The organism is Actinobaculum massiliense, assembly GCF_001457435.1.
GTDB classification, from domain to species: Bacteria; Actinomycetota; Actinomycetes; order Actinomycetales; family Actinomycetaceae; genus Actinobaculum; species Actinobaculum massiliense.
Genome location: NZ_LN881717.1, coordinates 517,879 through 575,549, shown reverse-complemented (window position 1 = coordinate 575,549; position 57,671 = coordinate 517,879). Strand labels below are relative to the sequence as shown.

General features: G+C 59.1%; 46 protein-coding genes (1 of these 46 running past the window's edge). 27 read left to right on the top strand and 19 right to left on the bottom strand.

The window, feature by feature from the left end:
* Positions 1 to 137: the final stretch of a sensor histidine kinase gene (locus tag BN2664_RS04475; RefSeq protein WP_007001402.1), read on the top strand. 919 nt of this gene lie to the left of the window's left edge; the window shows 137 of its 1,056 coding nt (coding positions 920-1,056); the start codon falls outside the window, past its left edge; its stop codon occupies positions 135 to 137.
* A gap of 59 nt (positions 138 to 196) precedes the next feature.
* On the opposite strand, the gene BN2664_RS04470 is transcribed toward BN2664_RS04475, so the two are convergent.
* From BN2664_RS04470 to BN2664_RS04460, 3 genes are read right to left on the bottom strand one after another with little or no spacing between them, the layout of a single operon-like run.
* Positions 197 to 694 carry a GtrA family protein gene (locus BN2664_RS04470; protein ID WP_007001403.1) on the bottom strand — a complete coding sequence of 166 codons (498 nt, stop codon included), beginning with the start codon at positions 692 to 694 and terminating at the stop codon, positions 197 to 199.
* 54 nt (positions 695 to 748) lie between these two features.
* Entirely contained in the window at positions 749 to 2,134 is a 1,386-nt protein-coding gene (locus BN2664_RS09345; protein WP_007001404.1) for an LCP family protein, read from the bottom strand.
* A 9-nt stretch (positions 2,135 to 2,143) separates the two neighbouring features.
* Entirely contained in the window at positions 2,144 to 3,418 is a 1,275-nt protein-coding gene (locus tag BN2664_RS04460) for an LCP family protein (RefSeq protein ID WP_007001405.1), read from the bottom strand.
* A gap of 222 nt (positions 3,419 to 3,640) precedes the next feature.
* Here BN2664_RS04460 and BN2664_RS04455 point away from each other — a divergent pair, with 222 nt between their 5' ends.
* A complete protein-coding gene (locus tag BN2664_RS04455) occupies positions 3,641 to 4,474 on the top strand; it encodes a glycosyltransferase family 2 protein (RefSeq protein ID WP_007001406.1) in 834 nt (277 codons plus the stop codon).
* Between the two features lie 3 nt (positions 4,475 to 4,477).
* Here BN2664_RS04455 and BN2664_RS04450 read toward each other — a convergent pair whose 3' ends face one another.
* The gene (locus tag BN2664_RS04450) at positions 4,478 to 5,644 is read right to left on the bottom strand and encodes a nucleotide sugar dehydrogenase (RefSeq protein ID WP_007001407.1); all 1,167 of its coding nucleotides are present in this window, start codon (positions 5,642 to 5,644) and stop codon (positions 4,478 to 4,480) included.
* Between the two features lie 203 nt (positions 5,645 to 5,847).
* On the opposite strand from BN2664_RS04450, the gene BN2664_RS04445 reads away from it, so the two are divergent.
* Entirely contained in the window at positions 5,848 to 8,073 is a 2,226-nt protein-coding gene (locus tag BN2664_RS04445; protein ID WP_155856503.1) for an N-acetylmuramoyl-L-alanine amidase, read from the top strand.
* Positions 8,074 to 8,239: 166 nt separating this feature from the next.
* On the opposite strand, the gene BN2664_RS04440 is transcribed toward BN2664_RS04445, so the two are convergent.
* The 4 genes from BN2664_RS04440 to BN2664_RS04425 all read right to left on the bottom strand — a co-directional run bounded on the left by BN2664_RS04440 (position 8,240) and on the right by BN2664_RS04425 (position 12,666).
* Complete coding sequence (locus tag BN2664_RS04440; protein WP_007001409.1) at positions 8,240 to 8,899, bottom strand: hypothetical protein; 660 nt, start codon at positions 8,897 to 8,899, stop codon at positions 8,240 to 8,242.
* A gap of 2 nt (positions 8,900 to 8,901) precedes the next feature.
* Positions 8,902 to 10,146, bottom strand: a complete 1,245-nt coding sequence (locus BN2664_RS04435; RefSeq protein WP_082628264.1) for a gamma-glutamylcyclotransferase — start codon at positions 10,144 to 10,146, stop codon at positions 8,902 to 8,904.
* A gap of 180 nt (positions 10,147 to 10,326) precedes the next feature.
* Positions 10,327 to 11,319, bottom strand: a complete 993-nt coding sequence (gene rfbB / locus BN2664_RS04430) for a dTDP-glucose 4,6-dehydratase (RefSeq protein ID WP_007001412.1) — start codon at positions 11,317 to 11,319, stop codon at positions 10,327 to 10,329.
* A 69-nt stretch (positions 11,320 to 11,388) separates the two neighbouring features.
* Positions 11,389 to 12,666: an MATE family efflux transporter gene (locus BN2664_RS04425; RefSeq protein WP_007001413.1), complete on the bottom strand. Its 1,278-nt coding sequence runs from the start codon at positions 12,664 to 12,666 to the stop codon at positions 11,389 to 11,391.
* A 94-nt stretch (positions 12,667 to 12,760) separates the two neighbouring features.
* Between BN2664_RS04425 and BN2664_RS04420 the strand changes: the two genes are divergently transcribed.
* Complete coding sequence (locus BN2664_RS04420; RefSeq protein WP_007001414.1) at positions 12,761 to 13,504, top strand: glycosyltransferase; 744 nt, start codon at positions 12,761 to 12,763, stop codon at positions 13,502 to 13,504.
* Entirely contained in the window at positions 13,501 to 14,403 is a 903-nt protein-coding gene (locus tag BN2664_RS04415) for a glycosyltransferase family 2 protein (RefSeq protein ID WP_007001415.1), read from the top strand. Before BN2664_RS04420 ends, BN2664_RS04415 begins: the two co-directional genes overlap by 4 nt.
* 31 nt (positions 14,404 to 14,434) lie before the next feature.
* On the opposite strand, the gene BN2664_RS04410 is transcribed toward BN2664_RS04415, so the two are convergent.
* Entirely contained in the window at positions 14,435 to 14,863 is a 429-nt protein-coding gene (locus BN2664_RS04410; RefSeq protein WP_007001416.1) for a DUF2304 domain-containing protein, read from the bottom strand.
* The gene (locus BN2664_RS04405) at positions 14,860 to 15,618 is read right to left on the bottom strand and encodes a glycosyltransferase family 2 protein (RefSeq protein WP_007001417.1); all 759 of its coding nucleotides are present in this window, start codon (positions 15,616 to 15,618) and stop codon (positions 14,860 to 14,862) included. Before BN2664_RS04405 ends, BN2664_RS04410 begins: the two co-directional genes overlap by 4 nt.
* Positions 15,619 to 15,748: 130 nt before the next feature.
* Here BN2664_RS04405 and BN2664_RS04400 point away from each other — a divergent pair, with 130 nt between their 5' ends.
* The 5 genes from BN2664_RS04400 to BN2664_RS04380 all read left to right on the top strand — a co-directional run bounded on the left by BN2664_RS04400 (position 15,749) and on the right by BN2664_RS04380 (position 23,726).
* On the top strand, positions 15,749 to 17,413 hold the full coding sequence (locus BN2664_RS04400; RefSeq protein ID WP_040317009.1) for a DUF2142 domain-containing protein: 1,665 nt from the start codon (positions 15,749 to 15,751) through the stop codon (positions 17,411 to 17,413).
* A 183-nt stretch (positions 17,414 to 17,596) separates the two neighbouring features.
* A complete protein-coding gene (locus tag BN2664_RS04395) occupies positions 17,597 to 20,494 on the top strand; it encodes a glycosyltransferase family protein (protein ID WP_007001419.1) in 2,898 nt (965 codons plus the stop codon).
* Complete coding sequence (locus tag BN2664_RS04390) at positions 20,495 to 21,517, top strand: glycosyltransferase family 2 protein (RefSeq protein ID WP_007001420.1); 1,023 nt, start codon at positions 20,495 to 20,497, stop codon at positions 21,515 to 21,517.
* A 153-nt stretch (positions 21,518 to 21,670) separates the two neighbouring features.
* Entirely contained in the window at positions 21,671 to 22,807 is a 1,137-nt protein-coding gene (locus BN2664_RS04385; protein ID WP_162137573.1) for a glycosyltransferase, read from the top strand.
* A gap of 43 nt (positions 22,808 to 22,850) precedes the next feature.
* Positions 22,851 to 23,726, top strand: a complete 876-nt coding sequence (locus BN2664_RS04380; RefSeq protein WP_007001422.1) for an NAD-dependent epimerase/dehydratase family protein — start codon at positions 22,851 to 22,853, stop codon at positions 23,724 to 23,726.
* A gap of 1 nt (position 23,727) precedes the next feature.
* On the opposite strand, the gene BN2664_RS04375 is transcribed toward BN2664_RS04380, so the two are convergent.
* Positions 23,728 to 24,696, bottom strand: a complete 969-nt coding sequence (locus BN2664_RS04375) for a glycosyltransferase family 2 protein (protein ID WP_155856504.1) — start codon at positions 24,694 to 24,696, stop codon at positions 23,728 to 23,730.
* A 10-nt stretch (positions 24,697 to 24,706) separates the two neighbouring features.
* Positions 24,707 to 25,324, bottom strand: a complete 618-nt coding sequence (locus BN2664_RS04370) for a dTDP-4-dehydrorhamnose 3,5-epimerase family protein (protein WP_007001424.1) — start codon at positions 25,322 to 25,324, stop codon at positions 24,707 to 24,709.
* 148 nt (positions 25,325 to 25,472) lie between these two features.
* Here BN2664_RS04370 and BN2664_RS04365 point away from each other — a divergent pair, with 148 nt between their 5' ends.
* The 4 genes from BN2664_RS04365 (at position 25,473) to BN2664_RS04350 (ending at position 30,450) form a co-directional block, all read left to right on the top strand.
* Positions 25,473 to 26,852, top strand: coding sequence for a hypothetical protein (locus BN2664_RS04365; RefSeq protein WP_040317011.1), 1,380 nt, complete (start codon positions 25,473 to 25,475; stop codon positions 26,850 to 26,852).
* 106 nt (positions 26,853 to 26,958) lie between these two features.
* Positions 26,959 to 27,786, top strand: coding sequence for an ABC transporter permease (locus tag BN2664_RS04360; protein ID WP_007001426.1), 828 nt, complete (start codon positions 26,959 to 26,961; stop codon positions 27,784 to 27,786).
* Entirely contained in the window at positions 27,786 to 29,078 is a 1,293-nt protein-coding gene (locus tag BN2664_RS04355; protein ID WP_007001427.1) for an ABC transporter ATP-binding protein, read from the top strand. The genes BN2664_RS04360 and BN2664_RS04355 overlap by 1 nt, the downstream gene beginning before the upstream one ends.
* A 1-nt stretch (position 29,079) precedes the next feature.
* A complete protein-coding gene (locus tag BN2664_RS04350; RefSeq protein ID WP_007001428.1) occupies positions 29,080 to 30,450 on the top strand; it encodes a glycosyltransferase family 4 protein in 1,371 nt (456 codons plus the stop codon).
* A gap of 33 nt (positions 30,451 to 30,483) precedes the next feature.
* On the opposite strand, the gene BN2664_RS04345 is transcribed toward BN2664_RS04350, so the two are convergent.
* The gene (locus BN2664_RS04345) at positions 30,484 to 30,777 is read right to left on the bottom strand and encodes a hypothetical protein (protein WP_040317012.1); all 294 of its coding nucleotides are present in this window, start codon (positions 30,775 to 30,777) and stop codon (positions 30,484 to 30,486) included.
* 138 nt (positions 30,778 to 30,915) lie between these two features.
* Here BN2664_RS04345 and BN2664_RS04340 point away from each other — a divergent pair, with 138 nt between their 5' ends.
* The 3 genes from BN2664_RS04340 to BN2664_RS04330 all read left to right on the top strand — a co-directional run bounded on the left by BN2664_RS04340 (position 30,916) and on the right by BN2664_RS04330 (position 35,551).
* A complete protein-coding gene (locus BN2664_RS04340; protein WP_040317013.1) occupies positions 30,916 to 33,432 on the top strand; it encodes a glycosyltransferase in 2,517 nt (838 codons plus the stop codon).
* A gap of 133 nt (positions 33,433 to 33,565) precedes the next feature.
* Positions 33,566 to 34,435: a dTDP-4-dehydrorhamnose reductase gene (rfbD, locus tag BN2664_RS04335; RefSeq protein WP_007001430.1), complete on the top strand. Its 870-nt coding sequence runs from the start codon at positions 33,566 to 33,568 to the stop codon at positions 34,433 to 34,435.
* Positions 34,436 to 34,603: 168 nt separating this feature from the next.
* Positions 34,604 to 35,551 carry a lysylphosphatidylglycerol synthase domain-containing protein gene (locus BN2664_RS04330; protein ID WP_007001431.1) on the top strand — a complete coding sequence of 316 codons (948 nt, stop codon included), beginning with the start codon at positions 34,604 to 34,606 and terminating at the stop codon, positions 35,549 to 35,551.
* Between the two features lie 135 nt (positions 35,552 to 35,686).
* On the opposite strand, the gene BN2664_RS04325 is transcribed toward BN2664_RS04330, so the two are convergent.
* On the bottom strand, positions 35,687 to 37,930 hold the full coding sequence (locus BN2664_RS04325) for a TgpA N-terminal domain-containing protein (protein ID WP_007001432.1): 2,244 nt from the start codon (positions 37,928 to 37,930) through the stop codon (positions 35,687 to 35,689).
* A gap of 235 nt (positions 37,931 to 38,165) precedes the next feature.
* Here BN2664_RS04325 and BN2664_RS04320 point away from each other — a divergent pair, with 235 nt between their 5' ends.
* Positions 38,166 to 39,584, top strand: a complete 1,419-nt coding sequence (locus tag BN2664_RS04320) for a L,D-transpeptidase family protein (RefSeq protein WP_007001433.1) — start codon at positions 38,166 to 38,168, stop codon at positions 39,582 to 39,584.
* Positions 39,585 to 39,694: 110 nt separating this feature from the next.
* On the opposite strand, the gene rfbA is transcribed toward BN2664_RS04320, so the two are convergent.
* A complete protein-coding gene (rfbA, locus tag BN2664_RS04315; RefSeq protein WP_007001434.1) occupies positions 39,695 to 40,585 on the bottom strand; it encodes a glucose-1-phosphate thymidylyltransferase RfbA in 891 nt (296 codons plus the stop codon).
* Between the two features lie 250 nt (positions 40,586 to 40,835).
* Here rfbA and BN2664_RS04310 point away from each other — a divergent pair, with 250 nt between their 5' ends.
* The 4 genes from BN2664_RS04310 to BN2664_RS04295 all read left to right on the top strand — a co-directional run bounded on the left by BN2664_RS04310 (position 40,836) and on the right by BN2664_RS04295 (position 47,133).
* Positions 40,836 to 41,912 carry a bile acid:sodium symporter family protein gene (locus BN2664_RS04310; RefSeq protein ID WP_007001435.1) on the top strand — a complete coding sequence of 359 codons (1,077 nt, stop codon included), beginning with the start codon at positions 40,836 to 40,838 and terminating at the stop codon, positions 41,910 to 41,912.
* 159 nt (positions 41,913 to 42,071) lie between these two features.
* Entirely contained in the window at positions 42,072 to 42,353 is a 282-nt protein-coding gene (locus BN2664_RS04305; RefSeq protein WP_197408663.1) for a WhiB family transcriptional regulator, read from the top strand.
* Positions 42,353 to 45,595, top strand: coding sequence for a glycosyltransferase (locus BN2664_RS04300; protein WP_007001437.1), 3,243 nt, complete (start codon positions 42,353 to 42,355; stop codon positions 45,593 to 45,595). The genes BN2664_RS04305 and BN2664_RS04300 overlap by 1 nt, the downstream gene beginning before the upstream one ends.
* Positions 45,595 to 47,133, top strand: coding sequence for a DUF5719 family protein (locus BN2664_RS04295; RefSeq protein ID WP_007001438.1), 1,539 nt, complete (start codon positions 45,595 to 45,597; stop codon positions 47,131 to 47,133). Before BN2664_RS04300 ends, BN2664_RS04295 begins: the two co-directional genes overlap by 1 nt.
* 51 nt (positions 47,134 to 47,184) lie before the next feature.
* Here BN2664_RS04295 and BN2664_RS04290 read toward each other — a convergent pair whose 3' ends face one another.
* The 3 genes from BN2664_RS04290 to uriH form a co-directional block, all read right to left on the bottom strand.
* Positions 47,185 to 48,237 (bottom strand): ribokinase, encoded by a 1,053-nt coding sequence (locus BN2664_RS04290; protein ID WP_007001439.1) that lies wholly within the window; start codon positions 48,235 to 48,237, stop codon positions 47,185 to 47,187.
* A gap of 120 nt (positions 48,238 to 48,357) precedes the next feature.
* Positions 48,358 to 49,863: a uridine transporter UriT gene (gene uriT, locus BN2664_RS04285; protein WP_007001440.1), complete on the bottom strand. Its 1,506-nt coding sequence runs from the start codon at positions 49,861 to 49,863 to the stop codon at positions 48,358 to 48,360.
* Positions 49,856 to 50,815 (bottom strand): uridine-preferring nucleoside hydrolase UriH, encoded by a 960-nt coding sequence (gene uriH, locus BN2664_RS04280; RefSeq protein ID WP_007001441.1) that lies wholly within the window; start codon positions 50,813 to 50,815, stop codon positions 49,856 to 49,858. The genes uriT and uriH overlap by 8 nt, the downstream gene beginning before the upstream one ends.
* Before the next feature lie 442 nt (positions 50,816 to 51,257).
* On the opposite strand from uriH, the gene BN2664_RS04275 reads away from it, so the two are divergent.
* Positions 51,258 to 52,259, top strand: a complete 1,002-nt coding sequence (locus BN2664_RS04275; protein WP_231723475.1) for a LacI family DNA-binding transcriptional regulator — start codon at positions 51,258 to 51,260, stop codon at positions 52,257 to 52,259.
* Here BN2664_RS04275 and BN2664_RS04270 read toward each other — a convergent pair.
* Positions 52,256 to 52,690, bottom strand: coding sequence for a metallopeptidase family protein (locus BN2664_RS04270; protein WP_007001443.1), 435 nt, complete (start codon positions 52,688 to 52,690; stop codon positions 52,256 to 52,258). The genes BN2664_RS04275 and BN2664_RS04270 overlap by 4 nt on opposite strands.
* A gap of 112 nt (positions 52,691 to 52,802) precedes the next feature.
* Here BN2664_RS04270 and BN2664_RS08990 point away from each other — a divergent pair, with 112 nt between their 5' ends.
* From BN2664_RS08990 to BN2664_RS04250, 4 genes are read left to right on the top strand one after another with little or no spacing between them, the layout of a single operon-like run.
* Positions 52,803 to 53,354: a DUF3499 domain-containing protein gene (locus tag BN2664_RS08990; RefSeq protein ID WP_081586562.1), complete on the top strand. Its 552-nt coding sequence runs from the start codon at positions 52,803 to 52,805 to the stop codon at positions 53,352 to 53,354.
* 51 nt (positions 53,355 to 53,405) lie between these two features.
* Positions 53,406 to 54,119: an MtrAB system response regulator MtrA gene (gene mtrA / locus BN2664_RS04260; RefSeq protein ID WP_007001445.1), complete on the top strand. Its 714-nt coding sequence runs from the start codon at positions 53,406 to 53,408 to the stop codon at positions 54,117 to 54,119.
* Positions 54,116 to 55,855, top strand: coding sequence for an MtrAB system histidine kinase MtrB (mtrB, locus tag BN2664_RS04255; protein ID WP_007001446.1), 1,740 nt, complete (start codon positions 54,116 to 54,118; stop codon positions 55,853 to 55,855). Before mtrA ends, mtrB begins: the two co-directional genes overlap by 4 nt.
* Positions 55,852 to 57,618 (top strand): LpqB family beta-propeller domain-containing protein, encoded by a 1,767-nt coding sequence (locus tag BN2664_RS04250; protein ID WP_007001447.1) that lies wholly within the window; start codon positions 55,852 to 55,854, stop codon positions 57,616 to 57,618. The genes mtrB and BN2664_RS04250 overlap by 4 nt, the downstream gene beginning before the upstream one ends.
* Positions 57,619 to 57,671: the final 53 nt, after the last annotated feature.

Sequence of the window (57,671 nt, the reverse complement as noted above, 5' to 3'; positions counted from 1 at the left end):
GAAGAGTGGAACTCTCGCGCCGCCAACCGCCGGTTTTTGCGGTTACCCTTAACGCGCTACCCGAGGAACTCGATCCGCGCCGAGTGCTTCCGGCCGGCGGAGTGATATCGGTGGGTGCGCGGCGGCGCAAGTACTAGGCCAAAGCGCGGGTTCTTCGGCCGCGGACTAGCCCCAGCTCTCGCTAGCGGGCAAACTTCTAAAGCGCGGGTTCTTCGGCCGCGGGTTGCCGCTTGGAGCCGAAGACGACGTAGCGGTACATGACGTAGCGGAAAGCGGTGCCCAAAACCAGCCCGACGATATTGGCGGAGATATTATCCGCAAGTTGGCTACGCAACCCGAGCCCGTACCGGGAAACCCACAGGCATGCCAGCGCGATAAGCATTCCACCGATATTGACGAGGGCGAACTGGATGAATTCGCGTAGCTTATTGTCGGTGCGCTCGCTACGGAAGGTCCAGAGGCGGTTGACAACCCAAGAGAAAACCACCGAAATGGTGACGGAAATGGTTTTCGCCGTCATGGATTGGTCGCCGGGAAGAGTGACCAGGCCGGTATGGGCGAGGAGGTTGAACAGGCCGACGTCGACAATATAAGCGCCCAGCCCAACGGTGCAGAACTGCAAGAATTCCACCAGCCACTCCCGGAAGGATTGGCCCTTGAGGAGCTTTTCTAGCACACGTTTGTAATCAACCACCTGGATAGTCTAAGGGAGACCCGCCCTGGCGGTGCCAGGGCGGGTGGGAGATTCTTATCGGCTAATTCCGATGGCGTCGGCCTGCGTCACCGTGCCGGAGCGAACCTTGGCGAAAAAGTCGGGGGTGCGCGCCGGATCCAGCAGAACATTTGACTGGCCCTTGGCCCGATAATTCATATCAGCAATCGGCGGCACACCGGCAACTCCACCTTCACCGAGCACGCCGCGCAGGGCGAGCCCGGCGCGGGCGAGGTCAAGGAGGGAAGTATCGTAGTCGGTGGTCAGTGAGTCAGCCGCGGCCCCAACCAGTTCGCGCTGGCGAGATGGGTTAATCAGCGTGCTCGGGGAGGCGGCCTTAGAGATAAGTTGGGAGACCACTTGGCGCTGCCGGTTGGTGCGGCCAATATCGCCTAGCGGGTCAGATTTGCGCATCCGCGAGAAAGCAAGCGCCTGCTGGCCGTTCACGTCATGGCATCCGGCGGTCCACTCCATGCCCGAGTCGACGTCGGAAACATCGGCGTCGTAGCACAGGTTAATGCCGCCCACGGCGTCGACCAGGTTGGCCACTCCACCCATGGAAACCTGAATGTAGCGGTCCACAGTCAAGCCGGAGAGCTGCTCGACGGTTTGCACCAGCAGTTCCTCACCGCCCAGGGAGAAGGCTGAATTGAGTTTGCCCTGCCCGTGCCCGGGGATTTCCACGTACGCGTCACGCGGAAGTGAGATCAGCGAGGTGGTGCCCTCGGGCGGAACGTTCAGGAGCATGATGGTGTCCGCGCGGTGGCCGCTAACGGCACCGGCCGCGCCCGCACCGTCCACGTCAGAATCGCCTTCGCGAGCATCCGATCCCACGATCAGATAGGTCGTGCCGGGAGTGTCTGCAGCGCCCGAAAGCGCGATCACGTGCCGCATTTTGTCACTGCCGTAGGCATACAGATATGCCGGCCAGGCAATCAACGCGACGAGGAAAAGAATGAAAATCCCCAGCACAAAATGGCGCTTCTTGCGCCGTTTGCGCGGCGCGGGTGAAGCGGCGGGTGCGGGAGGCACCGGCTTGCGGGGAGTGTAATCCGCCCGCGGCGCTGTGGCTCGGGCCGGATAGCGCGGGGGCTCGCCGCGGTTGCGCCGTGGTTCGCTAAAACTGCGGGCGGGGGCGTTTTCGGTGCCGTTAGCGCCGGCCGGGCGGGCGTGCGGAGAGTACGACGGCGGGGTACGCGACTCCTCGTTGGCAATAATCGAACGACGGCGAACCTGCGGGCGGCGCGGCGCCTCGCTACGTTTCCCCGCATTCTCGAGGGACTCGTCATCGCGCCATTGGCGCGATCGCGGGCGCGACGTCGAATCTCGCGGCTGGGACTCGCCGCCGACATTCCGGGCATGGGATTGGCTCGGGCGCGGCTGGCGCTTACGCGGTTCAAACGAAGGGGGTTGATTACTCATACGAGAGCCCTAACTAGCTGGAATCGCGTTGCCGCGAGTGCAAACGGGTACGGAAGGCGAAGGCGAAGCGGGCTGCCCCGGGGTGGCGGATCCGGAAACCTCCGGCGCCTCAGAACTGGTATTGGTGGCCGTTTCGTGGTTATTTGGCTCGCCTGCCGGTTCGGTGGCCGACCCGCCAGGCGCGCTCGGCGTTGCGCTTGCTTCGGAGGGCGAGTTGCCCTGCGCGGGGGAGGTGTAGCCCTCGGGCTTACGCGCGCGCGGGAATCCGTTCTCGTCATAAACCTCGAAGGGGACGTCATGATTGATAGCCCACCAAATGTAGTCGGCAGTGGGATTAACGGTGACGCGCGATCCGGCTGGATCCCAAGGCATGGTGGCGAAGTGAATGTTTTGCGCGCTCACGCCGCGCAGAGAATTGGCAAGCCCGGCGATGGTGGTCAACTGCCCCAAGCTGGAGGAAACATTCACCGACTGGGAGACGGCGTCGACGACTTTGAGAAGGCTCGGTGCGTCGGTGAGGAGATTGGAAGAAAGCACCTCTTGCGCCACGGCCATAACGAGTTCCTGCTGGCGACCGATACGCGAAATATCCGAGCCGTCGCCCACCTGTTTGCGGGCGCGGGCGAGTGCGAGCGCCTGCTTGCCATCGAGCAGGCGGCATCCGGCTTCAATATTCAGGCCGGCGTACTTATCGTGAAGCGATTCCTCAAAGTACATGGGTACCCCGCCAATCGCGTCCACGCTCTTAACGAACGAGGCGAAATCGACCACGATATAGCCGTTGAAGTTCAGCCCCATCTCTTGCTGAAGAGTGCGCATAGTGCAGGCGGCCGCCGAGCCGACGTCCCCGGTTTGCCCGCCAATCGCAAAAGCCGAGTTGAACATTCCGTTCGGCTTTTCCTTGGTGGTGGTCGTTTTATTATCCGCGGTGCGGACAATACAGGAGGGGATGTCGACCAGAGTGTCACGGGGAATGGAGACGACGTCAATACGCTGGCGATCCGCGGAAATGTGCACGATCATCGTCGTATCTGCGCGCATACCGGTGATTTCGCCGCTGGCGCCTGACCCATCAACATCCGAGTCTCCCTCTCGCACATCGGAGCCGAGAACAAGGAAAGTGAGCGGTTGGCCGGCACTAATATCGCGCAGGCCGGAGTCTTCATCATCCTGCGGATTCGGATCGAGGAGATCGGAAATATCGGCCGCGGTGAGGTTACCTTGATACCTGACCCAGGCATAGCCAAATGCGCTGGTGAGGCAGAGGACGGCTGCGAGTAGCACGAGGCCGATGGAACGTACTACGAAACCTCCCCGGCGCTTGCCTAGGAGGTGAGCTGGAGCCCTGTTCGAAATAACCACGCGTACATCATACGGTTAGCGACTGAGGGTTTACGGCGGGCGTGTCAATCTTGAGTCTTATTCCACGGTGCGCAGATACCCGGAGGTGAGGGTTACGGGCGCGCGCAGAGTGTGCCGCGAGCCGCGGAGCGTTAGGCTTGGCGCGTGAATATACGCGTCATCACGGTGGCCTATAACCCCGGCACAGAGTTGGAGAAGTTCGCTCAATCCCTGCGCAATGCGCTCGGAGACGAATACGAGTTCGTCATTGTTGATAACGGGGAGGAGCACGCGCTGGCGCATGAGGTGGCGGCCAAATATGACGCAACCTATCTCTGCCCAGGTGAGAACCTCGGGTACGGAAGAGCTGCGAACCTCGGTGCTGAGGGTTTTTCGGGGCGCTGGCTTTTTGTGATTAATCCTGATGTGGAGCTACGGCCCGGATGCCTCGATGCGCTCATAGAAGAAGCTTCTCGCTGGCCCAAAGGTGGCGCCTTCGGGCCGCTAATTGAAACCCCGGAGGGCGAGGTTTACCCTTCGGCGCGTAGCTTCCCGCGCGTCTCCTCCGGCGTCGGGCACGCGCTCTTTGCCGATATTTGGCCCGAAAATCCTTGGACCCGCGCCTACCGCGCCAATGCTGACATCGCCCGAGCGCATACCGTGGACTGGCTTTCCGGTGCTTGCCTCATGTTGCGCCGCGAAGCCTTCGAACAAATTGAGGGCTTTGATGAGTCCTATTTCATGTTCTTTGAAGATGTGGAGCTGGGGGAGGATCTGGCGCACGCGGGATGGGAGTCTGTCTTTGTGCCGCAGGCGCGGGTAGTCCATGACCAGGGGGCTTCCTGGCGCGAGCGGCCCGAGGCAATGATCTGCGCCCACCACAAATCGGCGGCACACTACCTGGATGGGGTGTATGCAGGGCCGCTCCTCGCGCCGCTTCGCTGGGCTTGCCGCGCCGGGTTGCGTGCGCGCGCCGCTTTCCTCACCCGCGGCAAGTAGGTTCTAATCCCGGCTGAAGATGTCTCGGGTCAAAACCGGTTGTGTTGTGGCCGGCATATCGGGATCGAGTCGGTTCGTCACGATTGCCTCCACCCGCGAGGTGAACTTCTCCCAGTTTTGTGCAATGGGGAAGCCGTCGATTTCCTCGCCGCTAAGGTGTGGGTCAAAAATAATGACGTTAATGCCGTGATCGGCAATTTTGTGCGCCAGCTTGAGGGTGGCGGAAGCGCGATGATTGTCTGAGCCGGATTTCATGGCGATTTTGTAGATACCAACCGCGCGGTAGCCCTTCCGGGCCACATGTTCGGCAAGGTAGGCGATGCGGGTGTCGTTTGAATCGACGATGGCGGAGATGAGGTTTTGTGGCACGCCTTCGAAATTGGCCCGTAGCTCCTTAGTGTCCTTGGGGAGGCAGTAGCCGCCGTAGCCAAAGCTGGGGTTGTTGTAGTGGCCACCAATGCGCGGGTCTAGGCCCACCCCGTCAATGATTTGACGCGAATTGAAGCCGTGGGAGAGCGCGTAGGAATCGAGTTCGTTGAAAAACGCCACCCGCATAGCTAGATAGGTATTGGAAAAAAGCTTGATGGCTTCCGCCTCGTTCGTATTGGTGAAGAGCACTGGAACGTCCTTCTCTTCGGCACCCTCTTGGAGAAGCTTGCCAAAGAGCCGTGCGCTCTCTTCGTGCCCGGAAACCACAATACGCGAGGGGTGGAGGTTATCGTAAAGCGCCTTGCCTTCGCGCAGAAACTCCGGGCTGAAAACAATTTTTGCCTGCGGGTACTTCTGGTGCTGGACGGCCGTGTACCCAATTGGAATCGTGGATTTAATGACGATAATCGCCTCGGGATTGATCTCCTGAGCCTGGGCGATGGTGGCATCGACCGACGAAGTGTCGAACTGGTTCGCAATTTCGTCATAGTTGGTGGGGGTGGCAATAACAATGGTTTCCGCGCCTTCCATGGCCTGCGGGTTCTCGGTGGTGGCTTCAAGGTGCAGTTGCCGGTTGGCAAGAAAATCCGCGATCTCCGCGTCCTTAATGGGGGAGACGCCCTGATTAATCAGGTCAACCTTCGACTGGTTGAGATCCGCGCCCCGCACTTCATGCTTCTGCGCCAGAAGCACCGCATTGGCGAGGCCGACGTAACCAAGTCCGATCACTGCAATTTTCATAAGAATTACCCTTCAATCTTCCGGGCCGTGGTATTCCCCCAAGTTTACGGCCAAAACCGGCCAAAATCCGGGAACGGCGAGTCCCGGAAAAGGTTGGGACTTTTGTGACAAATGTGAAGTATGAGGTAAATAAGAATTATGTGACGCATAAGGACTATGTGATAAATGAGTTTTTCACGTACTGTTTCACTTTGGAGGTTTCTATGGTGAAAACAATGGGCAGAGCGCTGGCCGTTGGCGCGCTGGCAATTGCGGTGGCGATTCCGGCCTCATTTGGCCTGGCTCAGGCTGGAAATGATGTTCCCGGCGGCGTCACGGTAACCCTGACGGATCAGCGGGGAAATGAAACTGAGGTAGCGCGCTCTGGCCTGGCGCAGGCTAAAGCGAGCGCGAGCGCCGCGCCAATGGTTCGCAAACTCAATCTGCTTCGAACCGAGGGCGAGCACCTCGAGTTAGACGACGCCTATGCGGTTTTGACCGATCCCATTGCTCTCAAAGACCCATTTGCGGTAGCGGGCGTTACTTGGAACCAGGGAGGTGACCTCCCGGACGGCTCCGCGGTGGAAATGCGCACGCTCGACGGCGATCAGTGGTCCGACTGGTACGAGGTTGATGCCGAATCGCAGTTTGAATCCGAGAGGCCGGGTACCGAGTACTACGTTTCGGGAAACTCCACCGCAATTCAGGTGCGAATTAGCCGCGGCAACGGTTCGCTCCCGGCGGGCCTGCGAGTTGAAATTGCTTACGACCCGGACGGTAAAACCGTGGAGGCCGATCCGGATGCGGTGCCCGAGGTGGAACCTGAGCCGGGAACAGAAACCGATGAAAGCGTGAATCCCGAGCCTTCCGAGGCAGCGCAGCCGAGCGGGCAGGCGACCGTTTTCTCGCCAGCCTCCGCTCTTTCTAGCATTCAGACCGGTAGCGCTCCGTTGGCCGCCAACAAGGCACAGGGCAACCAGCCCCAAATCGCCAAGGCCGGGCTGGGGCAAGTTTTGCCGGTGGCCCGAGTCCGGGCAAGTGCGATTGGTAATGGCGGCATCCAGCCGCGTTCCGCGTGGGGTGCTGATGAAAAGAAGATGGCCTGGCCGCGCGAGTACGCGAAGTTTGAGGGCGTTATCGTTCATCACACCGCCGGACCGAATACTTACACCCAGGCCGAAGTTCCTCGCGTTATCCAGGGTATTTACCGGTATCACGCCGAAACCAGGGAATGGGGCGATATTGGGTACAACGTCGTCGTCGATAAATACGGTGGAAAGTGGGAGGGCCGTTCGGGCACCCTCGCTTCCGACGACGACAAGATGGTGGTTGGCGGCCACGCGCGCCCCCGAAACACCGGAACCATGGGAGTTTCGGTGCTGGGCACCTTCACCGGAACGCACACGCCTTCGCAGACCATTCTCAACGCGGTAGGCGACGTCGCGGGGTGGAGATTCGCAATCGCGGGCATCAATCCGCGCGGCGTAACGAACATGACGATCCCCGATAAGAACAGCTCGACCAAGTATCGCGCCGGCGATAAAATGCCGCGAATTATCGGGCATCGGGATGTATCCACAACGCAGTGCCCGGGACTGATCTACAACAAGCTCGACCAAGTGACTAACCGGGCTGTGCAGACCTATCAGCGACTCTCGCAAAACGCGCCAAAGGTGAGCCCCACGCCCACCCAGAGTGCGCCGCAACCGGTAGTGCCGCAACCGACAGCCCCGAATAACGGCCCGGTGCTACCCGCGATCAAGAATTCCCCCACCTTCTATTTCAATAATGGATGGGGCCCGCACGGGCAAATTGAGATGGGCTACGGAACCCGCCAAATGGATGCCTACGCCGGTGATTTTGACGGCGATGGCAAGGATGGCGTTGCGGTACGTAGCGGCAATGTTTTCTATATCCGCAATCAGCTCACCAATGGCTCGGTTCCCAGTAGCTACGACATTGCTTACGGAGATCCGGGTGACGAGGTGCTCGTGGGTGACTGGAATGGTGATGGCGTCGATACCTTCGTGGTGCGTCGCGGCAACCAGTTCTACATCAAGAACGATGTTCACACCGGGGTTGCTGACCGCGTTATTACCTACGGAAACCCGGGGGATGAGATCCTGGTCGGCGATTGGGACGGCAATGGCACCGATACCTTCGCGGTGCGGCGCGGCAATCGCTTCTTTATCCGCAACTCGATGTCCACCGGGAAGGCCAACTACGAGATCACCTATGGCGACCCAGGCGATGTGGTTTACTCGGGTAAATTCAACCCGCGCACAAAGGCCGATACCTTCGTGGTGAGGCGTGGAAACGTCTATCACGTGCTCTACACCATGCGTAGCGCGAAAGCTGACCTGATCAGACCCTACGGCGAAGTCACCGATACCATCCTGATTGGCGATTGGGACGGGGACGGTAATGACACCCTCGCGGTACGCCGCTAAAGACCTTTCATCCTGAGGGCACTGTAAAGAGATGGGGCCCCCGGTTCCGCCGGGGGCCACACATCGTGCCTGGAGGCGAGCGCGGGGCCGAGCCACCAGTTTTTGGAAAGTCGTGCGAGCTTTGCTACTAAGGGGTGAAGAAGCCCGGCGTAGCCGAGGATAGCTCCTAGAAAGACCAGCGCCAGCCGGAGCCGGGTACCCCGAACGGGTTGTAGTGAAGGTACCCGTGCTCAAGCGCGGTATCGAGCGCGATCTTTCCGGACACTGTTTCGCCGGGATTCACGAAGGGCTGGATCGCCTCACTATCACCGAAGCATTCGTAGGCTTTGACCGTCAGAGTGCCCTCTTCGATAACCCCGGCGGTATTGGTGATGTACCAGGCATCGCGATCCACCGTCAGAAACGGCGCATCGGGCTCCCGCTCCGCGTAATCGGGCGCGAGCGAAGCGGTGACGTCAGCGACCAAGAACTTGCCATTCTCGGGGCTCACATCGCTACCGTCGAGTTTCGACGGGCAGGTGGAGGCTAGGTACATTTCATTCACGGTCAACTCGAAGACTGATTTGGTGCCGTCTTCTACCGAAAGGCCAATGGGAGCTCCCACTTCGGCAATAACATCCCCACCGGGGGCGGTTTCAACGGCCGGATCCGCGGGGGTCTGCGAAGTGGGCGATTCGGGCAAAAGCCCCTCAGCCGGAGCCGAAGAAGCTGCCGGAATGGGATCGGGGTAGGGGTTTTCCGCGTCGGCTTGCGAGCATCCGGAAAACACGGGCAAAGCCAGGCCCAGAGCGGCCAAAACGAGAAGAGTATGACGTTGTTTCTTCATTTTTAGTACCTCGTGAAATCTCCAGTTGCGACGATATGGCCGTTGCGCTTTGCCTGAGCCTGACGCCAGGGGGTAGCGACGTAAACGTAAGCGGGGCCCGCGTCAGTTTCCACGATCTCGCGGGTGTAGTTCATCCGCGAAGGGGAGCGCCCCGGAACGTATCCCTCCCAGCGATCCATTTTGTTAATCATGGCGTTATAGGTGGCATGCGGGAAGGTAAGTACCTCGCCAACCATGCCCTGGTTTCCCGGAATGGCCCACGGCCATACGCGGTAGAGCGGATTGTTGTAGGTGAGCCAGAGTTCCAGGTGGGGAGCGCGTGCCACGGTGTTGGAGCTGTAGGTTCCGCGCACCACGTATTCGGCTGCCTGGCCGGTTCGCAGCGTCCCATAGACCATCACCGGGGTGCCGCCCGAGTCGACTGCGGGAACGGGCCGGGGCCGCGGGTGGCTGTGGCGCACCAGCAGCGAATACTTTCCGTCGCCGTTCCAGTCTCCGGCGTAGGTTGCATCCTCGCTGTCGCCGTAGGCAAAATTCCATTCCGCGATCCCGGTGCGGAGCCTATTGCTCACGTGGTAGCGGTTACCGCGGCGGATCGTAATGGTATCCACGCTATCGCCGTCCCAGTCGCCTACCAGTACGGCATCTCCGGCGTCCCCGTATTTGAATTCATATTCGGCGGTTCCGGTTTTTAGGTTGTTTTTAACAAAGAAGGTGTTTCCGCGGCGCACCATGATCGTGTCGACGCCGTCGCCGTCCCAGTCGCCTACCAGTACGGCATCTCCGGCATCCCCGTATTTGAATTCATATTCGGCGGTTCCGGTTTCTAGGTCGTTTTTAACAAAGAAGGTGTTTCCGCGGCGCACCATCATCGTGTCGACGCCGTCACCGTCCCAGTCACCCACCAGTACCGCATCTCCAGCATCCCCGTATTTGAACACAAAGTCCGCATTTCCGGTGGCGTGCTCATTAATTCCGAGGAAGGTATTTCCGCGGCGGAGCATAAGAGTGTCGGTGTTATTGCCGTCCCAGTCTCCAACCAGTGCGACGTCGTTCTCGTCACCGTAGCGAATGGCGAAATCCGCGATCCCGGTGGAAAGTGAATTCTTGAAATGGTAGACGTTCTCGTAGATCCGGTCGGGTGACAGCGGATCAGCGGAGGCCTGCGCGGGAGCGCCGAGCTGGGTGCCCACCAGCGCGAGTGCGATCCCTCCTACCAAGCCTTGTGCAAAACATGATTTTTTCATCTTCAAACCTTAAATTGTCGAGTGCCGACATATGTGTTCATATCACGCCCGGGTAGGCGCGGCAAAAGGCTAAATGTGATTAAAAAGAGGTGTGGGTACGCATTTTTGCGCACCCACACCTCGAGCTACAGTTTTCGGTCATCGCCGGGGTTTCAGCATCCCGCTTCGCCCGGCTGGCCTTTAGTGGCCCGACTTGCGGTACTTGGCCTCCACGGCTTCCTTCGCCGGACGCCACCAGTCTTCGTTCGCCTTGTACCATTCAACGGTCTGGTGCAGGCCTTCCTTAAAGCTCTGGAACTTTGGCTGCCAGCCGGTTTCCGCAACCAGCTTGCTGTTATCAATGGCGTAGCGCTGATCGTGGCCCGGGCGGTCCGCCACGTGGTCGAAATCGTTAGCGTCGCGGCCGAATTCCTCGTTGATCATTTGGATCACCTGGAGGTTGTTGAGCTCGCCATTGGCCCCAATGAGGTAGGTCTCGCCAATGCGGCCCTTGTTGATGATCTCCCATACCGCCAGATTGTGGTCGATGACGTGGATCCAGTCGCGGATCTGCTCGCCGGTGCCATACACGCGCGGGCGGATGCCGTCGATGAGGTTCGTGATTGTACGGGGGATGAGCTTCTCCACGTGCTGGTAGGGGCCGTAGTTATTGGAGCAGTTAGAAATCGTTGCTTCGACTCCAAAGGAGCGCACCCACGCGCGTACCAGCAGATCCGACGATGCCTTGGATGCCGAGTAAGGCGACGACGGCACGTAGGGGTCACCGGCCTCGAACTTCCGGTCCTCGCCAATCTCGAGGTCGCCGTAGACCTCATCGGTAGAAATATGGTGCAAGCGCGTTCCGTGGCGCCGGCACGCTTCGAGAAGCGTAAACGTGCCCACGATATTGGAGCGAATGAAGGGCGAAGGATCCAGCAGCGAATTGTCATTGTGGGACTCCGCGGCGAAGTTCACGACGACGTCGGCATCCTTCACCAGGGGATCAACGGTGTCCGCATCGGCAATGTCACCAACCACCAGTTCCACGCGGTCCAGCCCCTCAATCGACTTGGGGTTACCCGCGTACGTGAGCTTATCGAGGACGACGACGTCCGCGTCCGGGAAGTGCTCCACGGTCTGATGAACAAAATTGGCTCCGATGAAACCGGCACCACCTGTAACAAGTACGCGCATGGTTTTCCTTTCCAAAAGTTCTCCGCAACAGATGCTGTAAAGAAGGCGCGCCTCCGCGCCGATCAGGTTCTACGCTACACGAGCTCGGACCGCCAGCGTTCGGTAAATCGCCGTGTAGTGTACGGCGCTACCGCACAGCGGACCGGCTACAAGACCAAGAATAGTTCTCACCGGGAGGCTCCAGGGGCCGAGCATGCACAGAACCGCAATGACCACGGCGATGGCCCATCCCGCCATATTCCAGCGGTGCAGATCCAGTGCGAGGGCAATCGCCCCGCCAAGCATGAGGAGAGCAAGGCATGCGGCGGCGAGAACCAGTAGGCCGAGGGTAACCCCGCCAACCTCGTAGTTCGCCCCGTAAATGAAGCGCATCAGCCAGGGGCCGAGGAAGTAGGCGGCGATTCCGCCCGCTACCGCAATCATCCCGATAGCGGCTGCAAGCTTGCCCATTGCTGCCCCGGCCCTTTCGGGATGGTCAACGAACGCGGTAATAATCATTGACTGGAAGGCCACTAACGGCATAAGGAGCGGTGCGCGGGTCACCGACACCGCCGTTACGAGCGGCGCCGCCGATGAGTAGACCACCGGATCGGTCGTCAGGCTCATAAGAATGGGGAAGCCATTAATGAGCACCGCGGAAAAAGCGGTAGCGGCCATCGCCTGCAACATACGGCTCGCAAGCTCGCGCCAGCCGAGGGGAACATCGACCCGCCAGGCTTTACGCACGAGGGGGAAGATGCCGAAAAGAACCCAGGTGAGAGTTGCCAAAGTGACACCGAAGTAGAAACCCACTAGTCCCGTGCCCGCAAACCCCACGATCAATGCAAGGATCAGACGTACCATGGGCTCGGCGGCGGAGAGGAGAGCAAAAAGGTTCCAGCTGTTGAGCCCAGCGAGGGAACCGACCGTCGCCAGGTGGACCGGGTAGGCCGCGGCGACGATGACGAGCCCGCAGACGGCGGCGAAAAGATTCACTCGCGGTCCGAAGATCGCATTCCAGGCCGGAATAAGGGCAAGAACCAGCAGGACACCAGCCAGAGAGATCATGCCGATCAGAAGGAAGAGCCGGGTGCGGCGTTCGCTACGTTCTTGCGTTTCGGTTCCTGCAATAAAAGCGCGGCGGACCGCCCGCGTGGTTTCGTTCTGAATCCCTGATAGGACCGCCGTGATAGCGGAGAAAGCAGACCAGAAAACAAGGAAAGCCGCGTTGTCTGCGAGGTTGAGGCTACGGGCGGAAACCACGGTGAGGAAGAAACCCGCTAATGCGGCAACGATGGCGCTACCGGCGACCGCCGTTACGTTGGAGCTGCGGGACGAATCCTGATCCGAGTGTTCGACCGTGGTCATGGTGTGCCTCCTTTTATGGCGGCCAGGAGCGGTCATGCCGTATAAAGTTGGGTTTTGACGAAGATAACCTTACGCGAGTGAAAGGAAGGCGAGTATGACGGACGTCAGCGTGTGCATGGCCACCTATAACGGGGAAAAATATCTGGCCGAGCAACTGGACTCGATCCTTTCTCAGTTGGGTGACGACGACGAAATCGTGGCCGTTGACGATTGCTCGACGGATGGAACCGTCGAAGTTTTGCGCCAGTACGCGGAACACGATCCAAGAGTGCAGGTGATCGCCCGCCAGGTGAACTACGGTTACGTGCGCACATTCGAGCAGGCAATTCGCGCTTCCCACGGCAGATACATCTTGCTTTCGGATCAGGATGACGTATGGACCGATGATCACGTGCAGATCTTGCGGGAAGTGCTGGGGCAAGACGGGGGAGCCGTGGCTTCTAATCTGGCAACCCTCGGTGGGCCCGCGGTCATTCCCGGACCCTACGGCCAAAAGGATTGGAGCCTAACGGCGGCGTCGTCGAACCATAACCACCGCAACGTACTCGGAATTCTGGCGGGAAATATGCCCTACTACGGTTGCGCCATGGGATTTCGGCGCGAGTTGGTGGAAGACGGCTTACTCCCGTTCCCGGCATTCCTCTCGGAATCGCACGATTTATGGATCGCACTGTACGCAAATCTGTGCGGGCAGATGATTCACCGTGAAGAGCGCACGGTCTTGCGCCGATTCCACGAGGATAACGCCTCGCCCTCCAAACCGCGCGGCGTGCGCCAAGCCCTCGCCTCGCGCGCAATGCTCGTTCGCTGCATTCATGAGATAAAGGAACGTCGATGACTTTTGACATTATGCTTCCCTACTGGGGAGAACCGGCCTATCTTTTCCAGACGGTTGAATCGGTTCTAGCTCAAGACAGCGATAATTGGCGGCTGGTCGTTATTGATGACCGGTACGGTGATCCATCCGTTCCCGAATACTTTGAGCGACTGGACGATCCGCGAATCACGTACATGGTCAACGAAGAGAACCTCGGCGTCGCGGGTAATTTTGAAAAGTCCGTGGAGCTAGCTACCTCCGACTACCTGATGGTGATGGGGAGCGATGATGTTTTACTACCCAACTACGTATCTGGTATGGAACGGGCGATACGCGAGCATCCGGAAGCGGACATTATCCAGCCGAATGTGGAAACCATTGGTTCCAACGGCCGGGTCCGGTGGAATTTAGCCGATCGTATTAAGTACCTTTTGCGTCCCTCGACGGCGCAGGGTCCGGTGCTCTTGCGCGGGGATGAGGCTGCTTCGCGCCTTCTGGTAGGGGATTGGCTGTACTGGCCCTCCTTGACTTTCAAGCGGGAGACGATTTCCGCCACGCCTTTCCGCGATGGGTACGACGTGGTCCTCGACCTTGGGGTCGTCATCGATATTTTGTTGGCCGGCGGAACGCTTCTGGTGCTTCCGGACGTTACATTCCGGTATCGGCGCCACGACGAATCGGTCTCTTCGGTCAAGCTGCTTGACGGCTCACGGTTTGCGGAAGAGCGCGATTATTTTGCGCGCGTCGGCAAAGAGATCAAGAAACGCGGCTGGAAGAAATCGCGGCGAGCCGCCGGGCTCTATGCCACCTCGCGGGCGCATGCCCTCTCCCTGGTTCCCAAGGCGTTGCGCCTCAAAAACGCCGACGCATTGCGCGCGCTTCTGCGCCACTCGTTCGGCCCGGTTGGGAATAGCGAGTAGCTGATTTCTCCGGGCCCGAAGCGAAAAGCGCTTAGGCAGTGGGTTGCGGTGAAGGGTTCTCGGAGGCGTCGGAGGCGGTGCCGGGCTGGGGTTGCCCTTCGCCGGCGCGGGTCTGTTCGAGGGCGAGCACCCGCGCATCGAGAATAGCAATTTCTTCGACAAGGCGCCGCCGGTCTTCCTGCAATCCGGATACAGCCGTGGAAAGCTGAATGGAAATAATGAGCAGGATGAAGGACGCTGCCACCAAAATCATATTGGACGCGCGCTGGAACCCCAGCAGGTCCGAGGCCCAGAACAGGAGGCGGGGCCAGATCGCTATCACCAGCAGACCAATCCCGATAATGAACCAGATATATAGATACGTCTGCTTCAGCCGGCGGGAGCGAAGCATCCACCCCAAGTAAAACAAAAAGAAAATGGCTGCAATAATCGGAAGTAGCCTGACCATCCACGCACTCATTGGCGCCCTTCCTCCTTTTTATTCAACTCTTTGGCGCGCGGGCGCGAGGCGGCTACCGCCATCGAGATCAATCCGCGGAGTAGTAGTTTTGCGGACTTCCAGGGACTTTGCGAGGGCTGGCCGGCAATCCGTTCGCGCATATCAACGCCCACCTGCTCAACGCGCAGGCCGTGTTTGGCGGCAATCACGAGTGCCTCAATCGTGTCACCGAGGTATTCGGCCGGCATCTCATCGGAAAATACGCGAATCGCGTGCCGGTTAGTGAGCTTGAAACCTGAGGTGGTGTCCGTCAGCTTAGTTTTATTGATGCGTGAGAGGATGCTCGAGAGAAATGACATCGCCCATGCACGCGGCCCTTTTACGCGATAGTTTCCGACGCCCGCAAACCGTGCCCCGATTACCAAGTCGGCATTGGTTTCGCGCATGCGCTCCACGAGTCGTGCGATATCGGAGGGGCGGTGTTGCCCATCGGCATCCACTTGCACCGCCAGTTCGTATCCACCCCGCCAGGCGTAGCGATATCCGGTTCGCATCGCTCCGCCCACGCCCATATTGATCGGGAGAGTCAGGGCGGTGGCGCCTTCGGCTCGGGCAATTTCAGACGTGTGATCCCGAGAGCCGTCGTCGATCACAACAACGTCAGCTTTGGGAACGCACACGTGGAGTTCATGCAGGACGGAGGGTAGGGACTCTTGCTCATTCCAAGCGGGAATGAGAACTACCAAGCCGGTCCCATCGAAACTTTCTGTGGTCACGGGCCAAGACTACCGGCAATATTTCACGAAGTGTGCAATGAGCGCGCGGCCTAACATGAGACACTCAGCGTGATGAATGCTAATTGCCGATAGCCCCAGAGACCGGTGGGGGAACGTAAAGTGGGAGGCCATGAGGAAATCGCGAAAGCTTGCGCTAAAGCGAGGGGCGAGCGGTGGTGATCCGCGTTGGCGGCGAAATCTGTGGACCTTCGCTCTTTTAGCGGCGCTCACAAGTTGTTTGTCTGTGGTGGCGTTCCCCTTCGCGGGGCCCGATGAGCAGGCGCACTTCCTCTACGGGTACGCGGTGGTAACCGGCCAAAGCCCGATGGAATCTGACGGACTTAGTGCTCCGCGCTACCTTGCGACGGGAGACATGGCCTGCTGGAACGACCACCCGGAAAATCCCGCGGTCTGCGATTTACCCGATCTGAATTCGGGGACGACGCTCGTCGAAACGGTGACGACGGCGGCCAACTATCCGCCGCTCTACTACATTTTGACCTGCTGGCCCCTGCTGATTGCCTCGGGTGCTCCCGCGATATATTGCGTACGAATCCTCTCCGCAATTCTCTTCTGCGCACTTATAACATGCGCGCTCGGCAACCTCGCGCGCATTCACCCCTGGGGCCCGCGGGCGGCCACACTGTTGTGCGCTACCTTGTTTCCGACCGTGCTAAGTCTGGGGAGCGTTCTGAATCCGCAGGCGCTCGAATTGGGCTGCGCGCTGGTTTACTCCGTTCTTTTCGTGCGGCTGATCCACATTTACGCTCAAGGCACCCGGCTGGGAGATGCGCGCCGGGCACTCATTGTGATGGCGCCGTTCCTGGTTCTGTGGATTCTTAGCCGGCCGGTTGGCCCCTTCTGGGCAATCATTGTTTCCGTCATTTTCTGTTTGTGGCTGGGAGTGGGAGGACTCAAGCGTCTCTCACTGACCCGCGAGTTCTGGATTCTCCTCGGTAGTGCTACTCTCGCCTGCCTTATATGGCTCCTGTGGCGCTGGGTGGCGCAGGCGACGATTCCCGTCAGCGGTAGCCCGGATTACCTTGCTTTATTTGGGGACAGCCTCTCGCATCTTCAGCTCCATTTGAGTTCTATTTTGGCCTGGGCCTCGATCCCAATCCCGGCCTGGGCGCGATACCTCGCGGAAATCACGTTCCTGGGTGCGCTGGTTTGCGGCTTCCTGCTCGGATCGTTGAGGCTGAAGCTTGCGCTCGCGGCGGGTATAGCGGCCTTCCCGTTATCAATTGTGGTTGCGACTGGTCAGGTTTACGCAGAAGCGGGGTATATGTGGCAAATGCGCTACAGCTTCCCGCTCGTTTTCGCGCTCCTGGTAGCCTCCTGCGCTTCGGTTGCCGAGCGCTGGGCTCGCGCTGAGCTTGCCGAGCGGCGGGCCGACGCCGAGCGCCGGGGCAACGACAAGCAAGCCGTCTCGCCGGCGATCGTGGATGGAGTATCCGCTGCGAATAAGCCCAGCAGGCTATGGCCAGCCGTTTTGGGCAGAGGCCTCGCAATTATTTACCTGGTAGCCAGCTATGCTGTTTGGCTGTCCTTCCTGTGGAGTTTTCCTCAGCGGATGTGGGCCCAGCTAGAGGGAGGAGGTTGGAGTGGCTTACCTCTGGGGCCTCGCTTCGCCGTTTTTGCCGCATTTGGAATCGTCACCGCGAGTTTTGTACTCTTGTTGGCGGATATCTCAAGGGGTAGGCGACGCCGCGGCCCGCGTAATCAATTGGAACAGGGCGCCGCTCCGTGGCCTCGGGGTGCAAGGGGTGAGCGGAACATTTTGGCTGAAATGTGACGGTATCCCGAACGCTAATAGTTAACGGGAAGTTTCTAGTACCCTACTTGGGTACCTAATTAAACTTTGACAAAACTTTTTTTGGCCGTTTTACCACGTCGATGTTTGACCAGGTGAGATGAGTGCCGCGCCCTCGCGCGCACCGGGTGAAACTCTTGTGCTGGGCGAAAAGAAGGGAAAAGAATGCAGGACGTCGCGGAGGAAACTAATCCGCCAGCCACTAGTGGCGACCGCGCGAAAGGACTCGAAGAGCCGCGGGTGGAGGTAGAAACACCACCTCGCGCGGATCGCTGGCATCGTTGGCGCTCCGATCTGCTGAGCCCTGACGGGATCCTTTCCCTGATTCTTTGGCTTTTTGTCCTGATTTTTTTAGCAGTTACCGTGCTTCCGGGTCTTGGGGGCAATAAAGTCTTTGCCCCCACCCAGTATTTGAACACGGCAGCGCCCTGGCAGTCGGATTATCAGGATGCGTATCCACCGAATCCGGGCCAGTGGGATGTTTTCGACAGCGTCATCCCCGAGTCAATCTTCATCACCGAATCCACCAAGGATGGCCACTATCCGCAGTGGAACACTCACCAGGTCGGGGGAACCGAGGGCGGCACAATTCCGAACACCGGGCTCTTTTCGCCTCTCTCAATTGGTTGGTGGATTGCGCCCGCGGGTACCGCGGTTGCCTTAGTTAAAGTATTCGAGACCATCGCCGTCGCCCTTGGGTTCTATCTGCTGTTGCGCAGAAGCTGGGGTTTTGCTCACTTCACCGTTCCGCTGGCGACCCTTATCTATATGGGTTCAAGCTTTATGCTGTCATGGACCGGCTGGCCGCAGACCCGCGTTGCCGCGATGATTCCCTTGCTTCTTTGGGCTGCGGATGCGCTGGTGTACCGGCGTAAATGGAGCACAAGTCTGTGGTTTGGCGTGATTGTGGCATCGCTTTTACTGGGTGGATTCCCCGCGGTCTCGGCCTACGCGCTTTACCTGTGCGGCGGCTATTTCTTACTTCGCTGGATTCTCGACTGGGAGAATCTGCGCGAGTCGCTCCTCTCAATCGCGCGCGGTGCGTTGGGACTTATCCTCGGACTCGGCCTCTCGGCAATCCAAATGTTGCCCTTTGTGCAGTTCTCTCTCGACTACGTCGATTTTGAGTTCCGCGCCCAGGGAGCAAATGCCATGGACCAATCGCTCCTTGCAACCGTCTTCAATCCTTTCTACTTCGGCCTGACCTTTGACTACGAACGCTGGCCCGTTCACTGGATTGAAGGGTTCTCGTACGTGGGGGTAGCGGTGTGCGTCCTGGCAGCGCTAGGTCTGGTGTTTTCCCGTACTCTCCGCCGGGGGAGTAGCTCGTACTTTGGGATCGTTGCCCTGGTGCTACTTATCGGAATCTATGGGGCGGACGCGGTTTCGTTGTTTCTCGCGAAAATGCCGTTGGTGGGAACCTCCCATTTAGGGCGGCTTCGCGTGATTATCGATATGTGTTTGGTGGTCCTAGCCGTTATTGGAGCGCAAAGCCTTTTCGGAGGCCGAGCACGTTGGACGGAAGCTTGGGGGCGGCTCCGCACCAATCACTGGATTCAGATTCGTACGCCCCTGGCCCTCGCGGTCTGCGCCTTCGCCTTGAGCAGGGTTATTAAGGGGCGCGCGGAGGCGGAAGAGGCGCTTTATCCCCACGATCCAACCCTGGTACTCCAGGACTATCTGTGGATGGGATGGGTGATTGGCGGCGGCGTCGTCGTCATCTGCTTAGCGGTTGTCTCCTTGATGAGCGAGAACCGTTGGGCGGGGGTGCCGGTGATCGTCGCGTGCGGAGCCCTTATTGCGGGGCCGACGACGACGATCGCCCGGGTCTGGTGGCCGCTTTCCGATGCGGATTCGTTCTATCGAGAAACTCCCACCCACGACTATCTTGCGGCAAATCTTGAGGGAAACCGCTTCATTGGTATTGAAAACACCATGATGACGGGAACCCAGGACGCCTACGGTTTGCGCGCAGCCACCGGGCACAAATTCACGGATCCTCGGTATGCAGAAGTTCTTTCTCTTATCGACCCCGCGATCTTTATTTCCAAAACCTACACCTCATTCCATAACGACCAATTTGCTCACTTAGAAGAGCACGGTGCGGCTAACCGACTTTCGATCAGTCACGTGGTTGCTTCCCAAGGGCAACTATCAGCGCGCATCCAACCGGTATCGGTAGCCGACTTTTACTCGACGGCTGTTCTGGAATCGGAGGGAAACTCGATTCAAACTGCCGTGCATGAGGGCCCTGTCGATGCGCTCCAGATCAGAATGGTGGGAACCGACGGTTTGGAAGACGCTCCGGGAGTCCTTCATATCCGACTGGTGAGTACGGAAGGTGAAATTCTTGCCGAATCCCAGGTGAAGGCGGAAGGGATTAATGAGTACTACATCGTTCCCGTGAACGGAGCGGATATTGCCCCCAACGCGTCGTGGTCGGCGGAGATTTCGCTTGAGGGTTCGAGTGGAACGATTACCGTAGGCCTAGATGAAGACGGGCTGGGCCTGGCGCGGCCGATCCTCTTCTCCGAGGAGATCGGAATGCGTCTAGTGCACTACGACGGAACTTTCACCTTTGAAAGAGATGGTGCTCTACCGCGTATTCGCTGGGCTAATGAATCCGTTGTCGTCGCCGATAGCGGCGAGCGTCTAGCAGTCATGGACTCCACCGAAACCCCGGGCAACGCGGTGGTCTTGGAACGTGAGCAAGACGCCCGCGAAGTGGACGCCGGCTCGCACGCTGATCTTGTGATCGATGAGCCGAACAGCGACGATACGCATATAAGGCTCTCGGCTAATGGTTCCGGGTGGCTGGTGATCGGGGAGAACACCCGCACGGATGGATGGTCTGCCACGCTCGACGGACAGAAGACGGAACTCGTGCCGGCTGAGCATTTCGGGTCAGCCATTTTCGTGCCCGATGCAGGTGAACACGTCGTCGATCTGACGTACCGGAATCCCCACTTTGAATTGGGTAAGAAAATCTCTCTCGCCTCCCTAATTGTGGCGCTCGCCCTGGGAGCGGGAACATTTGTCTCATACCGGAAAGGTGCTAGGTAAATGAAGGTGTTTATCCAGATTCCGTGCCTGAATGAAGAGAAGACGTTGGGCGTGGTTCTCGATACAATCCCACGTGAGATCCCCGGCGTGGATTCGGTGGAAATCCTCGTCATCAATGACGGCTCCACCGACCGAACGGTCGAAGTTGCAAAAGAACACGGCGTGAAGCACTTTGTGCATCACGCCCGTAATCAAGGTCTGGCGCGCTCGTTCCTGGACGGGACGAACTACGCCCTGGCGCACGGGGCCGATATCGTTGTGAATACCGACGGCGACAATCAGTATCCCCAAGCTGAGATTGTCAATTTGGTGCAACCGCTCCTTCGCGGTGAGGCCGATATCGCGATCGGAGATCGGCAAACCAGTAAAATCTCTGAGTTTTCATGGTTCAAGAAGCGAATGCAGGCATTTGGATCGAGTGTGGTCAACCGCGCCGCGGGTACTCGATTGCCGGATGCGGCCTCGGGATTCCGCGCCTACTCGCGCCTCGCCCTCTATCGCCTCAATATCGTTACGCAGTTTTCCTACTGTATGGAAACGATTATCCAGGCGGGCAATAAGCGCCTGAAGATTGCCTCGGTTCCCATTCGAACCAACCCAAAGACGCGAGAGTCACGGCTCTTCAAGAATATTTGGCAGCACATGTTCAAGTCCGGTTGGGCCATCATCCGGTCGTACCTCATGTTCAAGCCGCACGTTCCCCTCGGTCTAACAGCTGGAATAACAGGCCTCATCGGTCTTATCCCGTTTATTCGCTTCCTCATCTACTACCTGATGGGCGAGGGCGCTGGCCACGTGCAGTCCCTAATTTTTGGGTCCGCAATGCTCGTAGCCTCGATTATCTCTGTGACGATTTTGATCATTGCGGATTTGCAGAAGACGAATCGCATTCTCATTGAGCAACAACTCGAAAGATCGAAGGAGCTTCAATACGGGCCGTCTGCGATCACAGCTGGGAAAGAACCCGGCGAACCGCAGGATACGGAGTTTCGAGGCATTATCGGTGATGCCAACGCGAACTAACCGGTGGCCGAGGCTCGCGCTTCAGGTTATCGACCTCCGCGGCCTCACGTTGCCGGGCTGGTGCGGCGCGGGAGCTCTGAAGGCGGAGAAAACTTACCGAGTGGAAGTAAGGGAGAGGCATTGATGGGGAAAGCTAAGCCGAGAATGCTCGTGATGGGCTCGACGTTTCCGGCGCACCCGGGGGATGGGACGCCGGAGTTTATTGGAGACCTTGCATACGAACTCAGCGACGAATACGACATCGAGATCCTGGTACCTATGGTCCCCGGTGCCAAGCGGGACGAAAACTATCGCGGTATGGTGGTGCGTCGCTTCCGGTTCTTTCCCCAGAAGTGGGAGGACCTCGCTGATGGGGCGATCTTTGAGAATATTCGCCGGTCGCCCTCGCGGCTTTTACAAGTTCCGCCTTTCTTTCTTTCGGAGTTGCGGGGCTTGCGGAAAGCGGTGAAAGCATTTTCGCCGGATATTATCCACGCGCACTGGATCATCCCACAGGGTCTGGTAGCCGCCATGGGGGCGGCGAAGATTCCACGTTTGCTCACAACCCTGGGCGGCGATTTGTACGCGCTGGATCGTTTCCCCCTGAGTGCGATCATGTCGCGCGTGGTCAAGGGATCGCGTGCCGTGACGGTCATGAACGAAGATATGGCGCAACGGGCTATCGCGCTGGGGAGTGATCCGGCGCGAACATTCGTGATCCCGATGGGTGCCAACCTCACTCATATGGTTGAACCAGTCGAGTCCGATGGCGATGATGTACGTTTGCTCTTCGTGGGCAGGCTCGTGCCTAAGAAAGGCGTTACGTATCTGCTCCAAGCATTGCGGGAGATGGGTACGGGCAACTGGAAACTCACGATCGTTGGGGATGGTCCGGAAAGAGAATCGCTTGAGCGGGAAGCTAGCGGCTTGCCGGTAAGCTTTGTAGGCGCACTTGACCGGGTGGAGTTGCGCAAAACCTATGCCCGATCTGATGTGATCGTGACGCCATCGGTACCAGCTGAGTCGGGTGACCAAGACGGACTTCCGGTTGCGCTACTGGAGGCCATGGCTGCGGGTCTTCCCGCAATCGCTTCGGATTTGCCCGGCATTAATGAGGCCGTCATAGATGGAGAAAACGGGCGTCTGGTTCAGCCAGGCAATGTGCGAGAGCTGGCAAATGCGCTGCGAGAGGCGATTGAGCATCCGGAAACTCGTACCCGCATGGCGCGTTTGGCGCTGAAGGTGCGTGATCAGTATTCGACCAGCGCCATTGGTGAGAGGTACAAGGAGCTTCTGCGGCGGTTGTTCTGAAAATGGGCGCGGTTATGACGGTGAGCGCAAAGGGAGCAGAAAGATGAGTACCAGAGTTGCGATTGTAGGCGCAAACGGTTTCATCGGGTCGAGGGTGCGCGCCCTCTTCGAAGAATCGGGTTGGGCCTGCGATAGCTACACGTCGGAATATCCCATTTTCGACGGAGAAACAGTGAACTTTCGAACGGGAGTGCCCGATGTATTGGTCTGGGCAGCTTCCCGTTGCACGCCCAAAATCGCGAACGACTCCCCGGAGATAGCCGATGCTGAACTCGCTGAGGTGAGACAGACCCTCTCCGCGGTGCTCCTTCAGGCACCGCGCCTCCGCACTATTTTTCTGTCCTCCGGAGGAACCGTTTATGGCGACCAGGCAACCGCGCATCGAGAGGAAGAGACTTTAGCGCCGCTGGGCAACTACGGGCAGCTCAAAAGCCGGTTGGAGGAGGTTTTCCTCGCTTCCGGTGGGGATCCCGTCATTTTGCGTGTTGCCAATGCGTACGGGCCGGGCCAAACCGGGGCCGGAGCGCAGGGCGTTCTCGCGGTGTGGATGGGCGCTATTCTGAACCGCGAGCCCTTCCGTGTTCTGGGTTCCCTTGACGCCGCCCGCGATTACGTGTACGTCGACGACGTCGCGCGCGCCGTGTTCGCCGTCGCGAGCGAACCTAGCTTGGGCCACCGAGTTTTTAACGTGGGATCCGGTGTTCCCACCACGCTCCGTGAGCTGATTGAGCATTTACGGGAGGTTGTGGGGCTTAGATTTGAAGTGGAACATGATCCCTCCCGGGGCTTCGACGCGAATGTGTCCTACCTCGACGTCGGGAGAATCGAGCGTGAACTCGGGTGGCGAGCCGAAACTATGCTCCCTTCTGGCATCGCGCAAATGTGGCAGTGGATGGAGTCTCGCGCCGCGGATCGCTAAACTACCCGCGCCTTCCCTTCCTTCCGCGGCGAGCATCGCGCATGGCCGCGCGCAACTCCGTGCGGCGCTGCGGTAAACGATCAACAAGGAACCCGTTGAACGCAAGGTATTTTAGGGCCCACCAGGCGTAGCGAAGCCGCCACCGGGACGGCATGAGCTCCCCACCTTCCCGCACGAGGAACAGAGTATTGCGCAAGATGTAGTAATTGCGCATGGGGGAGTGAACATGAACGGGCTGGGTACGCCCCGGAAGCATCACGACCTCATCGCCCAGCGAATGATGCAAGGTTGCCGCAGGAACACAGACCAAACGCCACCCGCTCCGCCGCGCACGCAACCCCCACTCAAGGTCAACGTGATCGATAAACAGAGCGGTATTCATATCGCCCACGTTGTCGAGGCACCTCATGCGAATGAGGCAACCGCTCGCCACCAAGAACGCCACATCGAGCGTCGGTTGCGCCAGTTCTTCTGGGTGGGCCCGCTTTGGCGCCCACTTGCGCGCAACGTAGACGAGCTGATCGGCGCCCTCACGATCTTCGCTAGGAAGAGGGCCGGCAGCGCCTACCATTTCGTCTGCCTCAAGTGCGGAGAGTAGTTTGCTGACCATATTCGGCGCGGGAACCGAGTCATGATCGGAGAGCAGAACATACTCTGCGCCCATGCCGCGAGCCTGCTCGATGCCCAGATTCTGGGCGGCGGCGATGCCGATATTCTCCCCGATCTCCACCAGCGTGTGCCGTTCGCAGGCTTGCCGGAGCGAGGGGAGGGACGCCGGAGTAGAGCCATTGTCGACGACGACGATCCCGGCCACTTGCCGCTCAAGCTCCGAAAGAAGCGGGAGCAAGTTGGGCGGGTTGAACGTGATAACGACAGCAACAACCTTCGCCGCCTGGTTGTGGTCTTGGGTATCGGCGCTACTCCCAGCGGCGTTGCTCGCGGGCGTCACTCCACCTTCGCTTTCAGACATCTGTAGATTTCTAGGCATTCAGTGCGGAGATGAACTCCTTGTATTGCGAATACGTAGGAAGTAATCCGGCTTCCCGTGCCCCGCTCAAGCCGGGCGCGGCCGTGTCTTTTTCAGATAGCACGAGGTTCAGCTTCTCGCCATCCCTACCGGTTTCGGGGAACTCAAGCCCAATCTCTTCGCAAAGCGGGTTAATGCCGTGCTCGCGGGTTGGCGCGTACTCCGCGGAGCAGAGGTACATCACGGTCGAATCATCCTCCAGTGAGACGAAGCAATGCCCGAGCCCCTCGGAAAGATAAATGGCTTTACGCGAGTCATCATCCAGCAATACGGAATCCCATTTGCCAAAGGTCGGGGAATCCACCCGGATATCGACCACGTAATCGAGCACCGCACCGCGCGGGCAGGTGACGTACTTGGCCTGCGACGGCGGAATTTCTGCGAAATGGATTCCGCGCACCGCGCCGGCGCGGGAGACTGAAATATTTGCCTGCTTCAGGTCAAGCTGATGGCCTACCGGCGATTCGAACACGCTGGCTTTGTAAACCTCGAGGAACTTTCCCCGTTCATCGGGAAAGTGTTTGGTGGTAACTTCCCAGGCGCCTTCAATTGATAATTCGCGGAATTCCATAAAAACCTCGCATCGTCTTCATTGCCTACGTAATGTTTACCTAGAATTTTAGGCGAACGGCTCTTCGACCGCGGCCGCGTAGTCAAGCTTATACACTTCGCTTTGATGATTGAGATGGGAACGACTAGAGGAGATGTCCTTGCTACGTATGAAACTTTTTCTAAGTGAAAAGCCTTGGGCAAAGTGGTTGGCCGTCTTCTTCCTCTTTTTGTTCCTCTTTGGTCTTCTCAATGTTCGCTATAACGCCGCCAATACCGCGCTCTCACCAATAGATGAGTACAACTACGTGGATGCGGTGGACAAAGCATCCCGCGGAATTGTTTCTCATGAAGGCGCAACGGTTGACCAGGTCGCCCAGGAAGCTTCTGCGTGCCGTGGCTTCGGAATCATGAAGGGGAAGGGAACTCCCGAAGGCGTATGCGGCGGCAATAATTCGCTCGAAGATTTCCCCTGGGATGGTCACTCAACCGCTGGAATTCACTCGCCGGTCTACTACTTCGTTACTGCGTGGATCGCAAAACCGATTGAGTGGTTAGTGCCGTCCTACGACCTCGTTGATGCGGCACGACTCACCGGTGCGTTTTGGCTCGCCGCGGGAGCTACCGTGCTGTGCGCCCTCGTAAGCCGCGAAGCGGGCCGCTTGAGCGTGGGGATCGCGCTTACCCTCTTCGTGTGTTCTCTCCCCGCATTTCGCACGACGACGGCGTACATCACCCCCGATGCCCTCAATCTCCTCGCGGGGGCATCGATCACCCTCGCCGCCATGAGATACGTGAGAAAAGAATGGAGCGTGTGGCCGTTCCTCCTGCTTTCGGGGATTTTCACTCTAGTAAAAATGCAAAACGCTTTCATTGCGGCTGCCATGTGGCTGTTCTTGCTCTGGTACAAGATCGGGCCGCGCCGGCAAAGCAGTGCAAACCTTGAAGGAGGGGAGGATCTTCCCGATACGGTCGCGTTACCGATCGGTAGCCACAAGCTCTCCTTCCGCCGTCATCCTTCGTGGCTAGCACTCTCCGCGCTACCTGTTGTGGTGGCAGCCGTCGCGGTGGGATGGAACCTGATTCGCACCGCTCTGAGTGTAGATGCGAACAAGCCCGCACAAGTTGATCGAGTCGCGGATTTATCGCTGAGCGGTCTGATTGATAGCTTCGGGGATGGAATCCTCATTATGTTCCGCGGCTTTTTCATTGAGCAGGGAATGTCGCCGTTCGTCATCGTCGCCCTATTTGTTTCCGTCGGCGCGCTTGCTTCGGTCGCGTGGTTCCGTCAAGGAGACGACGTGCTGAAGCGCCGATTCGCCGAGGCGGGAATTAGTTCTTTGTTCCTGGTAGGCCCCGGGATTTATCTCTGCTTTGGCCTGCTCTTTGGCAGCTGGGTGCCGGTGCAGACGCGGTACGTCCAAGTTTTAATCCCGATCTACGCGGTAGCGGGTGCTTGGGTCACGGAGCGCAAGTCGGTCAGAGTGGGCTTGTGGGTGCTTGCCGTCAGCGCCTATGCTTTTGCACTTCTGCTCGGTAGGGGCTACTAAAGGCGAGGAAGTTCGCGTCTAGAATTCCCTAGTCACTACCATGGCTGGTATAAGCTCGGTGCACGCGCTTCGCAACCGCGGGCAAAGAGAAAGGCATAAGGTGTCAATGTTTGATGACCTGCGGGGAACCAAAGAGCTCCTGCTTAACTTGACCATGCGAGAGGTCAAAGGAAAGTACAAGCGAACCGCGCTCGGTCAGCTCTGGTCCCTGGCAAACCCCATCGCGCTGATGATTGTTTACAGTTTCGTCTTCGCTATGGTCATCCGCGTCCAAGTTCCTGTGGGCGATCCATCCGGGATTGATCTTTTCGTCGTTTGGCTCATGGCGGGCCTCTTGCCATGGACGTTTATGTCAAACATTGTCAATGGGGCAATGTCTGCGATTACGGGGAACGAAAACCTCATTAAGAAGGTGTATTTCCCGCGCTCCATCCTTATTTTTGCCAATACCCTTGCCGGTCTCTATCAGCATTTCTTTGAAATCGCGATTCTTTGCGTCGTCGTAGGTTTCCTCGGCAACAATATTCTGCTGCGTTTGCCGCTAGTTATTCTGGTGATTCTTCTGCTAGCGGCCTTTGGTACTGGATTGGGAATGTTATTCTCCATCGCGAATGTCTACTTCCGCGATATCCAGCATTTCGTGGGGATTCTTTTTCAGCTCTGGTTCTACGCCAGTCCGATCGTCTACCCGGCTCTTTACGTGCAGGGGATGTCAGAGAAATATGGCCCCCTGATTGGGTCAGTGACGATTTACGATCTATACAATCTCAACCCGTTCAAACATTTTGCGGATATCTTCCGCGCTCTTTTGTACGACGGCGCGTGGCCGAACTGGATCCAACTGGGCGGAGTAGCGGTTATGTCTGGGGCGATGTTAATGCTCGGATGGTGGGTGTTTGATCGACATCAAGCTCATTTGGCGGAGTCTCTCTAATGAACAACACACAGTCGGTAGAAAACGCTATTGAAGTCCACGGCGTAACCAAGAGCTTCAAGATATACAAGGAAAACAACCAGACCTTGAAGTCGGCGATTATGCGCCGCCGGAAGTCAATTTCAGAGAACTTTGTTGCTCTCGACGGAGTGTCCCTTAACGTCCCGCGCGGAAGCACCTTTGCCCTCGTCGGAGACAATGGTTCGGGAAAGTCCACCCTGCTCAAATGCATTGCCAAGATCCTGGTTCCTGACGAGGGGCAAATCGTCCGCCACGGCAAGATGGCGGCGATGTTGGAGGTTGGTTCCGGTTTCCACCCGGAGCTTTCGGGGCGTGAGAACATCTATCTCAACGGTTCAATTCTGGGCATGAGCAGAAAACAAATCGATGAGAAGTACGAAGATATTGTTGAGTTCTCGGGCGTTCGCGATTTCATCGACCAACCGGTGAAGAACTACTCATCCGGTATGTACGTGCGCCTGGGCTTTTCGGTTGCTATTCATACCGAGCCGGATATTCTCCTCGTCGACGAGATTCTTGCGGTGGGAGACGCTGCTTTCCAGGAAAAGTGCGCAAAGAAGTTCGCTGATTTGCGTGCGCAAGGTAAAACCGTCGTCGTCGTGTCCCATTCCATGGCGCAGTTGCGAAATATGGCCGATAACGCGGCTTGGCTGGAACACGGAAAGTTGCGAATGGTCGGCCCGGCCAAGGAGGTCCTCGACAAGTACGAGACCTCCACTCAGGAGAATATGCGCTTTGATGCGGCGGGAAGAGTTCGCTGGGGCTCGGGAGAGGTCGAGGTCCTGGGTATGCAGGTCCTCGATGAAAACCTGGCGCCCGTTCTGGGAGCTATTCCCACTGGCCAGGAGATAACCGTTCGCATGTGGTACAACGCCCATCAGCGAATTGAAAAGCCGGTTTTCGGTTACTCGATGGAATCCTTCGACGGCGTTTATCTGTGGGGAAACAACACGCGCGATTTGGAATTCCCGGTGGACTATATCGAGGGTCCGGGAGTGGTCGATCTGCGCATACCCAAGGTGCTTCTAGCCCCCGGCCAGTATCTCTTCCATGGCTCGGTCGTAAACACCACCACTGAGCACGTCTACGACTACGTCAAAGAGCTGGCGAGTATCTCCGTGAAGCGCGGTACACCCTACGAATCCGGAGGCTACGTTATTTTGGATGGCCGTTGGAATTTCCCAACCGGGTCAGCCCGCGGCACGCAGATCGACTCCAAAGACTCCGCGGATGAATTAGAAGCAAGGAACTCGGCAGGAAACGAGGACTAGCATGAGCGAGATCGCGATTGTTTCTCTAGATACATTCAGCGAGAAAATGGCCGGCCCGGCCATTCGCGTCTGGGAAATTGCGCGTGAACTCTCGCGCTCCAACCAGGTTAGAATCCTCAGCTTTGGGAAAGTTTCTCGCCCCGGCGAGAATTTTGAGATTTTCGAAACCCGGGTTGAGAGTTTTCAAACCGATCTCGGCTCGCCGGACGTCGTCGTCGTGCAGGGCTATCTGTTGCAAACATTCCCATGGCTCGGGACCTCAGATTTCAAGCTTGTGGTTGATCTTTACGATCCGCTCCACCTCGAATCGCTTGAGGTGGAGAAGCATCGGCCTTTGGCGGAGCGGAGATTCGCTTTCCAACATGCCGCGGCGGAGCTCGAAGCACAGATGCGAGTTGGCGATTTCTTCCTCTGCGCCTCACGCGCTCAGCGGCATCTTTGGTTGGGCGAGATGGTTGCTTTAGGGCGCATCACCCCCGAGCTTTATGATGCTGACCCCTCGTTGAACAAGCTCATCGCCCTGGTTCCGTTTGGGCTTTCCGATTCCGAGCCGGTGCGGACCACAAACGCCATCCGCGGCGCAATCCCGGGCATTTCGGAAGAATCGAAAGTCGTGATTTGGGGCGGAGGGATCTATAACTGGTTTGATCCGCTCACGGTGATACGCGCAATTGATCGTGCGAAAGAGAAGATTGCGGATCTGCACCTCGTGTTCTTAGGGGCAAAGCACCCGAATCCCGATGTTCCTGAGATGCGGATGGTAACCGCCGCGCGTGAGCTCGCACGTGATCTCGGCCTGGAAGGCACGCGCGTTCATTTCAACGAATCGTGGGTTCCATACGATGAGCGGCAAAACTACTTGTGCGATGCGGATGTTGCGGTATCTGCGCACTTCAATAACGTGGAGACGGAGTTTTCATTCCGCACGCGAATTCTCGACTACCTGTGGGCGGGACTACCCATGGTTGTCACCGAAGGTGATTACTTCGCGGATCTCACCCAGCGCGAGGGTTTGGGGGAGGTCGTTGGTTACGAGGACGTCGATGCCTTCGCCGCTGCCTTAGTGAACCTCCTGAACGACGACGGATACCGCACCCAGGCACGGGAGAATATCGCTCGAATCGCGCAAAGCTTCCGTTGGAGTGAAGTTCTTGCGCCGCTTCGCGAGTATTGCGCATCGCCGTATTTTGCTCCCGACAGGGAAAGCGCGGAGCAACGCGCGCGGGCCGGAAAGCGCTCCGCGCCCGCGAAGGCTCGCCGTAGCCCCATCGCGCTCGCGGCCAAGAGCTTTGAATCTTTGCGGTCGCAGGGGGTGCGCGCCACGGCGAGGCATATCAAGAGTTTTTTGGCACGCCAGCGGGAGCACTCGTAGGCTTTGCCGCCAGGTTAAGCCCGCTAGTGTGGTTTAGCTGAGTGCGCGTTTGCCGAGGTTCCGCACGCGCTTTGGTAGCAATTGAATAGCCTTGCTCGTTACTGGCGAGGTACGTAGCCCCTTCGCGAGCCTGCGCCGGAAACTTGGCGACGCTACGCGAGGGGATGTTGATTGCCGGGCTACGCCGCCCTGTTGCTGCTGCTCCAGCTGGCTAATTCGCTCCATTTGCGCGGCAATAATGGCGTCGCGAACCTTGAGCTCGGCTAGCGCCGAATCAAACTGCGAACGAAGGGCCTTATCGTTTTCGCTGTCCTCACTATCAATCACGTCCCCAATTGTAGCGGGCGAGGAACGGCAAAAAGCGCACTCCGCCGGCGATTCGCAATGTTCTGGTCTCGGCGCTCGGGCTCGCGGTGAGAGCGCGTGAAAGACGGGAGCATCGCACTTATGCGGTAGCATTTCCGCATGCGAATCATGCAGGTATCGGCACATTACCCGCCCGATTTTGTTTCGGGTGGCACGCTCATTCCGCAACGCTTCGCCCGGGCAGCGCGAGACCGTGGCCACGATGCCTACGTGTTTGCCGGAAATTTGAAAGACCTACAGCCGCTGGAGACTTCCGATTCCTTCGACGACGGAATTCAGGTGAGATGGGTCGGGGTCGATGGATTCCTCGCCTGGCACAGCGAGAAGAATTACGACAATCCAGCGGTTGCGAAGCTATTCGAGGATTATATTTCGGAAGTCAAACCGGATCTGGTGCATTTTCATTCCATTCAGACATTAGGAACGCAGTGCCTCAGTATTGCGCGCAAAGCCGGTTGCGCCGTCGTCGTCACCATGCACGATTTCTGGTGGATCTGCCCGAAGCAATTCCTGCTTGGCCCCGATGATGAGCCAATTTCTCCAGCTGTTGATTGCGCATACGTGGATTGGGGAGTGACGTCCGAGTGGCTCGAGCACCGTAGCCAATCCATGCGAAGCGCCCTGGCGGATGCCGACCTAATCCTCGCCCCCTCGCAGATCGCGGCGGACGTGTTCTTAGCTAACGGGGTCCCGCGGCAAAAGCTCCGAGTAAATGAGAACGGCATCGATGGCGCGTCCGAAGCGGAATCCGTACAGAGAACCATCGGTTCGGGTGTTCGATTTATGTATACGGGAGGTAATAACCTCTCCAAAGGCTACGGGATCCTACGGGAAGCGGCAAATCAGGCCCGGGTACCGGTCGGTACCACGCTTGATTTGTACCGTAGCTCGGATGCAGGTTTCCCCGACTGGGCAACATCCAGGCCGGCATACGGACGTGATGAGCTTGCCGCGACGTTTGCCCAGCACGATGTACTCATCCTCCCCTCAATCGGGAGAGAATCCCATTCGATCGTGACGCGCGAAGCGCTCGCATCGGGCATGGCAGTAATCGCAACCGCGAGTTTCGGCCCGGAAGAAGCGATTGAAGATGGCGTCAACGGCCTGATTATCCCGCCCGATGACCCCTCCGCTCTTGCCGATGCAATAGAAAAGGTCTCTAACCGGGAGATAGCGCAAAAACTGATAAGCGGGAGCGGTGGGTCTCGGCTCGTTACCGTTGCGGAACAAGTTGAACAGGTATTTGAGTACTACACCGAGGTTCTCGCGCAGCGCGAGCGGGTGGCCGATCCGGTTGTACCGGCGATTCAGCAACTGATACGAAAAGTCGTCTTCGTGATTGGGATTCAGGGCGCACCGGCTCGTTACCGTGCGCACCTTCCTGCCGAGGCTCTGGCGAAGTGGGGGATTGAGTCCGAGGTATTGAACTATCGCGATCCGAGCCTTCCCGCGCAAGTTTTAGCGGCTGACGCGGTGGTTTTCTACCGGGTACCGGCTACCGACCAAATTTTGGATCTCATAGGAAAGATCCGCGCGTGCGATAGTAATATCCCGATTCTCGGCGATATTGACGATCTCATTTTTGATCCCTCCATTGAGCCCCTATTGGAGAACTTGGACCGCCTCACCCCGGATGAACGGGATCTCTGGCGACGAGGCATCTATCGCTACCGCACCACCCTCGAGCATTGCGATTACTTCATTGGATCCACCCAGACGATTACCGCAGAAGGGTCACGGCTCCTTGAGGTTCCCGCGCAGCGATTCCCTAACGGTATCGGCGAAATTCTGGCGAAGCTTTCAGACCGCGCCGCCAAACAGGAGCGGGCGAAGGGGCCGTTGCGCATTGGATATTTCTCGGGGACGGATACGCACGACGCCGATTGGCAGTCAATTGAAGAGGCGGTATGTGAAGTTCTGAAACGCTTCGAGGATGTGGAGCTGTGGCTGGGTGGGTTCGTGGAGCCATCGGCGCGCATGCGCCCATTCCAGAATCGATTGGTGAGAGTCCCCTTCCAAGAGTGGACTCAGCTGCCGAAGGTTTTGCGAGATGTTGATATCAATCTGGCTCCGTTAACCAAGGGCGGCCGCTCAGATATTTTCAATGAGGCCAAATCAGCAATTAAGTGGCTTGAGGCAGCTTTGGTACTTACTCCTACAGTTGCCACGCCGACTCAGCCATTCCGTGAAGCTATTGAACATGGCAAGACGGGCTTTCTTGCGGACACCACCGAGGAATGGGTGGAGGCGATGGTGAAGCTTCTTGAAGATGAGCAATTACGGAAGAAAGTGGCGTTCCGAGCGCGCCGGGAAGCCCTGCTTGACCTCTCTCCAGCCCTGCAGGGCGAGCTATACCGGAACATCCTAACGGCGGCCTGGCGTCACGTTTCTCAGCACGGGCATAAAGAAGCCTCGAACTTTTCGTTCGTTGCTGATAATGAGCCCTTCTCGGAGCTCGATAGCTGGGTGGAGCCATACGAGTTCGACTTCACCTTCCCTCCGCGCTCGCGAATAAAGCGGCTGGTTCGTAATGCAATCCATTCGTGGCGCGTTGAAGGCCCCAAGGGTTTCATGCGCCGGGTGGGTAGTAAATTACGGCTAACATCAATGCCGTAACCGTCGACCACCGAGTAAGCTCACGTAGGCGCTCGCTGCGGCGACCATGGTGAAGAAACGACGAGTTGTAGATTTTTATCGGGGAACTCTCGCCAAGAAGTGAGAGTTCAAAGGACGATACTGGAGGATATTTATGCGTTGGATGATTACGGGCGCGAAGGGAATGCTCGGGCACGATCTCGTGGAGTTGCTGGTGCGCGAGGGGAACGACGTCGTCGCTCTGGACCGTTCAGAGATTGACATTACCGATGCGGCGAGCGTTCGCCAGATGATTAGCGCAACGGACGTGATCGTTAACGTGGCCGCGTACACCGCCGTCGATAAGGCCGAGGAAGACGAAGCGGCTGCCTTCACCACCAATGCCACCGGACCGGAAATTCTCGCCCGGCGCGCGAAGGAAATTGGCGCCAAGCTGGTGCATATTTCCACGGATTACGTGTTTTCGGGCGACGCCGTCGACCCCTATGGGGAAGATGACCTGCTGGCCCCGCGTAGCGCCTACGGGCGTACGAAAGCGGCCGGCGAGTGGGCCGTACGCACAAACACCGATGATTACTACATTATTCGCACCGCCTGGCTTTACGGTGCACACGGTAAGTGCTTCCCCAAAACGATGGCGACGCTGGCTCAAACCCACGATGAGCTTTCCGTTGTTACTGACGAAGTTGGACAGCCGACGTGGACCTGCGATCTGGCCGATCTTATCGTTCGACTCGTAGAGTCCGAGGCGCCTTCCGGCATCTATCACGGCACCGCGTCAGGGAAGACGAATTGGTGGAACTTCACCCGAGAAATCATGGCATCGATTGGGAAAGATCCCGAGATGGTGAAGGAGACGACGGCGGCGGCCTTCAAGCGCCCGGCTCCGCGTCCGCATTTCTCCGTACTCGGCCACGATGCGCTTGAGCGTGTTGGCGTCGAGCCAATTGGCGATTGGAAGGATCGCTGGCAAGAAGCCAGTGAATCCGTTCTCGCGGACGTGATTTCAACCGACGATAACTAAGAAGATTGAGGCATATCGGCGCGATATTTGGGCCGCTCTCGGTTAGCCCGCGGGCGGCTGGTCGCGCCGAACCGAGGGCGCGAAGGGCCTGCCTCGCCGAACTGAGGGTGCGAAAGGCCGGCGACCATAGCAATGCTCTATTAATGAGTGTGGGCCGGGGATAAAACCATGACACAAAATGCGAAATCTATCGCGGGGAAGATTATCCAATTTCTTCGCGGTCCCGTTTTCCGTACTGGATTCATGGTCCTGGCGGTGGTCGCGGCGATCTGGGCCGTAGCCTCAAATTGGGACGAGGTGACCGGTGCGCTTGCGCGCTTGTCGCCGTTGGTTACTCTCAGTGCACTGGTGCTCGCCATGGTTTACGTACCGATCACCATGCTGTCGTGGCGGGCGGTTCTTAACAATATTGGCGAGCCCGTCGATCGGAAAGTAGCGCGCAGAATTTTCTTTTCCTCCCAAGTTGCCAAATACCTGCCGGGGGGAGTGTGGAACTTCGTTGCCGCGGCCGAAATTGGGCAGGATTACAAGATTGCGGGACGGCGCTCGCTGTTTGCGTTGCTGATTTCCATGGCTGTCTCAGTGGGTACGGGCCTCGTCTTCGCTATCCTCGCGCTAGTTTTTGGACCAGCCCAGGTACGGGCGGACAATGCCTGGGTGGCCTGGTTTTTCCCCGTTGTCCTCGTCTGTTTGACCCCGTGGGTACTTAACCGCCTAGTGCGCATCGCCCTGAAAGTGCTTGGCCGCGAGCCTCTCGAGCGCGACCTCACCATAACAGGAACCGTGCTCTCGGCCGGGTGGGCCTGCCTAAGCTGGATCATCATAGGCTTTCAGCTTTGGATCATGCTGGTAAACCTGGGGATGCCAGCCGAATTCTCAACTCTCGTCTTGTCAATGGGCGGATATGCGCTCGGCTGGATCGCGGGATTTATAACCGTCTTTATCCCCGCGGGTCTTGGAGTGCGCGAGGTCGCTTTGGCAGCCGTGCTATCAACCGTTGTGGGACCGGGCGAAGTGGTCGTTGTAGTTCTTCTATCCCGCGTATTTACGACGCTCGCTGATCTGCTTTTGGGCATTACCGCTTCCGGATTTATGCGGGCCGCGCGCAAGGGCTAGTACCGCCGCAGGGTGGGCGATCCCGATTTTACGCTTGCGCCTCGGTAATGCGCACTAGCGATGTGCCCACGCTCAGGCAACGCGCGCGAGCTCACGCCATGAACGCTCGCTGCGGCGATGCGTGCCTCACGCCCGTTAGCGCTGGATCTTGTAGACGTACTGCGTGTTATCAGCGTGGCGCTCGCTCGCCGGATCGGAAATACCACTCCGCTTATTCTTCCCGGTGCCCGATGTGCCGGAGGGGCCGGACGGATGAGCTTGAGCCGTAGCCGTAGCACTAGTGCCCGCTGAGGCAGTTTGGGTGGGAGAGGCTGACTCGTGAGCGGATTCGGAAGCTGAACTTTGGGGCAGATCTTGCAGGTGAATCTCGCCGGCCGGAACCAAGCATTCGAGGCCCGCCCCGCTCATTCGGTTATCGGAAACGATTGTGGTGAGTTCGGGATAAATCTCCGCCAGCGTGCACGGATTGACGTAGACCTCAACGACGTCGTAATTCGGATTGGTGAAGAAGGGATGGCGTAGAAGCGACCACTTGAAGAAGATATACCCGCCTCCACGGCTCCAGTTCTCCTTAAACCTGCCAGAAGGATCAAGCTTGAGCCATTCATCTTCCACCGGACCCGAGCGGAGCAGGCCAGAGAGGGTGGGTACCCCATTGGCAATAAGGAGTGCGTTGCCGGCCATGGTGTCTGTTGCCCACAGCTCACCTTTCTCGCGCGCTTCTTGCCCTTCACTGGAAAGACGGTTAGCGGTTTGCGTACCGCGCAGTGACCCCAGGCCAATCTGCAGCGGTGGAGTGGCGATAACGCTCGATAGGCCCAAGCTTGCTGAGGCAATGAGCGCCCAGGAACTGCGGGGAGCGTAGAGGAGAACAAAGGTAACGATTGCTCCTACCAAGGACCACAGAAGAACTTCCTTGTAGGAGAAGCTTGGCACGTAGCGAAGCAGCAGCTCCGACCCGGAATGAAGCAAAATCATTCCCACCACGGCAGATCCGGTTATGGCAATTGAGAGTTGCCGCTGCTTGATTTTGCTGAGCGTTAGCATGAGCCAAATAGCGAAGAGAGCTCCGATAATTTGGATTGTGCGTGCGGCAGGCACGGAGTTGAGGAGCGGAATCTTCACGCCAAAACCACCGGTGCCAACGAAGCCCCAAGCGAACCACAGCATGCACCACAGTCCGAGCGCAATTTCGGGAAGGCGATCGCGGATTCGCTGGGTTTGGTAGGCCAGGACAAGCGCGAACGGAATAATGAGAAGGAGGAAGTTCCAGGAAGTTGAGAGCTCGCTAATATTGGACGCATACGTGTACGGCGCGGAAACCGGCCGAACTTGGCCAGCACTCAGGCTAAAGAAGAAATTAGCGGAGAACGTCCAGCCCATATCCGATGCTTCGCCCGTTGTGAGGCGCTGGCCGGGATAGACAGCTGCGGTGAGGGCCGCCATTCCCCTGCGTCCCTCCCAAAGCACAGCCAAAGCGAGGATAAGCGTTACAGCCCCCGTTGATATGAGGGTAAGTAGCGAGCGATCTCGCCAACGATGGAGGATTTTCACCGACGTGGCGAGGAGGACTCCACCGCCCAAAATGAGTGACCAGACCAGGTATCTGCTCACCATTCCGGCCAGGCAAATCGCGGAGAGAATGCCAAGGATTGCGGCGAACTTCCATCTTTTCTTTTCCGCTCCGCGCGCTGCGAGGAGCAAAAACGTGCATCCTAGAACGGTGAAGCCGAGCTGATCAGAGATTTGGAACGTCCACCACCAATTTGCGGGTGAGAAAACGCAAAGGAAGGTGGCGGCCCAGGCGAGGTTCCACCTACCTCCCATGAGGACCATCCAATACGGCATTGCCAGCAGGAGCACCAGCGAGGAAAGCCACCAACTTGCCGCAAACATTTGCGCATCGGGGAGGAAACTAAGAATTTTGGTGAGAGTCGAATCCCAGAAAACGAGATGTTGGACGGGCCCGATGGGTATGCGCTGAACTACCGAGGATTCCTCGGCAAGCGGCCCTGTGGTCGCCTGATCCCCGGTCTCCATAATGGAAAGTTCCATCGGCGTACCGGCCATATATTCGTCTGAACGTAAAGAAGCAGTGGGTCCAATGGTGGTTGAGTTGGGACCGTGAGCGAATTTTGCGCCAAGGTTCGAGGTCGTTAGCCCGAGTACGCTGAAAATAATATAGATGGCCACGATGACTCCCGTAAGCCACCAGTGCCACCGTGGCGGGCGGGATAGTGCCCATGAAGACTTGCCAACAGCACTCGCGCTTCGCGACGGGTTTGTGCCGTCATCGTGATTCGCCCCGCCTGCGCAGGAACGGCTATCGCGGATCCTCGAACAATTATTCGTGGATTTGCTGAGTACGTCTCTTATCATTGGTTTCCTTGCTACCCGTCGTCTCCTGCGATTTTAGCGACTTTGGGTGTGGTGGTCTTCTTTTACGATGTGGAGAGGCTCATTCTAAGTGATCGCCTTAGTGCTACTAACCCCCTGCCATCCTCTGAGTAAAAGTTAACTTCTTGCTCAAAGAGTGTCTTTCGAAGCATCGAAAAACATTAACTATTATCGGGGTGTGCCGAAGCAATTTCCACGAAGCCGCAAAGGAGAACCGATGGAAACGAGAGGACGGATATTAGCCGCAGTCACCGCCGGTGCTATCGCCTGTGCCGGGCTTTTTACGGCAAGCCCCGCGAGCGCAGATAGCGACGGAGGGAATATTTATCATTTCAAGAACACCCTAAAATCTGGAATCGCTGATTATGCGGTCGAGTACGGAGATAAGGGGGATGTGATCCTCATCGGCGACTGGGACGGCGATGGGGTGGATACTATAGCCGTACGCCGCGGGAATACGTATCACCTTAGGAATTCGAATACATCGGGTATTGCCGATTTAAATTTCACCTACGGGGATGCTTCTGACGAGATCCTCATTGGTGATTGGAACGGTGATGGCAAAGATTCCGTCATGGTGAGGAGGGGAAATAAGTTCTTTGTTCGTAATAGTCTTACCACCGGGGTGGCGGACCGCGAGTTCATGTACGGGGATCCCGGCGACGCCGTCATCGCCGGGGATTGGAACGGCGACGGCACTGACACGATCACAGTAAGGCGCGGAAACACCTACTACGTCAACAACTCGTTGATGACAGGGATTGCAAACATCGACTTCAAATTCGGTGATGTGACGGATCAGACCTATGCCGGGGATTGGGACGGTAACGGCACTGATACACTCACGGTGCGGCGCGGAAATCGTTACTATGTCTCTAATATTCTCAAGAGTCCTCGCGCGCAAGTTGAATTTACATACGGAGACTCGAGCGACTTCACCTACGTCGGCGATTGGGATGGAAATAAAACTGATACCTTTATGGTCAATCATGGTCCTGCCGCACCAGCTGGGCAGTGCCAGGCGCTCAACGACGGTCGTACGGTTTATCCCAACTATGGCGCAAACCGCGTCTCGCTCGTTATTGCGGATTCGTACGGGACTTCCTATGCAACGTTCGTCAACTGTGTCCGCCAGAGGGACGGATTCTATGCAGAGGAGTGGTCAACTTCGGCCCGCATCGGCGTCAATGGAATGGCGCGCTGGGGCGAGCCGGCCGCTTGGCGCACGATGAAGACCCCACCTGGATCTTATTCCGTAACCGAGGGCTTCGGAGTATACAACCCTGGAACGAGACTCGCGTACCGTCAGCTAAACCCGCAGTCAAAATGGGGTGGAACTCCGGGCGTGAACTATAACAGGTACTACGAGGCGCCGAAAAAGGTGTCGAAGGCCGACGAGGATATGTGGGCCATTGCCCGTACCGGCGACTACCGGCTCGGCGTCGTGGTCAACCATAATCGTCCGCCAGACTCCCGCATTGTCGAAGGTGCCGGATATGCAATCTTCCTGCACGCGCGAAAGATTGGAACAGCGGGTTGCATTGCTCTCCATGAATCCGAGGTCGCGCGCTATATGCGATCGGCGCAACCCGGAGACCGCATCATTATGGGAGTGCGCTCGGAAATGTTTCGTTAGCGTATCGTGAGCTCCTGAATAGGCAGGATCTAAGGAAACAAATGTTTGTCCCCCACGCCAATGCAGAGGCGTGGGGGACAAACGTATAGAGGAAGGAAGCTCTGTCTGCTTTAGTACTTACCCTGTGGGGTATTCGATTTAGTTTCCAGAAGCTCCAGCAGATACTCGCCGTATCCGGACTTCGCCAGCTTTTCGCCCCGGGCGCGCAGTTCGTCGTCGGACAGGAAGCCCTTGCGCCAGCCGATTTCCTCAGGGCAACCAACTGACAGTCCTTGGCGGGCCTGAATGGTGCGAACGAAGCTCGTGGCGTCCGCTAGCGAGTCGAAGGTTCCGGTGTCGAGCCATGCCGTGCCGCGGTCCAGGACTTCCACCGAAAGCTTGCCCTGCTCGAGGTAAACGCGGTTGACATCCGTGATTTCGTACTCGCCGCGCGGGGAGGGCTCCAGGTTCTTGGCAATCTCCACCACGTTGTTGTCATAGAAGTACAAGCCGGGAACGGCGTAATTCGACTTCGGGTGCTCCGGCTTTTCTTCAATTGAAATCGCTCGGAAGTTCTCGTCAAATTCGACCACGCCATAGGCGCGCGGATCGGAAACGTGGTAGGCGAAAATCGCTCCGCCGTCGGGCGCCACATTGCGCTGCAGGCTCCGGCCCATGGTGGGGCCGTAGAAAATATTGTCGCCGAGCACTAGGCCCGCGGCTTCGTTGCCAATAAAGTCTGCGCCAATCACGAAGGCTTGCGCGAGCCCGTTCGGCTTTTCCTGCACCGCAAACTCGAGATTGACGCCAAACTGCGAGCCATTGCCCAGAAGACGATGGAACTGCGGGGCATCATCCGGAGTGGTGATAATCAAAATGTCCTGCACGCCCGCCAACATAAGAGTGGAGAGCGGGTAGTAGATCATGGGCTTGTCATAGACCGGGACCAGTTGCTTTGAGGTGCCGAGCGTAATGGGGTGGAGGCGCGTTCCCGAACCGCCCGCAAGAATAATGCCGCGCATAAGGCATCCTTTCGAAGTCGTCATTTAACTCAGCGGACCGCTGCCCGCTATCTCTTCGCAACCTTACCTTCACGCTCCTCGGAATGCGACGTAAATCCGCGTAATAAAGGGAATTCCGGCCAGCCTAATGCCCCCGCATCGCAATCGCCTGACCTGCCCAAACGCCGATCATAAGGTGCCCTGCGACACACGATCCTCACTATGTGGAACGTTTGAGCGAGGTGTCCACGAGTCTCATAACAATAGCTCCATGCCAAACACAAAGAAACCGCTGGCGCGGACCTCAGAGGATCGTTCCGCGCTGATCGCGGTCACCATTTTTCCTCTGATCATTCTCCTCGCCTTCGGATGGGGCTTCTTCGCTCCGGCGAGTGCCTCCCGCCTGGCTCCATACACGAGCATCCTGCTCGGAGTCATCATGTTCGGCATGGGCCTGACGCTCAAGCTCAGCGACTTCAAACTCGTATTCACCCGCCCCATCCCGGTTCTCATTGGTGTGGTGGCGCAGTACATCATTATGCCGGGCATTGCCTGGGCAATCACCGCGGCGCTCAATCTTCCACCCGCGGTGGCGGCGGGAGTCATTCTGGTTGGTTGCGCGCCGGGAGGGACGTCGTCGAACGTCATCTCCTACCTCTCGAAGGCTGACGTGGCGCTTTCGGTCACCATGACCTCAATTTCCACCCTCCTTGCGCCGATTATGACGCCCTTGCTCACCACCTGGTTGGTGGGGGACCGTATGCCGGTCGACGGCGGAGCTATGGCCGTTTCAATTGTGCAGATCGTCCTGGTGCCGGTGGTGGGTGGCCTCATTATTCGGTCACTGGCAGACCGCTACTGGAGCGATCCCTTCACCTCGTACGTGTTGCCGGTCCTTCCGTGGATCTCGACCTTTGGGATCGCGGGCGTGCTCGCGGGAGTGGTGTCCGGATCGGTGGATGTAATTCGTACCGCGGGGCTGATTGTGTTCGCCGCCGTCATCGCGCATAACCTGCTTGGGTACGCCTTTGGATACGGCTTTGCGCGGCTGTTCGGAATCCGCAAGCGTGCCGCTCGCACCACCTCCGTGGAGGTCGGTATGCAGAACTCGGGATTGGCGGCCGGCCTGGCAAAAACCTACTTCGGGCCGGAAGCGGCGCTGGCGGGCGCGGTGTTCTCCATCTGGCACAACATCTCCGGGGCGCTTCTGGCGATGTACTACCGCTGGACGGAGGCTCGCATTGACGACGACCCGGTGGTTATTAATGGGCGCTACGTCGAATCTAGCCAAGTGGAAAGCTACCTGGCCGAGAATCCCAAGGCGCGCGTTGCGGTGAGCGCAAGCTGAATTTAAAAGGGTGCAATATACATCTTGGGCTTGACTTTAGGGGAATGACACGCGTGTAATTTAGGGAGGCTGGTAAGAGGAGGACCCGTGCGCGATAGAAAAGACGAGTTGCGGCTCGCCAAGGGTGGCGAACTCACCCGCGAAGAAGCGCAACATCTGATGCTCGATATTTTCGACCTTGGGTATGAAAAGTCAGACGGCGAATCCGCGCACTGGCAGGAGTATGCGCTGTGTGCGCAAACCGATCCGGATCTTTTCTTCCCCGAAAAGGGCGGGTCAACCGCTCCGGCTACCTCGATTTGCCATCGTTGCCCCGTGCGTGATGCCTGCCTGGAGTACGCCCTCGAAAACGATATTCGGCACGGGATTTGGGGCGGAATGTCGGATAATGATCGACGCCGTATTATTCGGGAAAGGCGCCGGCGCGCGAACGGTGCCTAATGTCGCTATCGGTTAGCACCTCACGCCGCCCCGGAGTTGTGGAGATTTCGAAGCAGAGAACTCTCGACGGCGTTAGCGCCCTCGTTATTACTCGGCCAACTTCCCCAACTCTTACCGCAACCCTCACCGCGCTTTTGCTGGGTGAGGTTGTGCCCGGCCGCGTGCTCGTCCTTGAAGCATCTGGGTCAAGCATGGAGGGCGCTTCAGGGAGCGAGCTTTCCGCCGGTGTCCGCGCGGGGCTGGAAGCGGCCCGAAAGCGGGCGAGCGGAGCGGGGGCGAACGCAAATGTGGCCCTGGAAGGCCTGCGGCTACCGGGTGAAAACCTGGCGCAAGTAGTAAACCGATATTTGGAGCTAGCCGCTGGGCCATCCGAGGCTCCGGCCGGGCCGGAGGCATCCGGGAGCGTTCCGGCGCCCGGCACCTGGCTGTGGATCCTGCACGAAGATTCTGCCCCCGAAGCCGGCGCTTTGCTGGCGCTTCACCGGCGCGGATCTTCCTCCCGCGCTATGGGCGCGGTCGGTTCCAAGCAAGTTGGCTGGAACGATCGCAAAGAACTCCTCGAGGTGGGTATTCGCGCCACCCGTTCGGCCCGGCGCGTGCCCGAGGTAGAACCCGGAGACCGCGATGGTGGCCAGCTCGATGGCCGCTCGGACGTTCTGGGCGTCGGAACCGCGGGAATGCTGATCCGCACCGAGGCACTGCAAGCCGTGGGCGGGTTTGATCCGGTTCTCGGGCCCTTTGGAGACGGCTTGGAAATCTCGCGGCGCCTGCGGGCAGCGGGCTGGCGAGTCGTCGTCGAACCCGCGGCAGTGGTGCGCCACGCGCAACTCTCGCTGGGCACCTCGCGGCGAAGCTCCTACGCCCGCCGGCGGGGAGCTCAGGTCTATAACGCCGTGCTCGCCGCCCCCGCGATACTGGCTCCGCTGGTTTTCCTCTGGTACATCCTGGCCGCGGTGCCGCGCGCCATCTGGAGGCTCCTTTGCAAGGAGCCGCGCCTAGCAGAGGGCGAAATTCGCGGGGGATTCTCGCTCCTCGCCAAGATTCCCGCCCTGCTTCGCGCCCGAGCCCGCTTGCGGAAAACTCGTAGCGCACCTCGCGGCGCCCTCCGGGAACTCGAGGATCGGCCCTCGAGCGTGCGGCGAGCGAAACGTGAAATCCGGCGCGCGGAGCGCGAACAAGTTTCCCTGATAGATCTTCCCGACCCGCTGGTTCTCCGCGAACGCGCACACTGGCGAGGGGCCACACGAGTGGCGGGTTGGATCGCGCTACTTTTTGGCGTGCTCCTCGCGGTGGGCTTTGCCCTCCCCAACGTAGGTGCGGGCGCGTTAGCAGGCGGAGCCTACCTACCCGATGCCTGGACGGGCACGGATCTTTTGCGCGCCGCCTTGCATTCGTGGCTGCCCAGCGGGGACGGTAGCGCGCAGCGAATCGACGCATTTTGGCTCCTTTTCACGCCTTTCGCGCTGCTGGGCCAACCGCTCGGTGAAAACCTGGGAAACATTGGTCTACTGGCGCTCTACGCCTCCTTCCCGCTCGCTGCGGCGGCCGCGTTCTGGGCTAGCGGCACCCTCACCAACTCTCCGCACATCCGCGCGATTTCGGCCATTGCCTGGGCCGCGGCCCCGCCGCTGGTGGCCGCTGTCCTCAACGGCCACATCCCCGCTGCCGCCCTGCACGTCTTTTTGCCGGTAGCGCTCGGAGCGGTGATGGGCGCCTGGCGGGCGCGCGAAAATCCGCACGGCCCCCAGTCAAGCGCGGGGATCGGAGTGGCTGCCCTCGCCTTCGTGGTGCTTGGGGCCGCCGCGCCGGTGATGCTTTTGGTTTCCCTCCTCGTTGCAGCGGCCGGCGTCTGGCGCTGGCGGCAAATACGTTGGTTCTGGATCGCCGCCGCCCCCTGGGCGCTGGTGGGCCCGTCCCTGGGCGGAAGCTGGAGGATTTTCTTCGCGCACCCTGGCCCGCAGGTAGCGGGGCGGCCCTCCTGGCTGGGCTTGATGACCTTCTCGCCCAGCGCCGGCTACACGCTCGAAAGCGCGGGGCTCACGGGGGCGGGAGCCGGAAGCGAAAAACTCACCGGCGTGCTCAGTGACGCCTCGCTAGCAATCCCGCTTCTCGCGGCCCTCGCTATTCTCATCGCCGCCCTGTGTTCACTTCTTCGCCACCGCAACTGGCGCGGAATTCGCCGCGGCTGGCTCCTCGCCGCGGCTGGCTTCGCCTGGGCCGGGCTCTCCACCCGTTTCGTGAGCGGGGTTGCCTATCAGGGATCCGTTGCGCTTCCCGCTTACGGGTGGGCCGGCACCGGCCTCTCGGTGGCTCTCCTCGGTTTCTTCTTGGTGCTGGTCTGCGCCGGCGACGGCTTGCGCACCGACATCTCGGTGCGCTCCTTCGGCCCCCACCAGCTCATCGGTTTGGGGAGCGTGGCACTGGTGATCCTGGCTGCCCTCGCCTCCGGCGCTCACGGGGTTTATCTCGCGAGCGGAGGATCGGCGCTACGAGCGGTACCCGCCACCCGCGTTCCCGCGCTCGCGGTTGAGGAGCAGAATTCCGCGGCCCGAAGCCGTGTGCTCGCCCTTTTCGCCGACGACGCCGGAGTTCGGGCAGAGGTTTGGCGCGGGCCGGGCAAAGAACTCCACGAAGTGACCATGAACGATATGGCAGGGCAAAGCCTGCGGGTGACCGGAGAAAATTCCTCAACCCAGGATCCTGCCTCCGAGCATCTCGCCGCGGCAGTAGCTGATCTGCTCGCCGGGAACCCGGATGCCGCCGGAGCTCTAGCCGAGCACGCCGTGAGCATGGTCCTTATTCCCGATGGTGCCTCCGACGCGCTTGCGGGCGCACTCAATGCGGCACCGGATCTGGAGTACGTGACCGAAAACGAGACGGGAATGTTTTGGCGAGTGTCCGCCGAGCTTGACCCCTCGCGCTTGCGATTGGGCGGCACGCATCTGGACGCGGGCCGCTACGGAGTGCATATCACCCTGCCGGCCGGCCCCGCTCAGCGCCTCGATCTAACCGAACGAGCCGATGCGGGATGGGTCGCAAAGCTCGATGGTAAAACCATTGCCCCGGCGCAGGACTTGTGGAATCAGACGTGGCAACTGCCCGAACGATCGGAAGAGATGATCCTGACGATTAATTACAACCGCTGGTTCGAATTTGCGGTTGCCGGTGGGCAAGGTCTTTTTAGCCTGGCGGTGCTGATTGTGGCTCTACCGCTCCGGCGTCGAACGGTGGTGACGGCTTAATGGAAAACAACGAAACGCGGCCACCGCAGGAACCAACGGCGGCTAAAGAACTAGCCGCGAGCGAGGAGCTCACTACGACCACCACGTCCGAGCGCCCCGCCCGCAAGCGTTCGCGTTCGGGGCGGCTCAGCCGGGAAGAACGGCGAGCCTTGCGCCGGCAAAAAATGCGTGGCCGCCGGTTTGTATCGGCGATGGGCGCGCTGGCCGTTTTCGTCGCCGCCTGCGCGATGGGCGTGCTTCCCAAAGAAAACGCCGCGCCTGCCACGCCGGCTCCAGCCGAGGCGGCGTCGATGCCGGCGCGAATGGTGTGTGGCGGTGGGTTCGCGCGCACGTTTTCGGAGGGAATGAGCGCTACCGAAGCTAACGTCAATGTGAAAACTTCGGAGCTGTCTTTGCAATGGGCAAGTGATTCGGACGAGGTTGTTTTCGCGGAGGATGCCCCGCGAGTGGTGTCAGCAACGGAGGCGGGGTCGACGGCGCTTGCCGGTGTGCATCGCTACTTCGCGAGCGACGGCGATTCGCGCGGCCTTGCCCTCAACCCCTGCCTGACTCCCAGCGCCGATACCTGGATTGTCGGATCACAGGCGGCGGTGGGAACCTCCAACGAACTCGTGGTCACAAACCCCGGTATCAATCCGGTTCGAGTCACCATTGAGGCCTACGGACCGGGCGGAAAACTGGAGTTAGGGACCGGATCGGCGCTCGTGGTTGATGGCGGTAAGACCGAGCGCTTGCGTATGGATGGCCTCATTCCGGAAGCCCGGCGCCTGGCTTTGCATCTGAGCACAAACTCCGGCGTGTTCGGAGCGAGCCTGCAGACGCATACGCTCGAAGGCTCGCGGAGCGGGGGAATTGACTTTATTAGCGGCGCGAGTGCCGGCTCCGAACTGACGATCCCGGGCGTACTCATAGGCGGTAGCGAGCAGGAGGCTCCCGTGTTGCGGATCGTCAATCCGGGGGAGGAGACGAACGTTTCCGTGCACCTGCTGGGAGAAAAGGGGAGCGAGCTCATCCCGGGCGGGGAAGTGACGGTAGCGGCGGGTTCGGTAACGGACTTGACGCTGGCGGGCCTTGAGGCCGGGCTTTACTCGCTTCAGGTGGAGGCGGGTGCCGACGTCGCCGCGGGCGTGCGCCTTTCAACCGGGGTGGATGCAACCTGGGCCGGCCCGGTGGGATCGGCTACCCGGCACGCCCTGGCCTGGGGAAACTTCGTGTCCGCGCCCGGGGAGGATGACGCCAGCCCGCGGGCGGGCGTAGCTTCGCTAGCGGTTGCCGGCACCGGCGCGCTCGAAGTCATTCCCGTCGACTCTCGCGGGAAAAGCTTGGATCCGATTGCCCTGCAACTCGGTGAAGAGCTGAGCGGAAAATCGGTTGAGCTTCCGCGCGGGGCCGTCGGGGCCCTGGTGCGAGCAGAAGCCCCGGTTTCCGTGGCGGGAATCGCGCTGGAAACCGTCTCTGGGGGCCGTGGTGGCGCCTGGGTCCCCGCTCAGCAATCAAGCGAACAGCAGGCGAGCCGGCGTATCACTGTGGTGGACTAAGCGGCGCCTGGCTCGCGTGACCGCACCAGCGCCGAGGCGGCTGCCGAGGCGCTATCCGAGTTCCAGCTCCAGCTCGCTACAGGTGGCGTAACTGGATTGTGCCCCGAGTGAGGTCGCGGCAACGCTGGAAACAAAGCTTGCCCCCTGCGCCGCTTCAATAAGCGAATCTCCCGCGGCAGAAAATGCGAGCAGGCTTCCAAAGTAGGAATCTCCACAACCGGTGGTATCAACCGCCTTTGTGCGTACCGGCGGAATCCGGGTGGCTTGCCCGCCGTCAACCACGATGGAGCCTTCGGAGCCGAGGGTAATAATTGCCCTTTTGACCCCATGTTCGGCCAGTTTGCCCGCGATCTGTTGCTGCGTTTCGGAGTTTTCGACCAGAGCGGCGTCGTCGTCGAGAGCTTCTCCAAGGAGCCCGGCGAGCTCGCCCTCGTTGACCACGAGCACATCGGTGAGGGCGAGGAGCTCTTCGGGCACGTCCTCATAGGGCGAGGGGTTGAGGAAGACCCGGGTGCCGGCCTCGTGAGCGATTTTTGCGGCTTCGATAATTCCGTCCATGGGGATTTCAAAACACAAGCCGAGCACTTCGGCGCCGCGAATCGCCTCCGCGTGGCGGCCCACGAACTGCGCATTGACGTGCGCATTGGCGCCGGGGCTGAGCACAATCGTGTTTTCTGCCTCGGCGTCGACGGTAATGACCGCGGCCCCGGTGGCGTCTTCCACGTTCTCGCAACCGTCAAGGTTAACTTCGGCACCGCGAAGCGAGTTTTGCAGAACGCTGGCATTGGGATCATTCCCGAGGGCGCCAATGAACGCGACCTCGGCGCCCAGGCGCGCTGCCTGCACCGATTGGTTCGCTGATTTTCCGCCGGGAAGAATTTTCAGCGCGGATCCGTGCACGGTTTGCCCCGGCTTCGGCAGCGACTTAGTTTGAATCGTCAGGTCCGCATTTGCCGAGCCGACCACGGCGACTTTGCCGGATACGCGCCGCAATTGCTCTCGCATCCGCACCGAATCGAGCCCGCGGGCGCCATTGCTTTGCGAGCTCGATGAATGTGCCGAGGCGGAATCGGTGGGCATGAGGCTCGAAATGTGGGAGTTCACGAAAGAGTCCTTTCAAAGTCCGAATATACGTAGGGGCCGCACCGCATCCCGCTGTGGTCATCCATCGGTGTTCCGAGGACTTCTTGCGCCAGATGCGGTGCAGCCCGTTACGGTTGTTTCTTACTCTACTGTGCGCTCGCGCGGTATCAAGCAACTGCAAGCGAGGGCAAGACCGAGAATGATGACGCCAACGATAATGCCGCTGGTGTATCCGCTCGCCACACCCGAAGCGCGCGTCATGATGGTCTGCACGAGGGGGAGGACCACAAAGGATAAGCCGGCACCGAGGTTGAACGCTCCCGCATTCAAGCCCGGGAGGTATCCCGGGTTATCCTCGGGGGAAAGCACAATACACAAGCCGTTGAGCATAATATTGGCAATTCCCGCGTAGGAGATTCCCACCAAAATTGAGATGATGGCGAATATTGCCAAGTTCGTGTTTCCTACCAGAAGTAGCGTTAGCGCCACGGTGATTACGCTACCTACGAGGCCCACTTGGAGAACCTTCTTATATCCGAAGCGTCCGGCCATGTACCCAGACAGCGGTCCCATAGCGAGACCGGCGAGGGCGTAGGGAGTGAGAGTAACGAACGGTGCCACCGACGGGCTCAGGCTCGCCCCCGCTTCCGCATCCTGGGCGATGGCGGGAACAATCTGGTTCATTACGGCAAACACCCCGGTCAGAGTGAGGAACGTGGTGAGTAGCAGACCCCAGGTCGCCCGATCCTTGAGGTAGCGGGTCGTTACTAGTGGTTGGCGTGAGCGCTGCTCGACCTTCCAGAAGGCCACGAAGGACGCGATGGTAAGAACACTGAGGATTCCAATGAATACCCAATTCGCGTCCTCTAGGGCCGCGAGTTCATTAAGAGCGAGGTAGAGCGACCCCACCGCGAGCACCAGGAGCAGGGTTCCGATCCAGTCCATTTTTGGAGGATTGACGACGGTCGATTCGTTCGTCATGAAGTGCAGGCTCAGCGCCCCAATGACGGCGATGACGGCCATCGTCCAGAAGATGGATTCGTAACCATAGTGGTCGAAAAGCCATCCACCCAGGATTGCATCGACACCGGCGATGCCGCCATTCACCGAGGTAATCACACCCATAAGCAGGCCGTATTTCTTGGGGTCAAAGACGTGAGTGCGCAACTGAATGAGGCACATCACCACGGTTGGGCCGGCCACTCCCTGCACGATTCGTCCCACGAATAGCCACTGCACACTCGGGCCAACTGCGCTGATCACACAACCGATTCCGGTGAGAAGCATCATTACGGTAAGCACTCGCCGTCGTCCCCGTAGATCAGCCAGGCGCGGAAGGAAAAGCGAGAAAACCGCGGCAGAAGCGAAGAAAGCCGTCTGCGTTAGTCCAATTTCCGCGGTGGTTGCGTTGAGGGCACTTTCCATCCCCTTCAGGGCGGGTGAAAGCATTGAGGCATTCAGCTGGAATGCAAAACATGCTGCCAAAAGCGCAAACATGAGCGCGGCAATGGACTTGTGGTCGGTTGAAATAATCTGGCCCGCGCGCAGAATTTGATTTTCCCGAAGTTGGGGCGTTTCCACCGTGTGCCTGGCCTTATCGGCTTGAGCATTTTTCACTAGCGTGTTGGGAAGCTCAGAATTAGTCATTTGTTACCCCGATCTGCTTGCCGAGACGCTCAATAGCGTCGACGACGAGGGACCAGAATTTCTCGAAGTCGAGATCCAAAGCGGCGTAGGTGTGGCAATCCTCGGGGGTGTGTCCATATCGCAGTTCGGTAACCGTCATCCCCAGGGTGTGCTCGCCCTTGGTTTCCACGTGAATTGGCGCCTTCACTAGGTTCACAACGCTGGGATCAATCACGGTCGCAACGGCAACCGGATCATGAACGGGCGGGAATTCGAATCCCTGGGCGTCGTGGTATGCCTGCCGGAAGAAGGTGAGTAGCCCGAGGGCGAAGTCTGCCAGCGGGGTATTGAGGGCGCGGATGCGGTCGCACACCTCGTCCGTTGCCAAAGCCTTGTGGGTGACGTCCAGGCCGATCATTGTGACCTTCCATGGTGCGCCAAAAACTATAGCGGCGGCTTCCGGATCGATCTTGATATTGAACTCGGCAACCGCGGACCAGTTTCCAACGTGAACGCCGCCGCCCATTAGCACTACTTCCTTGACCCGTTCGATAATGCGCGGTTCCTTTCGAATCGCCATCGCAATATTTGTAAGCGGCCCGGTCGGTACAAGGATCACGCTGCCCGGCTCGTTCTCCATAATCGTGTCGATAATGAGGTCCACCCCGTGACGCGGATCGAGTTCGGTTGTGGGCTCGGGAAGGTCGACTCCATCGAGGCCGGATTCGCCGTGTACATCCGCATCCTCGCCCTCGCGCATGAGGGGGCGAACGGCACCAGCGGCAATGGGGACATCAATGATTTGCGCCATCGCCATAACTCCGCGTGCGTTGCGGGTGGTCTTCTCAAGCACCGCGTTCCCGCCCACTGTGGTGATGGCAAGTAGATCAATTTCCGGATTGCCAGCGGCAAGCATCAGAGCGATGGCGTCGTCGTGCCCCGGATCGCAGTCAAGAATAATTTTCTTGGTCATCTGAATTCTCCTTTGAACTCGACCGGGAGCCTCCTTGCCCGGTCGTTATGTGGTTTGGTTCCTCTGCTTTGAGGACCGGCCGCGCTGACATCCGAGCGAAAGCTCACTTTGCGATTCGCTAAGCCTCTATATTCTGCAAACGAAAACAAAAGATACTTTATGCTTGCAAACGTATGCGTAAACGTTTACGCACCGGCCGTAAAGTGATTATTGCATGAATTTTTCTTGTGTCAAGAAGGTGGTTTTTGTGGTCTGGGCCTCACAGAGGGTTATGGATTAATGAGGTGTTTGGAGCGCTTCGCCGACTGCTTCACTTAGGATGAGGAGGAAATCCCGGTGTCGTACTCGGCGGATTGGGGTTTTGGCTGTTTAGAACGCTTAGATTCGCGTGGAAATATTTTGTTTCGCGCGGGGTCATGATCGGAGGGATGTGTTGGGAGACGTGACGCTTCACGACGTCGCACGGGCAGCGGGCGTCTCGATTGGCACCGCCTCGCGTGCGCTCACGGGCCGGGGGAGAGTTGCGGCTGCGACCGTGGAAAATGTGCGGGAAGTGGCAAAATCGCTCGGCTACAAACCGAATTTGATCGGGCAGGCGCTTCGCCGCGGGCGGGCAAATGTTGTCGGAATGCTTGTACCGCACCTCGAAAACCCTTTCTTCGCCGGGATTATTCACGAAATTGAAGAGCAGTTATTCTCGCGGGGCGCTCAGCTATTGGTTGCTGACTCGCGCTGGGATCCCGCGCGCGAGGAGGAGCGCTTTAGAATCTTTCGTTCTACCCAGGTGGACGGAGTCATCGTCGTCCCCGCCTGGTTGGACAGGTCGGCGGAACTGATTCGATCGGTCCGGAAAATAATGCCGCTGGTTCAGCTAGATCGCTACGCGGGCCCCGGTGTTGCAGAATTTGTGGGCGTTGATAACGGGGATGGCATGAAGCAAGTTGTGGAGTACCTCCACGGTAGAGGCGCCCGGTCAATGTATTTCATTGGGGGTGATAGGGCTACGTCCACCGGTGTTGAAAGACACGAGGCTTTCATGGCTATCTCCAAGCGCCTGGGTATCCGAGTGACGGGTGAGTACCGCTACCAATTCAACTTCGAGACGGGCATCTCCGGCGTCGAAAAAATGGGCGAGGTTCCCGATGCCGTTGTATGTGCAGATGACCTGATCGCGCTGGGCGCACTTGGTGCCCTCAATCGGCGCGGTCTGCGGGTGCCGGAAGATGTGATGGTGACGGGCTTTGACGGTCTTCCTCTCACGCGGGTCGTCGAACCGCAGATAACCACCGTGTGCCAACCCACGCAAGAGTTGGCACGCTCTGCGGTCAACGTGCTCTACGGAATTATTGAGGGGGAAGGGTCACCGGGGGATGAGTCGGGAAACGCGGACGAGACCGCGGTTCGTCTCGTCCCACGCCTGCGGGCGGCAGGAAGCACCCGTTAGCGCAGAAAGTCGATTTCCTCGGGGAATTTCCCGATGGCGATGGCGAGTTGTTCGGTGACGACCTCGTGCACAAAGAGATTCAGATCGGGAGCGCGGCGTGCCGAATGCAAAATGGGCATGCGGTAGAAGATCAATCGCCCAGTGGTCTTGCCGCCGGGTGCAAAAGGTAGGTAGCGAGCAAGCGGAACGCCGTCCTCCCAAGGCGAAGGGTCGTCTGCGGGAACGTCGAGAACCCCAAAATCGAGCTCCTTCATTTCGTCACCGAGGATGCGGCGATAGGTAGCGAGTTCGTAGACGATTATGTCGTCGAACCGAGCTGCGCGGGTGCGCCAGGCTGGTAGCGCGTAGGAGAAGAGCGGGCCGCGAATTCCGCGCCCGTGGCGGTCGCGGCGCCGTCCGTTCGCGCGTGAAGGCAACATCTCTCCGATCATGCGGATCATCCTACCGCGAGCTTCCTATCGGGCGAACCATACGCACAGCCTGTGGCAAAGCCCGGTTTTGCTTCAGTGGTCAGCGCCGGGGTGCGTGGTAGCGTAGCTTTTCGTGAGCCATGTGCGTAAGTGTTCTCGGGTTGGGTGCGAAACCGCCGCCGTCGCCACGATGACCTACGGGTACAGTGACGCGACGGCGGTCATTGGGCCCCTTTCGCCCAAGCCCACCCAGGGTGCGCTGGATTTATGTGCGATGCATGCCGAATCCGTTACGGTGCCGCGCGGATGGCAGATGGTGCGCTTGCGGACGGAATTTGAGCCGGCGCCGCCTTCTGAGTCGGATCTCATGGCCCTAGCGGACGCAATTCGCGAAACCTCTCACCGCAGTGCTCCCGCCCCCGAACAGGCGGCCCGGGAAGTGCACCGCCCCTCCGATGTGCCCGGGCAACTGGCCAAGGCACGTGAGGCAGGGCGGGCGAGGTTGCGCATTGTTCGTGAAGATCTGCCGCAAGATCCCGCCGCGGATTACCGCTCCGAAATGGATCCGCCTGCTCCGCCGGCGTCTGGGAGCTTGGAATCGCCAGGCATGCAATCCGCTAGCTCAGAATCGGCCGGTTCTGAATCGGCCAGTTCCGAGTCCGGCAACTCGGAATCCGATCAGTGATACCGGCGCGGCCGGTAGGGATTTCTCTGCTTCCGTGAGACAATAGCGAGCATGAGCACGCGTATTCTCGTTGTCGATGACGATCCCGGCATTTCCGAAATGGTGGCAATTCTCCTTGAGTCGGAGGGTTACCAGGTAACGGTCTGTGCAACGGGAACGAATGCTCTGCCTATCTTCCGCACTGAGCATCCGGATCTGGTGTTGCTCGACGTCATGTTGCCCGGCATGAGCGGGGTGGATGTGGCTCGCCAGCTCCGGGAAGAGTCCGATGTGCCAATCATTATGATGAGCGCCTTGACCGACTCGGTGGATGTTGTCGCGGGCCTGGAAGCTGGCGCGGATGACTACGTCACTAAGCCTTTTGAAAACGCCGTTCTGCTAGCTCGCATTAAGGCGCGTCTGCGCCGCCAGGAGCCGGAAACCGAAGTGCTTCGGGTGGCCGATTTGACCATTGATTTGCGCGCCCACCAGGTTCTGCGCGACGGCGCGGACCTGCACCTAACTCCGCTGGAATTTGATTTGCTGGCGTGCATGGCGCGCAAGCCTTACCAGGTTTTCAGTCGCGAAGAGCTCCTCGAGCAGGTGTGGGGCTACCGCCACCAGAACGCCGATACCCGGCTGGTAAACGTCCATATTCAGCGTCTGCGCGCCAAGGTTGAAATCGATCCCGATCATCCGCAGGTGGTCATCACCGTGCGCGGAGTTGGCTACCGCGCAGGTTCGGCGCAGGAGGCAAACCCGGCCGGGAGGTCTGACGGTCGGTGAAGCGGTTCTTTACCGATAGTGGCGTTTACCCAGGTTTCGGTTCCCGAGTTCGCGCCGGACTCAACCAGCTAGGCGAGTGGTGGCGATCGAGCCTCACCGCCCGGGTGATCGTCGTCGTCCTTACTATTGGCGGAATTACCGCAAGCTTCACCGGCGCTGTCGTCGCCAACCAAACGCGCGACCGGCTCTACGAAGGTGCGGTGCAGACGGCCACCGAGCAGTTCGAATCCACCCGCGCCCAAGCACAGTCGAGTTTCGACGGGCAAAATGCGCCGTCGTCTGGCCAACTCCAGCAGATTGCTACCGCGCTGGTGCGTTCTCAGTATGACGCGCAGGTGGGCATTATGGGAGCGGCGCTACTGCGCACTCCCGGGCAGTCGAGCGGAACCTACGAAGTGGCGGAGGTGGCAACCCAGGCACCAGCAATTGGTGACCTTATCTCCGCGGAAATCCGCAAGCAGGTTCCGGGAAGCCGCGGCGTCCACTACCAACCGGTGGGGATACCGGTTGCCGCCGAAGAAAACCGCACCTTGCCGGGCATTATCGTGGGCGCGCCGCTGCGCCTGCCGAGTGCCGGGAACTACGAGTTTTACATCCTCTATTCCATGCAGGCGCAAGAAGACACCGCCCATACGGTCACCCGGATTCTCACCTCCGCCACCGTCGCCATGCTCCTCATCGTTCTTATTAGCTGCGTGATCGTGGTGGGTTTCGTGCTTCGTCCGGTGCGCGAGGCATCGCTCAATGCGCGGCGGGTGGCGGCCGGAGTTTTCGACGTGCGAATGCCCGAAGAGGGCGAAGATGAAATCGCTCGCTTGGGCCGGTCCTTCAACCAAATGGCCGAATCAATTGACGAGCAGTTCACCCGCCTTGAGCGCCTCTCGCGGGTGCAGCAAGACTTCGTCTCGGCGGTGTCTCACGAACTTCGCACCCCGGTAACGACCATCCGCATGGCCGGCCAGCTCATCTACGATCGCCGCGATGACCTGCCTGGCACCCTGCAGCGTACCGCCGAACTCCAGCACGACCAGCTCATTAACCTCGACACCATGCTGTCCGATCTGCTGGAGATCTCCCGGTACGACGCCGGAGCTATGAAACTTGATTCGGTGCGGGCCAATATCACCTCAATCGCGCGGAACGTGGCGGAATCGCAAGTTCCGCTCGCGCTCTCCAATGGGGTGACGGTACGGGTTTATGAGGAAGGCGATCCCAATGCCACCGTGGATCGGCGGCGCGTCGAACGCGTGATTCGCAACCTGGTGGTCAACGCTATTGAGCACGCCGAAGGCGGGCCGGTACGGGTGCGCATTATCGGCGGGTCCACCGCGGTTGCAGTGGAGGTCTCCGATCGCGGTATTGGGCTTAGTGATGAGCAGGCCGCGCATGTTTTCGATCGTTTCTGGCGCGCTGATACTTCGCGCGTGCGCAAATCTGGCGGTACCGGCCTGGGGCTGACGATTGCTCGCGAAGACGCTCTGCTCCATAACGGACGCCTGCAGGTGGTGGGCCAACTCGGGGTCGGCTCTACCTTTCTCCTCACCCTGCCGCGCGAGCAGAAGTCTTCCTGGAGCGCTCCGGTTGAGCTGAAGGTAGCCGCGCTTGAGCCGTGGACGGAAAATCCGCCGGCCGGCGAACTTTATGGGGCGCCCTGGCCGGGCTCGACGGTAGAAGCTAGTGTCGACGCCGGTGCGCCTTCCGGTGCCGACGCGGGCCTGGGGGAGGGATTGCGATGAAACGTTTCCTGTGTCTTATATGCGCGCTCGCGCTGGCGGTGGCGGGATGCGGCACCCTCCCGCGCAGTGGCGCGGTCAAAGAAGTCAGCCCATCTCCGACCCGTGACGGCTCAATTAGCTTGGGGGCTGCCCCGCCTGTGGTGGGCGCGTCTCCCGAGCAAATCGTGCAGGGCTTCCTCCTCGCCGCGGCTGCCGGAATTGATGGAGAGTTCGCCGTCGCGCGTCAATTCTTGACGAATTCGGCGGCCGAGCACTGGAATCCGCGAAGCCAGGTGAGGGTGTATCCCGATAATCAAAACGTAGACCCCACCGAAAAGCAGACCGCTCCCAGCGGGGATGAGGCGGACGAGGGTGAGGACCCGGGAGAGGAAGAGTCACCCACGCCGTCCGCGGCGCCCTCCGGCCGAGTGGTCTTGACGGTCAGCCTTTCCTCAATTGGCACACTCGATGATCGCGGGCAGTACGTGGAATCTTCCTCCGATGCCGTGATCAACACCGAGTTCACACTGGAGCAAAACGAACGAGACGAGTGGCGGATCGCGGCGCTGGATGACGGCACCATTATGTCCGAGCATTTCTTTGCCCAGAGCTTTGTACGCACCCCGCTCTACTTCCTCGATAATTCCTCGCACTACGCGATTACGGACCTGCGCTGGTATCCGCGTTCAACCTTCACCGCCTCCACTTTGCAGGGACTGTTCGCCGGGCCGGCCGACTGGCTCAAAGACGCCGCGCATTCTGCGATCCCGCGGGGAACCCAGCTTAACGGGGCGCCCGCGATTGATGGCACAAAAATGAGCGTGGATTTGACGGCCGAAATCCTCACCGAGGATGCCTCCATTCAGGCTCTGGCGGTGGCACAAATCCAAAAGACGCTCACCACCGCGGGGAGCGAAATTCAAACGGTTGAAGTGACCGCTATGGGTACGCCGCTGGACGCGACAAGCGGCTCGGAATTAGAGGCATTCCCCTTCGGAAGCTATCCGGTAGCCGCCCTTACCCAGGGAAACCCCGGCTATATCGAAAACGATCGCGCTATCCCAGCGATTTCACGCCGCGCCGCCGAGCTGGTCGATTTCCGCCGCCTCGCGGTTTCATACGCTGATGAGAGTCCGCTATACGCGGGTCTTTCGATGGATGGAACAACGATTTCCGCCGTCGCCGCCGCCACCGATGCCGTGACTACTCTGATACGGGGCACCTCGCTTTTGGAGCCCTCGGTGGACCACTTCGATTGGACGTGGACAAGCGAATCCACCAACCCCGGCTCGGTGAGTGTTGCGAGCGCGTCCGGCCAGCTGGTTACGCTCACCAGCCCCTGGCTGCGCTCGGCAAAAATCCGTGATATTAGGGTCTCGCGCGAAGGAGGCCGCCTCGCGGTGCTCGCGGAAACCGGGGGAACGATCCATCTCTACGTTGCGGCAATTGTGCGCGACGGCGCAAATACGCCGGTAGGCCTCGGCGAACCCATTGAGGTTGGTCAGCGCCTCAGCGATGCCACCTCCATGGCGTGGATTTCTTCCACCGAGCTGGCGGTCCTGGGGCGCACCGTGAGCGGAGCCGATACCTCGATTTACGCCATCTCCATCGGCGGACCAATGTCGCGTATTACTAATCCCTTTGCCGGCACCGTGCGGCTGACGGCCGGGCGCGGCCCGCAGTCAATCGTGGTGGTCACCGAATCGGGAACCGCCGCCTCCCGCAATGGCGGGGCCTGGCGCACAATTGCCTCCGGAGTTGAGGACGTAGCCTTCCCCGGCTAGCTCTATGGCTCGCGAGCGCAGGGAGGCTTAGCGTATCGCGCGCCCGGCCGTGC

Bases quoted from the DNA above. Each gene is read 5' to 3' on its own strand.
- BN2664_RS04445 (WP_155856503.1), top strand. From the start codon at position 5,848: ATGGTGAAAACAATGGGCAGAGCGCTGGCCGTTGGCGCGCTGGCAATT.
- BN2664_RS04440 (WP_007001409.1), bottom strand. From the start codon at position 8,899: ATGAAGAAACAACGTCATACTCTTCTCGTTTTGGCCGCTCTGGGCCTG.
- BN2664_RS04340 (WP_040317013.1), top strand. From the start codon at position 30,916: ATGCGAATCATGCAGGTATCGGCACATTACCCGCCCGATTTTGTTTCG.
- BN2664_RS04450 (WP_007001407.1), bottom strand. From the start codon at position 5,644: ATGAAAATTGCAGTGATCGGACTTGGTTACGTCGGCCTCGCCAATGCG.
- BN2664_RS04250 (WP_007001447.1), top strand. From the start codon at position 55,852: ATGAAACGTTTCCTGTGTCTTATATGCGCGCTCGCGCTGGCGGTGGCG.
- uriT (WP_007001440.1), bottom strand. From the start codon at position 49,863: ATGACTAATTCTGAGCTTCCCAACACGCTAGTGAAAAATGCTCAAGCC.
- BN2664_RS04385 (WP_162137573.1), top strand. From the start codon at position 21,671: ATGGGCTCGACGTTTCCGGCGCACCCGGGGGATGGGACGCCGGAGTTT.
- BN2664_RS04330 (WP_007001431.1), top strand. From the start codon at position 34,604: ATGACACAAAATGCGAAATCTATCGCGGGGAAGATTATCCAATTTCTT.
- BN2664_RS04400 (WP_040317009.1), top strand. From the start codon at position 15,749: ATGAGGAAATCGCGAAAGCTTGCGCTAAAGCGAGGGGCGAGCGGTGGT.
- BN2664_RS04300 (WP_007001437.1), top strand. From the start codon at position 42,353: ATGTCGCTATCGGTTAGCACCTCACGCCGCCCCGGAGTTGTGGAGATT.
- BN2664_RS04355 (WP_007001427.1), top strand. From the start codon at position 27,786: ATGAACAACACACAGTCGGTAGAAAACGCTATTGAAGTCCACGGCGTA.
- BN2664_RS04305 (WP_197408663.1), top strand. From the start codon at position 42,072: ATGCTCGATATTTTCGACCTTGGGTATGAAAAGTCAGACGGCGAATCC.
- BN2664_RS04270 (WP_007001443.1), bottom strand. From the start codon at position 52,690: ATGATCGGAGAGATGTTGCCTTCACGCGCGAACGGACGGCGCCGCGAC.
- BN2664_RS04360 (WP_007001426.1), top strand. From the start codon at position 26,959: ATGTTTGATGACCTGCGGGGAACCAAAGAGCTCCTGCTTAACTTGACC.
- uriH (WP_007001441.1), bottom strand. From the start codon at position 50,815: ATGACCAAGAAAATTATTCTTGACTGCGATCCGGGGCACGACGACGCC.
- rfbD (WP_007001430.1), top strand. From the start codon at position 33,566: ATGCGTTGGATGATTACGGGCGCGAAGGGAATGCTCGGGCACGATCTC.
- mtrA (WP_007001445.1), top strand. From the start codon at position 53,406: ATGAGCACGCGTATTCTCGTTGTCGATGACGATCCCGGCATTTCCGAA.
- BN2664_RS04320 (WP_007001433.1), top strand. From the start codon at position 38,166: ATGGAAACGAGAGGACGGATATTAGCCGCAGTCACCGCCGGTGCTATC.
- BN2664_RS04425 (WP_007001413.1), bottom strand. From the start codon at position 12,666: ATGACCACGGTCGAACACTCGGATCAGGATTCGTCCCGCAGCTCCAAC.
- BN2664_RS04390 (WP_007001420.1), top strand. From the start codon at position 20,495: ATGAAGGTGTTTATCCAGATTCCGTGCCTGAATGAAGAGAAGACGTTG.
- BN2664_RS04415 (WP_007001415.1), top strand. From the start codon at position 13,501: ATGACTTTTGACATTATGCTTCCCTACTGGGGAGAACCGGCCTATCTT.
- BN2664_RS04295 (WP_007001438.1), top strand. From the start codon at position 45,595: ATGGAAAACAACGAAACGCGGCCACCGCAGGAACCAACGGCGGCTAAA.
- BN2664_RS04325 (WP_007001432.1), bottom strand. From the start codon at position 37,930: ATGATAAGAGACGTACTCAGCAAATCCACGAATAATTGTTCGAGGATC.
- BN2664_RS04410 (WP_007001416.1), bottom strand. From the start codon at position 14,863: ATGAGTGCGTGGATGGTCAGGCTACTTCCGATTATTGCAGCCATTTTC.
- BN2664_RS04365 (WP_040317011.1), top strand. From the start codon at position 25,473: ATGAAACTTTTTCTAAGTGAAAAGCCTTGGGCAAAGTGGTTGGCCGTC.
- rfbA (WP_007001434.1), bottom strand. From the start codon at position 40,585: ATGCGCGGCATTATTCTTGCGGGCGGTTCGGGAACGCGCCTCCACCCC.
- BN2664_RS04370 (WP_007001424.1), bottom strand. From the start codon at position 25,324: ATGGAATTCCGCGAATTATCAATTGAAGGCGCCTGGGAAGTTACCACC.
- BN2664_RS04375 (WP_155856504.1), bottom strand. From the start codon at position 24,696: ATGTCTGAAAGCGAAGGTGGAGTGACGCCCGCGAGCAACGCCGCTGGG.
- BN2664_RS04435 (WP_082628264.1), bottom strand. From the start codon at position 10,146: ATGAAAAAATCATGTTTTGCACAAGGCTTGGTAGGAGGGATCGCACTC.
- BN2664_RS04420 (WP_007001414.1), top strand. From the start codon at position 12,761: ATGACGGACGTCAGCGTGTGCATGGCCACCTATAACGGGGAAAAATAT.
- BN2664_RS04350 (WP_007001428.1), top strand. From the start codon at position 29,080: ATGAGCGAGATCGCGATTGTTTCTCTAGATACATTCAGCGAGAAAATG.
- rfbB (WP_007001412.1), bottom strand. From the start codon at position 11,319: ATGCGCGTACTTGTTACAGGTGGTGCCGGTTTCATCGGAGCCAATTTT.
- BN2664_RS04380 (WP_007001422.1), top strand. From the start codon at position 22,851: ATGAGTACCAGAGTTGCGATTGTAGGCGCAAACGGTTTCATCGGGTCG.
- BN2664_RS04395 (WP_007001419.1), top strand. From the start codon at position 17,597: ATGCAGGACGTCGCGGAGGAAACTAATCCGCCAGCCACTAGTGGCGAC.
- BN2664_RS04310 (WP_007001435.1), top strand. From the start codon at position 40,836: ATGCCAAACACAAAGAAACCGCTGGCGCGGACCTCAGAGGATCGTTCC.
- BN2664_RS09345 (WP_007001404.1), bottom strand. From the start codon at position 2,134: ATGAGTAATCAACCCCCTTCGTTTGAACCGCGTAAGCGCCAGCCGCGC.